Annotated in this window: 52 protein-coding genes, 2 pseudogenes and 1 riboswitch (1 of these 55 running past the window's edge); of the genes and pseudogenes, 33 read left to right on the plus strand and 21 right to left on the minus strand. The window is 61.3% G+C overall.

All coding sequences use genetic code 11. The features are described 5' to 3' along the window. Positions 1–342: pseudogene (locus AADX97_RS22855) on the plus strand (hypothetical protein); the annotation flags it as partial. Between the two features lie 144 nt (positions 343–486). Here the strand turns inward: AADX97_RS22855 and AADX97_RS22860 are convergent. The 4 genes and pseudogenes from AADX97_RS22860 to AADX97_RS22875 all read right to left on the minus strand — a co-directional run bounded on the left by AADX97_RS22860 (position 487) and on the right by AADX97_RS22875 (position 2628). Further along, complete coding sequence (locus AADX97_RS22860) at positions 487–738, minus strand: hypothetical protein (protein WP_374233060.1); 252 nt, start codon at positions 736–738, stop codon at positions 487–489. Positions 739–1142: 404 nt separating this feature from the next. Next, complete coding sequence (locus AADX97_RS22865; protein ID WP_374238675.1) at positions 1143–1319, minus strand: type II toxin-antitoxin system HicA family toxin; 177 nt, start codon at positions 1317–1319, stop codon at positions 1143–1145. A gap of 513 nt (positions 1320–1832) precedes the next feature. Continuing rightward, a pseudogene (locus AADX97_RS22870) lies at positions 1833–2159 on the minus strand (transposase); the annotation flags it as partial. Between the two features lie 121 nt (positions 2160–2280). Next, entirely contained in the window at positions 2281–2628 is a 348-nt protein-coding gene (locus tag AADX97_RS22875) for a type II toxin-antitoxin system PemK/MazF family toxin (RefSeq protein WP_374233058.1), read from the minus strand. Positions 2629–2996: 368 nt separating this feature from the next. Here AADX97_RS22875 and AADX97_RS22880 point away from each other — a divergent pair, with 368 nt between their 5' ends. The 11 genes from AADX97_RS22880 (at position 2997) to AADX97_RS22930 (ending at position 12457) form a co-directional block, all read left to right on the plus strand. Further along, on the plus strand, positions 2997–3056 hold the full coding sequence (locus AADX97_RS22880) for a prepilin-type N-terminal cleavage/methylation domain-containing protein (protein WP_374233064.1): 60 nt from the start codon (positions 2997–2999) through the stop codon (positions 3054–3056). 461 nt (positions 3057–3517) lie between these two features. Further along, positions 3518–3886 carry an antitoxin Xre/MbcA/ParS toxin-binding domain-containing protein gene (locus AADX97_RS22885; protein WP_093029436.1) on the plus strand — a complete coding sequence of 123 codons (369 nt, stop codon included), beginning with the start codon at positions 3518–3520 and terminating at the stop codon, positions 3884–3886. Then, positions 3883–4422: an RES family NAD+ phosphorylase gene (locus tag AADX97_RS22890; RefSeq protein WP_374233056.1), complete on the plus strand. Its 540-nt coding sequence runs from the start codon at positions 3883–3885 to the stop codon at positions 4420–4422. Before AADX97_RS22885 ends, AADX97_RS22890 begins: the two co-directional genes overlap by 4 nt. Before the next feature lie 674 nt (positions 4423–5096). After that, positions 5097–5345, plus strand: coding sequence for a type II toxin-antitoxin system VapB family antitoxin (locus AADX97_RS22895; RefSeq protein ID WP_093032672.1), 249 nt, complete (start codon positions 5097–5099; stop codon positions 5343–5345). After that, positions 5342–5761 carry a type II toxin-antitoxin system VapC family toxin gene (locus tag AADX97_RS22900; RefSeq protein WP_374233054.1) on the plus strand — a complete coding sequence of 140 codons (420 nt, stop codon included), beginning with the start codon at positions 5342–5344 and terminating at the stop codon, positions 5759–5761. Before AADX97_RS22895 ends, AADX97_RS22900 begins: the two co-directional genes overlap by 4 nt. A 327-nt stretch (positions 5762–6088) precedes the next feature. Continuing rightward, on the plus strand, positions 6089–6337 hold the full coding sequence (locus AADX97_RS22905) for a type II toxin-antitoxin system ParD family antitoxin (protein WP_374233052.1): 249 nt from the start codon (positions 6089–6091) through the stop codon (positions 6335–6337). Then, positions 6334–6633 (plus strand): type II toxin-antitoxin system RelE/ParE family toxin, encoded by a 300-nt coding sequence (locus tag AADX97_RS22910; protein ID WP_213458163.1) that lies wholly within the window; start codon positions 6334–6336, stop codon positions 6631–6633. Before AADX97_RS22905 ends, AADX97_RS22910 begins: the two co-directional genes overlap by 4 nt. Positions 6634–7519: 886 nt before the next feature. Beyond that, a complete protein-coding gene (gene dapF / locus AADX97_RS22915) occupies positions 7520–8443 on the plus strand; it encodes a diaminopimelate epimerase (RefSeq protein ID WP_374238677.1) in 924 nt (307 codons plus the stop codon). Positions 8444–8479: 36 nt separating this feature from the next. Further along, positions 8480–10114: a hypothetical protein gene (locus AADX97_RS22920; RefSeq protein ID WP_374233047.1), complete on the plus strand. Its 1635-nt coding sequence runs from the start codon at positions 8480–8482 to the stop codon at positions 10112–10114. A gap of 124 nt (positions 10115–10238) precedes the next feature. After that, entirely contained in the window at positions 10239–10775 is a 537-nt protein-coding gene (locus tag AADX97_RS22925; RefSeq protein WP_374233045.1) for a trans-aconitate 2-methyltransferase, read from the plus strand. After that, positions 10772–12457 carry an ABC transporter ATP-binding protein gene (locus AADX97_RS22930; protein ID WP_374233043.1) on the plus strand — a complete coding sequence of 562 codons (1686 nt, stop codon included), beginning with the start codon at positions 10772–10774 and terminating at the stop codon, positions 12455–12457. Before AADX97_RS22925 ends, AADX97_RS22930 begins: the two co-directional genes overlap by 4 nt. A 403-nt stretch (positions 12458–12860) precedes the next feature. Here the strand turns inward: AADX97_RS22930 and AADX97_RS22935 are convergent, their stop codons facing one another. The 7 genes from AADX97_RS22935 to AADX97_RS22965 form a co-directional block, all read right to left on the minus strand. Further along, on the minus strand, positions 12861–13487 hold the full coding sequence (locus AADX97_RS22935) for a group II intron maturase-specific domain-containing protein (RefSeq protein ID WP_374233040.1): 627 nt from the start codon (positions 13485–13487) through the stop codon (positions 12861–12863). Between the two features lie 189 nt (positions 13488–13676). Beyond that, positions 13677–14366: a transposase gene (locus tag AADX97_RS22940; RefSeq protein WP_374233039.1), complete on the minus strand. Its 690-nt coding sequence runs from the start codon at positions 14364–14366 to the stop codon at positions 13677–13679. Positions 14367–14592: 226 nt separating this feature from the next. Next, complete coding sequence (locus tag AADX97_RS22945; protein ID WP_374233037.1) at positions 14593–15378, minus strand: HNH endonuclease; 786 nt, start codon at positions 15376–15378, stop codon at positions 14593–14595. A gap of 923 nt (positions 15379–16301) precedes the next feature. Beyond that, a complete protein-coding gene (locus tag AADX97_RS22950; RefSeq protein WP_374233035.1) occupies positions 16302–16757 on the minus strand; it encodes a hypothetical protein in 456 nt (151 codons plus the stop codon). Between the two features lie 498 nt (positions 16758–17255). After that, a complete protein-coding gene (locus AADX97_RS22955; RefSeq protein ID WP_374233032.1) occupies positions 17256–17735 on the minus strand; it encodes a hypothetical protein in 480 nt (159 codons plus the stop codon). 145 nt (positions 17736–17880) lie between these two features. Beyond that, on the minus strand, positions 17881–18390 hold the full coding sequence (locus tag AADX97_RS22960) for a hypothetical protein (protein WP_374233030.1): 510 nt from the start codon (positions 18388–18390) through the stop codon (positions 17881–17883). A 346-nt stretch (positions 18391–18736) separates the two neighbouring features. After that, positions 18737–19585, minus strand: coding sequence for an NAD(+)--dinitrogen-reductase ADP-D-ribosyltransferase (locus AADX97_RS22965; protein ID WP_374233029.1), 849 nt, complete (start codon positions 19583–19585; stop codon positions 18737–18739). Between the two features lie 179 nt (positions 19586–19764). On the opposite strand from AADX97_RS22965, the gene nifH reads away from it, so the two are divergent. The 8 genes from nifH to AADX97_RS23005 all read left to right on the plus strand — a co-directional run bounded on the left by nifH (position 19765) and on the right by AADX97_RS23005 (position 27146). Continuing rightward, positions 19765–20649 carry a nitrogenase iron protein gene (gene nifH / locus AADX97_RS22970; protein WP_093187896.1) on the plus strand — a complete coding sequence of 295 codons (885 nt, stop codon included), beginning with the start codon at positions 19765–19767 and terminating at the stop codon, positions 20647–20649. Positions 20650–20959: 310 nt separating this feature from the next. Further along, positions 20960–22444, plus strand: a complete 1485-nt coding sequence (gene nifD / locus AADX97_RS22975; protein WP_374233026.1) for a nitrogenase molybdenum-iron protein alpha chain — start codon at positions 20960–20962, stop codon at positions 22442–22444. Between the two features lie 157 nt (positions 22445–22601). Continuing rightward, on the plus strand, positions 22602–24173 hold the full coding sequence (gene nifK, locus AADX97_RS22980; RefSeq protein WP_374233025.1) for a nitrogenase molybdenum-iron protein subunit beta: 1572 nt from the start codon (positions 22602–22604) through the stop codon (positions 24171–24173). Between the two features lie 346 nt (positions 24174–24519). Continuing rightward, positions 24520–24738 (plus strand): putative nitrogen fixation protein NifT, encoded by a 219-nt coding sequence (gene nifT / locus AADX97_RS22985; RefSeq protein ID WP_374233023.1) that lies wholly within the window; start codon positions 24520–24522, stop codon positions 24736–24738. A gap of 14 nt (positions 24739–24752) precedes the next feature. Next, complete coding sequence (locus tag AADX97_RS22990) at positions 24753–24953, plus strand: 4Fe-4S binding protein (RefSeq protein ID WP_374233021.1); 201 nt, start codon at positions 24753–24755, stop codon at positions 24951–24953. Between the two features lie 374 nt (positions 24954–25327). Next, positions 25328–26035, plus strand: a complete 708-nt coding sequence (locus AADX97_RS22995; RefSeq protein WP_374233019.1) for a dinitrogenase iron-molybdenum cofactor biosynthesis protein — start codon at positions 25328–25330, stop codon at positions 26033–26035. Then, positions 26032–26301 carry a DUF6129 family protein gene (locus AADX97_RS23000; RefSeq protein WP_374233017.1) on the plus strand — a complete coding sequence of 90 codons (270 nt, stop codon included), beginning with the start codon at positions 26032–26034 and terminating at the stop codon, positions 26299–26301. The genes AADX97_RS22995 and AADX97_RS23000 overlap by 4 nt, the downstream gene beginning before the upstream one ends. Positions 26302–26825: 524 nt before the next feature. Beyond that, on the plus strand, positions 26826–27146 hold the full coding sequence (locus tag AADX97_RS23005; protein ID WP_374233016.1) for a hypothetical protein: 321 nt from the start codon (positions 26826–26828) through the stop codon (positions 27144–27146). A 173-nt stretch (positions 27147–27319) separates the two neighbouring features. On the opposite strand, the gene AADX97_RS23010 is transcribed toward AADX97_RS23005, so the two are convergent. The 6 genes from AADX97_RS23010 to metK all read right to left on the minus strand — a co-directional run bounded on the left by AADX97_RS23010 (position 27320) and on the right by metK (position 36260). Continuing rightward, positions 27320–29518 carry a sodium-translocating pyrophosphatase gene (locus AADX97_RS23010; protein ID WP_374233014.1) on the minus strand — a complete coding sequence of 733 codons (2199 nt, stop codon included), beginning with the start codon at positions 29516–29518 and terminating at the stop codon, positions 27320–27322. Positions 29519–29616: 98 nt separating this feature from the next. Beyond that, positions 29617–30396: a hypothetical protein gene (locus AADX97_RS23015; RefSeq protein ID WP_374233012.1), complete on the minus strand. Its 780-nt coding sequence runs from the start codon at positions 30394–30396 to the stop codon at positions 29617–29619. Positions 30397–30719: 323 nt separating this feature from the next. Then, positions 30720–31136, minus strand: a complete 417-nt coding sequence (locus AADX97_RS23020) for a sulfur globule family protein (RefSeq protein ID WP_374233010.1) — start codon at positions 31134–31136, stop codon at positions 30720–30722. Between the two features lie 821 nt (positions 31137–31957). Further along, the gene (gene metF, locus AADX97_RS23025; RefSeq protein ID WP_374233008.1) at positions 31958–32821 is read right to left on the minus strand and encodes a methylenetetrahydrofolate reductase [NAD(P)H]; all 864 of its coding nucleotides are present in this window, start codon (positions 32819–32821) and stop codon (positions 31958–31960) included. Positions 32822–33335: 514 nt separating this feature from the next. Further along, complete coding sequence (gene ahcY, locus AADX97_RS23030; RefSeq protein WP_374233006.1) at positions 33336–34742, minus strand: adenosylhomocysteinase; 1407 nt, start codon at positions 34740–34742, stop codon at positions 33336–33338. A gap of 21 nt (positions 34743–34763) precedes the next feature. Next, positions 34764–34849, minus strand: a riboswitch (S-adenosyl-L-homocysteine riboswitch). Positions 34850–35069: 220 nt separating this feature from the next. Then, positions 35070–36260, minus strand: a complete 1191-nt coding sequence (gene metK / locus AADX97_RS23035) for a methionine adenosyltransferase (RefSeq protein ID WP_374233004.1) — start codon at positions 36258–36260, stop codon at positions 35070–35072. Positions 36261–36480: 220 nt separating this feature from the next. On the opposite strand from metK, the gene AADX97_RS23040 reads away from it, so the two are divergent. The 8 genes from AADX97_RS23040 (at position 36481) to AADX97_RS23075 (ending at position 46450) form a co-directional block, all read left to right on the plus strand. Further along, entirely contained in the window at positions 36481–37038 is a 558-nt protein-coding gene (locus tag AADX97_RS23040) for a thioredoxin family protein (RefSeq protein WP_374233001.1), read from the plus strand. A gap of 349 nt (positions 37039–37387) precedes the next feature. Then, a complete protein-coding gene (gene tkt, locus AADX97_RS23045; RefSeq protein ID WP_374233000.1) occupies positions 37388–39394 on the plus strand; it encodes a transketolase in 2007 nt (668 codons plus the stop codon). A 204-nt stretch (positions 39395–39598) separates the two neighbouring features. Beyond that, positions 39599–40600: a type I glyceraldehyde-3-phosphate dehydrogenase gene (gene gap / locus AADX97_RS23050; protein ID WP_374232999.1), complete on the plus strand. Its 1002-nt coding sequence runs from the start codon at positions 39599–39601 to the stop codon at positions 40598–40600. A 244-nt stretch (positions 40601–40844) separates the two neighbouring features. Then, positions 40845–42026, plus strand: a complete 1182-nt coding sequence (locus AADX97_RS23055) for a phosphoglycerate kinase (protein ID WP_374233063.1) — start codon at positions 40845–40847, stop codon at positions 42024–42026. Between the two features lie 95 nt (positions 42027–42121). Next, positions 42122–43564: a pyruvate kinase gene (pyk, locus tag AADX97_RS23060; RefSeq protein ID WP_374232997.1), complete on the plus strand. Its 1443-nt coding sequence runs from the start codon at positions 42122–42124 to the stop codon at positions 43562–43564. A gap of 64 nt (positions 43565–43628) precedes the next feature. Next, on the plus strand, positions 43629–44693 hold the full coding sequence (gene fba / locus AADX97_RS23065) for a class II fructose-bisphosphate aldolase (RefSeq protein WP_374232995.1): 1065 nt from the start codon (positions 43629–43631) through the stop codon (positions 44691–44693). 702 nt (positions 44694–45395) lie between these two features. Then, positions 45396–45791, plus strand: a complete 396-nt coding sequence (locus AADX97_RS23070) for a CPCC family cysteine-rich protein (RefSeq protein WP_374232993.1) — start codon at positions 45396–45398, stop codon at positions 45789–45791. Positions 45792–45844: 53 nt separating this feature from the next. Beyond that, positions 45845–46450, plus strand: coding sequence for an arylesterase (locus AADX97_RS23075; RefSeq protein ID WP_374232992.1), 606 nt, complete (start codon positions 45845–45847; stop codon positions 46448–46450). A gap of 29 nt (positions 46451–46479) precedes the next feature. Here AADX97_RS23075 and pdxH read toward each other — a convergent pair whose 3' ends face one another. After that, the gene (gene pdxH, locus AADX97_RS23080; RefSeq protein ID WP_374232990.1) at positions 46480–47118 is read right to left on the minus strand and encodes a pyridoxamine 5'-phosphate oxidase; all 639 of its coding nucleotides are present in this window, start codon (positions 47116–47118) and stop codon (positions 46480–46482) included. A gap of 200 nt (positions 47119–47318) precedes the next feature. On the opposite strand from pdxH, the gene aceA reads away from it, so the two are divergent. Next, the gene (aceA, locus tag AADX97_RS23085) at positions 47319–48623 is read left to right on the plus strand and encodes an isocitrate lyase (RefSeq protein WP_374232989.1); all 1305 of its coding nucleotides are present in this window, start codon (positions 47319–47321) and stop codon (positions 48621–48623) included. A 267-nt stretch (positions 48624–48890) separates the two neighbouring features. After that, positions 48891–52235, plus strand: coding sequence for an EAL domain-containing protein (locus AADX97_RS23090; RefSeq protein ID WP_374232987.1), 3345 nt, complete (start codon positions 48891–48893; stop codon positions 52233–52235). Positions 52236–52244: 9 nt separating this feature from the next. Here the strand turns inward: AADX97_RS23090 and AADX97_RS23095 are convergent, their stop codons facing one another. The 3 genes from AADX97_RS23095 to AADX97_RS23105 form a co-directional block, all read right to left on the minus strand. Next, positions 52245–53309 carry a DUF2333 family protein gene (locus AADX97_RS23095; protein ID WP_374232985.1) on the minus strand — a complete coding sequence of 355 codons (1065 nt, stop codon included), beginning with the start codon at positions 53307–53309 and terminating at the stop codon, positions 52245–52247. A gap of 235 nt (positions 53310–53544) precedes the next feature. After that, positions 53545–54381 carry an OmpA family protein gene (locus tag AADX97_RS23100; protein ID WP_374232983.1) on the minus strand — a complete coding sequence of 279 codons (837 nt, stop codon included), beginning with the start codon at positions 54379–54381 and terminating at the stop codon, positions 53545–53547. A 125-nt stretch (positions 54382–54506) separates the two neighbouring features. Further along, the gene (locus tag AADX97_RS23105) at positions 54507–55478 is read right to left on the minus strand and encodes an SLAC1 anion channel family protein (protein ID WP_374232981.1); all 972 of its coding nucleotides are present in this window, start codon (positions 55476–55478) and stop codon (positions 54507–54509) included. Between the two features lie 286 nt (positions 55479–55764). Between AADX97_RS23105 and AADX97_RS23110 the strand changes: the two genes are divergently transcribed. From AADX97_RS23110 to aceK, 3 genes are all read left to right on the plus strand, one after another. Further along, positions 55765–55956 carry a DUF6858 family protein gene (locus AADX97_RS23110; protein WP_374232979.1) on the plus strand — a complete coding sequence of 64 codons (192 nt, stop codon included), beginning with the start codon at positions 55765–55767 and terminating at the stop codon, positions 55954–55956. Between the two features lie 159 nt (positions 55957–56115). Beyond that, entirely contained in the window at positions 56116–56634 is a 519-nt protein-coding gene (gene rraA, locus AADX97_RS23115) for a ribonuclease E activity regulator RraA (protein WP_374232976.1), read from the plus strand. Between the two features lie 54 nt (positions 56635–56688). After that, positions 56689–57671 carry the 5' portion of a bifunctional isocitrate dehydrogenase kinase/phosphatase gene (aceK, locus tag AADX97_RS23120; RefSeq protein ID WP_374232974.1) on the plus strand. It continues 784 nt past the right edge of the window, so only the first 983 of its 1767 coding nucleotides appear in the window; it begins with the start codon at positions 56689–56691; the stop codon falls past the right edge of the window.

Genomic DNA, 57671 nt, shown 5'->3' on the forward strand with positions numbered 1-57671 from the left:
CCACCCCCGCCCCCCCAAGGAAGCGGCTCCTTCGCCATGCGCGGCGACTGCACGGGACGCCTGACAATCGACCCGACCTCCGGTTGGGACGGCGACCGCGTCCGACACATCGTCACCATCGACCCGCCGGCCAGCGAGCGCGTCGCTCGGGTGACCTCCACCAACCCCGGATGCCGCAACTGCGCCCTACGCAAGATCGGCCGTAACACCTGGCGCGGCGATCTCTTCTACGGTTGCCGTGGTCGCGGCATCGTCCAAGTGTCCTACGCCGCTTACGATTCGAGCGGCCGGATGATCTGCAGCGGAAACGGTAGCGACCTTTGTCTCGGGCGGCGACGCTAGATAACGTGTCATGAATAAGTTGAGCGCCGAGTCTAATATCGTTGTCGTTGTCGTTGTCGTTGTCGTTGTCGATTACGGTTACGACAACGACAACCGTGCCGTGGAAAAGGATTCCGAGCGACGAACCGCTCGGCAGGCGACCGCTCAATCCTTACGCAGCAGGCGCTTGGAGAGGATGTCCCACTTTTTGATGTTGAACTCGCCCTCGGTGAGCACGCCCTCGCGCTCGAGGGCCTTCAGTCCTCGCAAGAGCCGGATCGCGTCCTCGACTCGGCTCGACCAACCGGTAATCTGTTTCTTCTGAAGGACAAGCTCCTCCGGCGTCAGAACGCCCTCATGGTGCAGCGCGGCGAGCCTGGCGAACGCCGATGGGCTGGAACGCCGAAGGGCTGTCATGGACTGACCATGGTCCCGACAGGGCTTGTTCATAACTCCGCCAATTACGGGGGCCAATTACGGGGACAGCTTACCTAATTCCGTTCCACCAGTTCAAAGATGTCCTGGGCGTGAGACCTGTGGCAAGCCAATGGTCACAAGCGAAGCTTACTCGGCCAACCTTATTCATTAGGCGACGTTCTGCAACAGATTCGCGAAATCCTTTCCAGACGTCGCCCGAGGAAGCGGCTTATTATCGCACCTGTAGAGCTCAATCATTTCCTCTACAATTTGGCAAAGCTCCGCAAAGACAGCCTTCTCGTCGTCACCGTGGCAGCCCCCGAACATTAAGCCGGGGCAGCTTCCCACATAACAGCCATCTTCCTCGGACCATTCAACGATCTTTGCGTATCTGGCACTGTCCTTCATTTTTGTGATTCCTCGATCGCTTTCTGCACCGCCTTCACGATGTAGCGCTGGGCATCATCTCCGGGTTTTCCGGAAACCGTGACTGGCTTGCTGACTCGTGGGTGTACGTAGTTCCGGTGACTTCCATTTCCACCGCGGTCAACAAAGCCGGCTTGTTCCAGCATGGCCATCATTTCACGAATTTTTGGAGGCACCGAAGTTCACTTTGGTTATTCCTTGCCGACGTGTTCCGAGTTTCATGCAGCGCCGGTCAAGATTAGCCTAAGGATGCCTCAAGTCAACATTCCGCGTAATGGTCTCGATCAGAGGCTCGGATTCTGGTGACAGTTTACTCGATTCGGATTCTGCGACCTGCGCGATTAAGTAAACTGTCACCGGAATTCCCCTCGGAATTCCGTGATACAACCCGCCGGCGAGCTCGATTCGGAGTGGTCTAGCCATGGAGACAGCTTAGGTGATTTCCGCAAACTTCCATACCCGTAGGTTGTGCTGACGATAGGAAGCACAACTTGCGCCGACGGTTGGTTGTGCCTCGCGCGGCTCGGCACAACCTACGCCGTTGGTATGAGGGTTTCCGGTATTCGCCTTAGCCCAAGAATGCAGGATTACAAGACCTGACCCTAATGTCCTCTAATGTCCTTTCAGGATTACAAGACCTGACCCTAATGTCCTGACCCTAATGTCCTGCGCTCGACGAGAATGCCCTTGAAGCGGCCCTGAAACAGGTGTCCGACCAGGCCGTGACGGCGATTGACCCGTTGGGTGAAGACGCCGTTGAGCTGCCGCATCCCCTTCGACAGATTCCCCTCCGCGGTCTCCACCACGACATGATCGTGATTGGTCATCTGGCAGTAGGCATGACAGCGCCAATTGAAGCGTGCGCAGACCTCCGCGAACACCGCCAGCCAGGCCGCCCGGTCCGCATCGTCGCGGTAGATCGCCTCGCGGCGATCACCGCGCGAGGTGACGTGATACAACCCGCCGGCGAGCTCGATTCGGAGTGGTCTGGCCATGGAAACAGCTTAGCCCAGCGATGCTGGACAACAAGACCTGACCCTGGCGTTTGTGACCCTGGCGTTTGACCCTGGCATTCTGGAAAACAAGACCTGACCCCGGCGTTCCCGTTCGCGCGGCTCAGTCGAACAAAATTGCTTCGAGTCTGGCCTGAACTTCATCGAGGATGGACTGAGGGACTGTCTCTTTGAAGCGTGCCTGGCGGGTGCGCCAGTCGGGTGATTTGAGCTGATGACAATGGATAGCACCCTGGGTGTCGGTTCCGGCTCCGATGAGTGTGTCGACGGTTCCGTGGGTGCGTGCGGCGGCGGCGGTGCCTTGTGAGATTGGGCAGATCATGGCGAGTCCGTGCTGGTTGAAGAGCTTGCCGCTAACGACGAGGCCGAAGTGCGGGCCTTGCATTTCGCGGCCCGATGAGGGGTCGAAGTCCAGATGCACGATGTCGCCGCGATTGGGGTGATAGGCCATCAGTCGCGCTCCCGTCCGACCAAGGGCATGTCGTCCCAGCCTTCAACGCGCGGCAGTCCGTCGGGCATTTCGGCGAGCAGGTCAGCGAGAATGATGCTGCCGTTGGCACGGTGGTCAGGTGTGACAGGGGCGGGTTGTCACAGTCGGTAGGTGTGACAGCGGGCGGCGTGTCGCGGGCGGCAGGTCTGACAGGCCGGCTGGGGTGTTGGGGGTGAAGCTGGAATAGGCATTGCGATCGATGAGTTGAATCTGGCGGGCGACGTTGGTCCGGTCTTTGACGGAGAGCCGATAGAGCGGTTGACCAAGACCGCTCCCGTCTCCGGGAGACGACTCCCGATTCATTCATTCGACTGCAATGGAGAAGATCCATGAAAAAGCATCAACAGGGCTTTACCTTGATTGAACTCATAATCTCATGGTGGCGATAATTGGGATTTTGGCGGCGGTGGCGCTGCCGACCCGCCTGCTGGTGGCGGCGACGGCTTCCGGCGCCCGCCCCAAATCGTGGATTCGGCGCGTGGCTGATGCTCCTTATCGAATCAGGTGCCCCCACAGATCTCACGCAGCGATGCTCGAAAACAAGACCCGACCCTACAGCCCGACCCTACAGCCTTCGAAAACAAGACCTGACCCTACAGCCTTTTCTACGGCCTTCTGACCCTACGGCCTTCGCAGCCTTCGTACAGTCTTCGCGCGAGGTGACATGATAAATCCCGCCGGCGAGCTCGATTCGGAGTGGTCTAGCCATAGAAACAGCTTGGCCCAAAAATGCAGGATTACAAGACCTGACCCCGAGGCATGGCAAGGCCGCACTGGCCCAATTCTCTTGCTTCTCGGACAATCCGCCTCATAATCTAACCATTGGAAGGTTCTATAAATGAGGCGCTCCATGTCTGTTCCCGCCGAACTGCTCTCCGAGGTCATCACGGAGCAAGGGCTGATTGCGACGGATCGCCTGGCCGAAGTGCTGCATATCACCAAGACCGAGCTGGCCAAGGCGACCGGATTATCCCGTGACGCGGTATCCAAGCGTGATCGGCGCGAAGCACGTCAGACCCAGACGCGGTTGCGCGACACCGTGGAGATCATCAATCGAGTCACGAGCTGGACTGGCTCGCCCGGACGCGCGTTCGCCTGGTTTCGTTCTCAGCCGCTCCCGTCGTTCGGCGACAGAACCGCCGAGGATCTGGTCAAGGATGGCCGCGCACAGGCCGTCAAGGATTATCTGTCGCGAATCGCCGAAGGCGGCTACGCGTGACGGAGGCGCCGCCGACGAGTCCCTTCGTCGGTTTGGTCTATCGCGCCCACAATCCCCGCTGGGCCTTCGCGCCAACCTCCGGAGACGGAGCGGCACGCCATGGCGGTCGCTTCAACCCGCGAGGCACCACGGCTCTCTATACCTCGCTCGATCCCAAGACCGCGTGGATGGAGGGCCAGCAGGGACTGCCGTTCAAGGCGCAGCCGATGACTCTGGTCGGCTATCGCGTGCGTTGCGAGCGGATCATCGACCTCACCGCTCCGGCCGTACTCGCCGCCTGCGGAGTCGATGACGCGACGCTGGCCTGTGCTTGGGAGGATCTGGCCTCGCGTGGCCGAATGCCGCCGACCTGGTCACTCGCCGAAACATTGATCGCCGCCGGCTGCCATGGTGCCCTCGTACCCAGTTTCGCACCCGGCACGACGCAGGCTGAACGCAACCTTGTGCTCTGGCTTTCGTCCGACGCTCCGCCCTGCCAGGCACTGGTCATCGATGATTTCGGACGCTTGCCGAAGGATGATGCTTCCTGGGTCTGAATCCTCGAGACTTCATTTTGTCGGGAGACTTCATCCAACGCCCCATGACCGAAGCGCTTGAGCTCCGGTCGAGGCGGACGACACGCGATGGTTCCCGCAGTACGGCGCCCAGTGAAGGTTCATGACCTCCAAAATCAGGATGCCGACCAGTCCTTCGCTGCAAATCCGCGGACAGAACCTGCGTGCCACACGCTCGTCAAGACGTCTACAGCAATCGCCGATACTCGGCATAGTCATCGTCGCCAAAAAAGGTCTGTTGGCGTCGATTACCGCGCTGGGTCACATGATGCGGAAGCCCCAGGATCAAAGTCTCCCCGTCGGTCGGTCAAATCCCTCGCCACGGAAACACCACTTTGTGTTCTCGCCGAGCCAAAGCATCTCGTCTAGAGAAATAAATAAACTGTCCCCGAAACTCGCGAGCTCGATTCGGACTGGTCTAGCCATAGAGACAGCTTCGCCCGAGAATGCAGGATTACAAGACCTGACCCTACTGCTCTGTTGCAACGCGCGCACACCTCGATTCGGAGTGGTCCGGGCGTGGAAACAGCTCAGCCCAGTGATGCTCGAAAACAAGACCTGACCCCAACCTTCCCTTTGTTGCCATCTTGCCAGCAGGAAGGCTCGGCCCTAAGCTGGAGCCTTCCTCGGAACCTCAAGACGACAGGAGCCGATCGATGGCCGAACCGCAACTCTCCGTGCGCAGCGCCAAGGCACGAGAACTGGCCCATCGGCTGGCGCGCTACGAACGCCGCTCGGTGGCCGAAGTGGTCGAACGGGCGCTGGAGATGTACCAAGCACGGCAGCTCGGACACGAGCCTGCACGGGCCTTCTATGAGAGGCTGGCGCGGGATTGCGCGACCGATGTCGATCTCGAGGCGCTGATCCGCGAGGAACGCAAACCCCATACAGGCATCGACCTGTGATCTTCGCAGACACCAACGTGGTGTCGGAAACGCTGCGCAAGACGCCCGACAAACACGTCCTCGATTGGCTGATCCGCTTCGACGCCGAGATCGCCTTGCCCACCGTGACCATCGCGGAGATCGCGTTCGGCATCCACAAGATCCGTACGGACCAGCGTGCAGCGGGGCTGACCCGAGGGCTAGAGGACTGGCGTACCCGATTCGCCGACCGAATCTATCCGTTCACCGAAGCCGCCGCCCTCGCATATGGAACGATCATGGGCGAAGCGAGCAGGCGAGGCCGGCCTCTGAGCGTACCTGACGGCATGATCGCTGCCATCTCGATCGTCAACCGCAGCGCCCTGGCGACCCGGAACATCGCCGACTTCCGGGCGATCCCCGCGCTTGTACTCTTGAATCCATGGGATTTCCGCTGACCCGGACTGGAACAGCTCGTGCGTCGCCGTGAGGCGGATAGCCGGCCTCAGGGCTTCAGTACCAGCTGGTCGCACAGCAAACCTGGCCGAGCCTGCCAGTCCTCGATGTCGACCCTCCGACCCGGCGCCATGGCAGCGCGTAGCGTCCGAACGCTACTGCTGGACCGAACACCAAACTATTGCATTACAAGACCCTATCGCTCCGGCCTCCCCTCCCTTCGCGGCCCCTTCGCCCTTGCCCCAAACCTCTGAGGAAAGCGAGAACCTTCAGCTTAAAGGATTCCTGCTATATTCAAATTTGCTTTAAACGAATATTGGAGGTGTCTCATGGCGACAACATCCCTGAGCCTAGGGGAACACTGGGAAGTCTTCATCAAGAACGAGATCGCGACCGGTCGTTATGGCTCGGCAAGCGAGGTGGTACGCGATGCGCTGCGTCACATGGAGGAGCACAACACCAGATTGGCTGCGTTGCGTGAACATCTGGCCGAAGGCGAGGCGCAGGCACGTCGTGGCGAGTTCGTCGAGAATTACTCCCTTCAAGGTCTGTTGGCGGAAATGGATCGTGAGGGATGAGCGGCCGCTATCGGATTACCCCACGAGCTGCTGCAGACCTGCGCGCTATCGCCCGCTACACGGTCCAGACCTGGGGCAACAAGCAACGCGATATCTATCTTTCAGCCATCGATCGGCGGTTCTCCTGGCTTGCGGAGAATCCGAGTCTCGGGAAGCCTCGTCCGGAGGTCGGTCACGGATACTGCAGCTACCCGGAAGGCTCCCACGTCATTTTCTATCTCATGAGCGAGGATGGGATTGATATTATCGGCGTTCCACATCAGCGCATGGATGTCCTCAGCTACTTCACCGGTTAGCATCCCAGGGCGGCGGAACGTAGACAAAACCACAATAGCTTTCTCCGGCGGTTTTGAAAGCGTCGGTATCGCGAATGCTCACGGCATCTTCACGCTCGAACCTGAGCACGGAACGAGTCATGACCCCATTGGCTCCTCACAGCAGCCAAAAGATTGCATTACAAGACCTGACCCCGCGCCCCGCATGACCCCGCGCCCCGCATGAGGTATTGACGAAGCATCCCGCTCTCCCCCGAACTCGAGTCCTTGACCTGAATCTCGCGGGATACATCGTCTTGGGTGGCGCTAGTGCCATGATTTTTAGGCCATAGCCTGCCTCTCGGGGCTGTTTGTGGAGTTACTAACCTCGTTTAAATTCTCTGAGCAATTGGGAGTTGCTATCCGTCGGCGTCCTAGACGATACTTCACGCAGTCTGGTTGAGCGATCTGGTGGTCAGCAACAGGCTACTTTCGTTCGCCGTGTGCTCCGGCCGCAGCCGGGTAGATAATGAGATATTGATTCAGCTAATTGATTAATATGATAAAATCAAATTATTAATTTGCTATATTTACCATCATAGTTACCTAAACATTTAAACTGCAATTCCCGGCGAATTAGTCAGAAGCATCTGATTTAGAAAGAATCCCACTTTTAGGGCAACAAGATTCGCAGAATAGCAACTCATGTTTTCAGGAGGTTAGCGTTCGCCGGGAATCGCTGACATTTACCGCTGCGATACACCGCGGCCAATTAAAGATGGCGGTTTACCTGATCTCAATGGATGAAGCGAAAACCCGTTCTCGATGAGGCGCGGGATCATCGAAAAACGCCTATGGCGACTGCTATTGAATCCTGCATTTCGACCTTGGCCGGCTGTCGCGGAGCGTACAAGGGGTGGACGTAGTGGTGGCGGCTCAGCCTTTCTGGCGTCTGAGTGCTCATGGTAATGCGTTCGTCTGTATCGATGTTAGCCTCACCTCAAGCTCCGTCCCAAGCTTGCAAGCACTGCATGGAACGGTCGCTGGGCTGTGGGACTTCGCAGCTGCGGCGGCGCGGCTCGCGCGGCGTGTTTGCGATCCATGTCAGGGCTTTGGGGTCGATGGCCTGATATTAGCCCGACGGATGGCGCCTGCAGCGGGAGCTGATCTGGCCGTGCGGTTTCTGGAACCCGATGGGGGCGAGGCGACACTATGCGGAAATGGACTTGCTTGTTTGGCCCACTGGTTTCTAGAACGCTCATCCGTCGTTGGCGCGCGGGTACTCACCCACTGTGGACCGATGTTGGTCAAACGGGCGGGGCCGTCCTGCTATGCGGTGACGCTGCCAAGACCGCGCATTCGCGCTGACGGGCTTAGGCTCACACTCGGAGACATTGTTTACCCGGCGGCATTGGTGGAGGTCGGTGTTCCGCATCTTGTGGTCGCAGTGCGAAACCTGATGGGTGTCGATGTGGTGCATCTTGGGCGGGAGTTGCGCTGGCATGCCGCCTTTTGTGCGGAGCGGTTGAATGTCAACTTCGTTGAGGCCCGGGGGCCGGGAAGGCTCACGCAGCGCACCTTCGAAGCCGGTGTCGAGCGCGAGACCCTGGCTTGTGGCACGGGTGCTGCCGCCTCCTCCTGGGTCATGGCGCGGCAACTGGGCTGGGCGGCCCTTCCTGGCGGTGCGGACGCGCCGGTGCGGGTTGCTGTGGCGGGTGGTGGCGAGCTGCTGGTGGTCCCAATACGTGATCGTGGAGGCACGCTTGCGGGGGTGTGCTTGCTCAGCCAGGTGGCCTTGCTTGGGGCCGGAGTCGTCCCTTTAGGCTGGCTCGCCGATGCCTGGTCGGCCTGACGAGAATGCGTCGAGGATTTGCGAGAGTGCCCCGGTATGCTGCTGTCGATCGATCAGAACTCTAACAGTCTCTGGGACACGCTGCCGAAGCTACATGCATTGAGCTGGAATGGCTACAAGGTGCGACACGGTATTCAGGATACCGATTTGGCCTTCACCGCCTCAGGTGCGTCAGTTGGTGAGCCGCCGCGTTTAGTGGCGGAAAGCTGGCATCCGCACGGCGGTCAGGATTGGGGGGCGGCACTCTTCTATAGTGGCTTTCTCGGGCGTTCGGCGATTGATCCGGCGAGTTGGTCGCGGTATCTCGGCATGGGCCTCGGAGAGCTCGCGCGTTCTCTTGGTTGCGGACGAGAAGAACTCTACTGGAGTGTCAGTCCCGGTGAGACATGGATGCTGGTCGGCGCGAGCGATATCGGTGACGGGCTGCACCATCGCACGCTCGGGGATCTCCGCGCGAGCGAAGTCGCACCTCCGCTGCGCGCCTTGTTGCGCATTGCCGAGCAGGACTGCGTGCGCGCCTTTCCTTCGCCGGTTGCACGCCGCCGCGCTAGGCGTTGGTTTGCTGCCGAGCTGGAGCTCATCGAGCGGTTACAGAATGTGGTCGGACAGGGCTCGCTGGTCAGACTCTACCAGCATTGGCTGGCGCACCATCTGAACGGCGCGGTTTCGATAGGGCGCGCCTCAGCGCTGGTGCCGCTCGCTGAGCCGTCACAGACCGCTTTGCTCGAGTGCTTCGTGCGCGATTATGATCAAGCGGGCGCGCTGTATAACCAGGCGGTCGCGGAAACCGAAACTGGTCTGCATCCGCTGCGCCTGCGGCAGGGGGAATTGCCCTTTTTCGTCGGGCAGGTGGTGTGCGGGCGCGAGGTGCGCTCGGCAGTTTTTTTGCGTAATGGTCGACTGTGTTTCGCCGATCGGGAGCTGCCACTCGCCCGCAACGGACGGTTGCCTCTTGACGCGCTGAGCGCAGCGGAGGTGCGCTATCTGGCCGGAAAGGCCGCACTGTTCGCTCTTCAGGTACGGGTCGGAGCTACTGCCCACCCGCTCGCGCTCCCGCATCGGGGCTCGTCATATCTGCCGACGACCCATCGTTTGCATCAACTGCTGGCCAATAGCGGCTTGTGGCGGGATTTCTGTCAGCCGATTCTGCGGGTGCGCTTGCATTTTCTCTCTCATCTGAGCGGTTGCCGCACGCCGGTGCATTTGCCCGAGGCGCTCGCGACTGTCCTCGGTCGCGACTGGATGCCGGCTGGGGAACTCGCCGCCTGTGTGAAACCGATTGCGGAAGAGGCGCGTCAGCAGTTGCAAGCGATGACTGATCCGTCCGAACGCTCCGCTTGGCTGACGCGCAGCTTCTCGACCTTGACCGCCGAGATCGGGGCTATCGCGCGCCAGCGACGCGAAAGCGCTCGCGCTGGCGCGGCGGCGGCGGACCTGCGCGCGCTTTGGGAGCAGGAACGCGACCTAACCCGCCGGCGGCTGAGCGCTTGGCTGGAACGAGTCATGCTGCATCAACAACTGAGCAAGCTCGATGACTGGGACTCACGCGGTGCCTTGCTCCCTTGGGCGGTCGCGCTCGGCGGGAAGACTTTCTACTGGCGCATGATCCGCTCGGCGCGCATCCAGGTTGAACCCTCGCCGCTTGCCCCTGGCATGCCGTCCCGGCCCTGACTGACCCATGGGGCGCGTTGAATCCATCGCCCGACACTATTTGCCCCGTTTGCGCGGTTGCCGGGTACATCACGAGATTCTCGACTGGGCCAGTGCTGAGGGACAGCGCGCCCGGTTCAGGGTCTTGCTTGAGCGGCTGCCCCTCGCGGGCGCTTCTTTGCTAGATGTGGGCTGTGGTCTGGGCGACCTGTTAGGTTTTCTGCGCGAGCATCGGGTCAACCTGAGGTATTGCGGCGTCGACCTGCTGCCCGAAATGGTCGTCGAGGCACGGCGACTGTATCCAGGAAACAGGTTCATAACGCTCGATCTGTTCCGTGAAGCGTCCCCGCTGCCCGAGCGCTTCGAGCTGGTTTACTGTTCCGGCCTATTCAATCTCGCTCTTGGCAATAAGGATACGTTCCCGCAGCTTGCCTTGCCGAGACTGGCTGCCCATGCACGCGCCTTTCTGGTCGTCAATGCGCTGGATCGGCGCCGGGTGTCGGTACCGTATCCCTACCAAGCACATGATCCTGCCCACTGGCGCGCGCTGCTCGCGCCTTTGGGCCAGAGCTGCAGTATCGTGGACGACTATCTAGACGGGGATTTCACCTGCATCCTGAAACTGGGTCCTAAGCGTCGCTTACGGGGGTCGATGCCCGCCTCGGATGGGGCGTGCCTGTGAATCGCTCGGTCTCGATGATATCGCTGTATTCGCGGCTTTGGCGGTTGCTCGGACCCGGACTGCGGGGTCAGCACCGTGCGCTGCTTTACGCTTATCTGAGCGCATTGATTGGCCTTGTCGCTCTCCTAGTGGTGCCTTTCCTGATGACCTCAATGCTGAATGAGCGCTTGCAGGAGATGGCGCCAGCGGTGTTCTTTGTGAGGGTCGCCGCGATCCTGGCTGTGCTAGGTCTGGCCTTGCTGTGCGCCTTCGTCTCAGCTTACTGGGAGGCTTTTCTGGTCGAGGGAGCCTTCCTCGATCTACGTTCCCGGCTGGTCGCCGCGCTGCTCGAGCAACCCGTGTTCTGCAGCCGTCATCAAAGTGGCGATCTGATTACCCGGGTCTCCAATGACAGCGATCTTTTGTCCCGTATTGTGTTTGACCATGTCGTTCCTTCACCGCGCCACCTGACACTGATCCTCGCCACTCTCGCCTTGCTATTGTTGTGGAACTGGCAACTTGGGCTTTACACAACGCTGACTATGTCGGTGTCGGTGTATCTGGTCATGCGGATTCAGCGCCCGCTCGCGCGCGCCTCCGCCCGAGCCCGTCGCGCGCTTTCGCGTCAAAACGATTCTCTGCACGATCTGCTCGCGGGAGTCAAAGAGATCCATTTCTACCAGGCGCACCGTGCCGCTGCTCAACGCTTCGGCCGGAACGCCGCACTGTATACCCGGCAGAATCGACACGCGTTGGTTTTGGGTGAATGGTCATTCCACGCAATCGATTTCTTCACTCGGTTATTGTCGATCTTGCCTTACATCATCGGTGGCTATCTGATCTTGAGGGGAACTGCGCACCTCGCGATCGGCGATCTAGTCGCCTACAGCCTGTACCTGAGTGGGCTGACGATGATTATTGGTCTTCAACTGTTCGGTTGGACTAAACTGCTTCAGGCGGAGCCCATCATTGCGCGTCTGGAGGCACTGCTGTCTGTTTCGGCGATGCCTGCAGCAGATCTGGCGTCGGCCACCGACGATCATTTGCTAATTCCGGAGTCCATGCGCATTGAATTTCGGAATGTGACCTTTTCTTATCCGAACGCAAAAGGACCGGTACTGACCGATTTTAGCCTGGCGATTGAGCCCGGCGAACGTTTGGCGATTGTCGGGCCGAGCGGCTCAGGCAAGAGCACGCTGATCGATCTACTCGCGCGGCAGATTCGACCGCAAAGGGGTGAGATTCTGCTCGGCGGCCAGCCGATCGAGGGCTATCCACTGCCGGCTTACCTGGCCCATTTTGGCTATGTTCGTCAGCAGCCTTATGTGTTCCACGCTAGCGTTAAGGACAATATCGCGGTCGGCTGGCCCGGGGTGCCCGAGAGCATCATTATCGAAGCCGCGAAACGGGTTCATCTGCATCGAGACATCGAACAGTTGCCACGCGGCTACGACACCCAGATCGGTGGGAACCGCCATCCGCTTTCGGGCGGTCAGCGGCAGCGCATCGCGCTCGCGCGCCTGCTGATCCGGGATCCCTCGATCCTGCTGCTTGATGAGTTTACCTCTGCGCTGGATCGGGCTACTGAAGATGCTGTGTTGAACAATCTTTTTGAGATCTTCGCCAGCCAGAGCATAATTTGCGTGACACATTCGCCTCTGGTAGCGGCCCGGTTCGATCGGGTGCTGAGCCTGCGAAACTGATCCCAACCGGCGCCGCGGTGGAACTTGCATCGCGGATCGAGTCGGGCTGACGGGATTGCGCCCGCCAGCCACCGGGTCGCCGGAGGCGGTCACCCGCCTCCGGCTCCCATAGCCGGCAGGTAGAGTAGAGAGCAGGCGTCCCGCGACGGTAGGTTTGGCCTATCTGTTGCCGCCCCTTTCGTTTGGCGGTGCCTCACGAGCCGCACCATGGTCACGGTAGCCAGCCCTCCCTCATCAGTAGGGTCGAGAACTGGCGCGCCGACGTTAGGGTCCGGTGGATCCTCCAGCGCTTTCGCGCTGGCCCTCAGTCCGGCTCCCATGATCACGTTTCCAGCCCCCGCCACGTCAAACCCGGCGTGCCGTTTTCCGGCACCGGGCTTTCCTGCCGACTTCTCATCCAGGGTTATGAGACCGCTTGCACTGGGAGCGCTTTCGGCTTTCGCAGCCCGATTCGGTACCCGTCGTAGAGCCCGAGCACCTCGTATAGCCACGTCCTACTCCACCTCTTCCAGCCAAAGCCCTGACGCTGACGCGCGCGCATCAGATGGCGCCGAATCTTCTTCTCCACCCAATCTTGGACATACCCGAAACAGCGACTGGAGTGCCCCACCCGAAAGTAGCCTACCCACCCCCTGAGGATCGGATTGATCAAGGCGATCACCCGATCGATCGGCTGCGAGCGGTAGCGGCGGAACACGTCCTTGAGGCGTTGTAGGATCGCGGTACGCGCCTTCATCCGTGGCGTGTAACGTGCGCCCCAGACCCCGCGCCGAGTCTTGGCCCGGCGGAAGTCAAAGCCCAGGAAGCTGAATGCCCCTCCCTGGCTCAGGTCCAGTCGTCGTGTCTTGTCGTGATTGAGTTGCACATCAAGCTTGGCCAATTCCTCGACCAAGCGTCGCCAAGCCGCGTCCTTGAGCCAGTTCCACCGGCGATACCCATCGACCAAAATCACCAGGTCATCGGCGTAACGGGCATACTCGATATAGGTATAGCGTCCGTTGCGGGTGACCTCCTTGGCCCGCTCCAGCATCCGGTCGACCTCGTTGAGGTAGAGGTTACCCCCAGGTGTCAGGATAGATGTCGTCTCCCTTTGGGAGGATGTGTGGGAGGATGGGGCATCACCGACCCGGGGCTTTGCGCCCTTCGGGGTCAGCCGGGAAGGAGCCCGTAGGGCGACTGACGGCTGACCCCGAAGGTAATTACGGTGACACTGTACCATTTACACTAAGTTTAGTTGTTTTGGGTCATTCTTCTGCGAGGGCGGCCGGCCACGTTTGCCTGGACGTAGCGTGCGGCCAAGTCGCTTTTCGAGCTCGCCAAGCTCTTGGTCACCCATCAATGGTCGCCCTATCGTTTGACCCTTCGTGAGCGCGGCAACCTGTTCAGGATCCGCTGGTTCCTCCAAGAAGTCCGCGAAACGATCGACGCGATCCAGCAGGGGAGAAACAGTCACCAAGCCATCGTCCTGGCGCCGGAGATGTGCTGGCGTGCTGGACCAAGGCCAGTCGGCAGCCGTCGCAGCCAGCTTCGCCTTGACGGGATTCAAAGCCACGTAGCGGAACGCTGCCATCAAATGAGATTCATCCATTGCCACACAACCGAACCGCCCTTGAAACAAATGGCCAGTGACGCGCAATCGTGCGTTGATGTACCCGCTATATCGACGATGCGTTTCGCCCACGGCGCGGGACAGTCCGGTGTCGTCAGAAGGCGCGAGAATCAAGTGAACGTGGTTTGGCATCAGGCAATAGGACCAGACTTCCACGCCGTTTGATCGACACGCCTGGGCTAGCCAATCTCTGTAGAGTGCATAGTCGTCGTCTTCCATGAATATCTGCTGGCGCCTGTTCCCACGTTGCGTCACATGGTGGGGAATGCCGGGTACGATGATTCGTGGGAGCCGAGACATGCGCTAAGCATAAGCCGAGAGGGAAATGGTGTAAATAGTAAAGTGTCACCGTAATTCCCGACACGATATAGACGGGCCGCAATCGGCAACCTCGATTCGTCTTGTCTGGCTGTCGAGCCAGCTTAGAGCGGAAATGTTGGATTACAATCTCCCCCATAACTCTATCCTATGCCGGTCGGGGCCTGAGGACGATGGCAGGGATAACGAACAAGGCCCGCGGAGCTAGTTACTCAGACGAAGGACTCAGGGAAATAAAGATTGCCGGCTGGGACGTTTCCAAGCCAACATAGTTGAGGTGATCTGGGTTATAGAGAATTTCATTGATCAGGTCCGGCTGCACGCCGAGGTCCAGCAAGTAAGCCTCTCTGTCGTTCTCCCATCTCTCCCGATCAAACTGGAAGTCAAAAAGATGCCTTTCTTGGTCAAGAAGAGGCTTGAGCCGTTCCAACTCCTCCTGTGTATAGAAGTTCTCTGGGTCGAGGTCCAACTTGTTGTTGTTACATATGCGGCATAGGGCAACCAGGTTTCCTGGCACAAAATGTCCGCCTTTTATCATTGGGACGTGGTGATCTATGACTAGCGCATATCTCGACGCGCATTTAAAGCATTGTCCATCGAACAAAGCGAAGAATTTTTCCTTGTACGTTCTGGCAATCGTCGGATGCAGAAATCGCCTAAAGAGTTCGCGCTTCTCCTTGTTTCTCTGACTCTTGTAGGCTTGAGCGCTATGCCCCCGAATACGTCCTGTCGCGTCGGGCTCGGATATCAAACTCGTTTTCTTCTGCTCCGGCTCTGGCAAACCCCAGTGAGCATATAAATCAACTACTACTTCACCGGAATCCGCATACGCGGCTGTCAATATCCTGGGAACATAGAAGATTCTACGAGCATTGCGAAGATGGCAGAACGCTTCAACGGCGCGGGAATGCTCCGGCTGGATGTCCGATATCCGTCTCTCGGTAATGTTTCCTTCGCCGTCCTGGTACTGGATGATTAGGTCTTGGCTGGCCATAGCTTGTTCATATAAGTCTTTAAGAGCATGAATCCGATCGGGAAATTGCTCGTCCAGCGCAGTCGTGAGGTTTATGGTCCGATCGATTTAGGGTAACTCGGATCCGCGTTTCGGGGAAAGCACGCACCCACGCCCTACTGCTTCTCGACAAAGAAGGGATTCAACCCGCCAGCGAGCTCGATTCGGAGTGGTCTAGCCATAGAGACAGCTTCGCCCGAGAATGCAGGATTACAAGACCTGACCCTACTGCTCCCGATTCGGATTCTGCGACCTGCGCGATTAAGTAAACTGTCACCGGAATTCAACTGTGCAGCACTAGTGGTACTCGATGCGCGCTCTACTCGGATCGTTTGCCTGCGTACCATCTGAGTAATTCTGCGAGGGCGTCAAGATCGCTAACATAGAAAGAACTCTGATTTCCGTTCCGAAAAGGGTTGTCGTATCCTAAGCTTGTTTTTTGTTGATTGACCCGCGCGCTACGTGCTAGATCCGTGGAAAAGCGTGTGCCGGTGATAACGGGTGGAGATAGTATTTTTTCGGTGATTATTCTCGTTTGCTGTGCTCCTCCCCTAGATTCATTACCCATTATTAACAAGAACTGTCTTCCACTCTCTCCGCCAATAGCGAATGCTTGGCCTTTCGTGCGGGTAGCGGAGTCGAGAGGAACAAGGCCCAATTCGGGCATCAGTTTGCTCCTGATGAACTTCAACGACTCGTTCGCGGACAACTTCTCTCTCATAGATTCAAGCGCCTATGTTGCTTGTGCCTAACGCCATGCTCAGCCGAGCCGGTGGAACGAGATCGAAGCGAGCTTCGGCTGGGGCACATTGTTAGGCGATCGAATGTTCGATGGTATGCGCTAACTACGGCATGGATTACACCATGACCCGCATCATCGAACTATGGAAAACAGGTAACTCCAGCTATTCAATGCCTAGATATTCATCAATTTCCAAGCTCGATTTCTCGTCGGGGCGATATACAACGTGAAGCAGTTCACCGTGATTCCAATATTGGTAGTTTGTAGGCTTACATTGTGCGAAAATCTCCTTCATATGCCGCACATCGTAAGAAGATATAGCGAACTTACTTTCACCACCGGTCATTGTATACGGATCAAGAATCTTGCCGGCGACGTTCACGTCTAGGGCAGCAACAATATCGCAAATCATTGTATACCAGGAGTCCATGCACGAACCGGTTGGGCAATTGTCAGATTCCGCCATTGCGCTTCGGATTTCGTTCTTTGCGACCTCCACCGAGTTGATCGATGCTATAAGCTTATCACTGCTTTCAGCTCTGCTTTCCGCATATGAGTGCGGTGCTGCTATCTGTAACTGTACAAAGCAAATAAGCACAAAAACGCTACGGAATATCATAAGCCTCGCTCCAGGTGTTTGGTGTCAAAGTCTAAGAAGCCCCCGGTAACTCGCACTCAGCGAGCGGCGAAGATGTCTCGTAGGGTGGTAAAAATCGCAGTGTCCAGCCGGGGTTAAAGCGCATTCCGTATTTAGCCATTAGACCTACGTAAGCGATGCACATCTCACGCGCATCAGAAGGCGTCGTGTTCATCCTCAGATCGATAGATTGATTCAACACATAGATCTTGCACGGCTCGGTGAGTAACCCGGTGCCGTCTGCAATCCTACAGAATCTAACCCCGCCCTCAGCCGTTGTAGTATTGTTCGGTCCGTGGTCAACCGGGCTAGCGGAGAAAGCGAATCCCGTAAACGCCATAAACACCAACCCTAAACGCGCAAATACAGAATACATAATTTTTCCGAGGCGAAGTCGTGTGAAGAAGCGGGGTGAGTCATTGAAATCAATTTCCCGGTGGATTGACCGCGTTTCGGCCGAACTGGTGCCAGAGACGTCCTTTAAGCCATAGCTCGACTGAGCAACGGCTTCTCTGAACCCGGATATAACTGTCGGATACCGCGTAATGTTTGCCGTTCAAGCTCCCCATCGACTACCTTGGGCTTAACGCTACCAGCGCTAGTCCAGAACCTCAGTTCGTGAGCTATTGCTGCGGGTATCTTGTTGTCACATCTCATGATCATTTCTTTTCCTTTTTCCGCAACAATATAGTCTTCAGCGCGCCACAGATCCTGTTCGGGAAGATCGAGAAAATTTTTTGCTTCTGCGTGAGTCATCATTTTTGAGACGAGGATAGAACCACCCAAGTATAGCTCGCCCCCTAATACCGTCACAATAAATACGGTCGAACCGGGCTCAACACCTCTCTTCCTGAAATTTTCGCTCGCCGCATAGGAGAGCAAACGTGAGCGTTCATTAGAACTTTCGCACTTTTGCTTCCATCGCGCATTTGTCCAAAGATATGTGAAATAATTTTTCATAAGCCTCCTAATGATGTCACGAAGCATCTTGTGACTAACGGCGTAGCGAAGCGGCCAAGCGGTACTGATGTTGCAGAACGAGCGCCGCACTATCTGTCATTGTAACGCCAACCTGTTAACAGGTTGTTAGACGATTCTCGATGACTTAATTACAAGCTGAGTCCACTGTTTCCATGAGGAGAGGTAGGTGCCCCATATCCAAGCGTATCTCTACCGGAGTCTCATCCTTGCCAATGTAACTTAACTTTGCCCACTTAGCAGATTTTAGTGCTTTCCAAATGCCATAAGGTAAATCGAAAGCCTGAGAGCCTTGCCCCATACCCCCATAATCCAAATCATACTGACCAGACCCCATTAGGAGTCGAACCAGGATCTTGCCCGATTGTCGAGACTTATTGTCAAGTCCAGGTGGATTTTCTAACTGATCAAGAACAATTCGACGTCGGTCACACGCTGAATATATGTCAATCTCGTTTCTAAAACCAGGATCTTTGTTTTCCGAATTTAATTCACCCTGTATACTATGCTCAAGGTCAACGGATGAGCTTAGCTGTAGCTTCCAGTTTGCCACGTCATATGAATAGTAAAGCTCCTTTTCATTAGCGTATACGCTGAAGCTAACCACTAATAATATGAAAACTACAGTGTATTTCACGTTCAGCCTCCTTCTAACGCGTACGCGCTTAACATGCCCCAGAATCCATTTGCCATTTCGTTCACCTGGGCCACAGAAAGGGGACAAATTGATCCCTAGCCCACTAGGATATCCCAAGGCTCCATACTCAGATTGAGCCCACAAAAAAGCCGAACCCCAAAATTTCTCCAGGCAGTTCGGCTTGGTCTGTCGTCATGACTGTCGCTCTCCTCCGTGACGTGTGCAGAAAATATAGCACAGGATTCCGGGGTGGTCGTCACGTCAGGTCAACGCACAGTAGACCCTAGGTATCGGCCGGTGTCACCACCCACCACCTTCCCACCAAGCCCCCAGAGGACAGCGAGCCTCAAAGCGTACTAATCGAAACCTCATACACCCCCCCAATCACCACAAACTCATCCTCCCCCTTCAACATCCCCGGCAGCAACCGATTGAAGAAGAAGATCTTCGGCAGAGGCACCTCCGCGATCAGGATGTAGTCCCCGAACTCGTCGGCGCGCTCGCGGCTGCTGGTGAAGCTGTTGAGGTTGTTGAAGAGCACCCGGTAGCGTCCGCCGCCGAGGGTTTCGAGGATCTCGTGCTCGTCGATGCGGTTGATGCCGCGGTAGAGGCTGAGGTGGGTCTCCTCGGGGTGGGCCTGGAGCAGCTCGTACTGACAATAGGTATAGAGGAGGTCGAGCTGGGCCTCCAGGGCGTTGGTGGCGTAGAGCCCGCGGGTGCCCTCGGCGACGTAGTGCTGGTACGCCTCGCTGTTGCGCCCCTGGAGCGGGCCGGCGTGGTGTCGGGCGAGCAGGCCGAAGCGGCTCTCGACCCAGCGCTTGAGGATGGCGCCTTCGCGGCCGTCCGAGTCGAAGGACCAGCCGCGTGCCATGCGCAGATAGTTGGCGTTGACCCGCTTCTTCTTGGTCTTGCCCTTCGCGAGTCCGGCCTCGTCGAGGTGATCAAGAAGGAAGTGGGCGCTGACGTAGTCCTGAAAGGCTTGGGCGCGCGCCGGATGTTGCGGGATCGGCGCCAGGGTGCGGAAGAGGTCCGCGTGGAAGTGGCGGATACCGTCGAGCTCCAGCGGGACCGGGTGACGTTGGTAGGTCAGGCTGCCCAGGATCACGGCCGGCAGGTTGCAGTGATTGATGGGGAGACGGGCGTTGGCCGGGAGCGTGGCGGGTGGCGGTTGTTCGGTTTGTCGGTTGTTGTCCATACATGCCTTGCGGCTTTGTCGGGGATGCCACCAAACCGGCGACATCCGTGAGCGATACAAAACTCCATTGAAACCAGCATGATGGAGCGCATTGGCGTGGTTGGCATATGGTTTGCTGTAAGGCTCGTGAGGCAACTTTGTTCAACGCCCGCGAGAGCGGACCTACAGGAGACCACCCCATGGCTATGCGTCAATGTGCCATCTACGGCAAAGGCGGAATCGGCAAGTCCACCACCACTCAGAACCTCGTAGCCGGTCTCGCCGAGCTCGGCAAGAAGGTCATGATCGTCGGGTGTGACCCCAAGGCCGACTCCACCCGCCTGATCCTGCACGCCAAGGCACAGAATACCATCATGCAGATGGCCGCCGACGCCGGCTCGGTCGAAGACCTCGAGCTGGAAGACGTGCTCAAGGTCGGTTACGGCAACATCAAGTGCGTCGAGTCGGGTGGCCCGGAGCCGGGCGTGGGTTGCGCCGGTCGCGGTGTCATCACGGCCATCAACTTCCTCGAAGAGGAAGGCGCCTATGAGGACGACCTCGACTTCGTCTTCTACGACGTGCTCGGCGACGTGGTCTGCGGCGGGTTCGCCATGCCGATCCGCGAGAACAAGGCGCAAGAGATCTACATCGTCTGCTCCGGCGAGATGATGGCCATGTTCGCGGCCAACAACATCGCCAAGGGCATCGTGAAGTACGCGAGCTCCGGCTCGGTGCGTCTGGCCGGCCTCATCTGCAACAGCCGCAACACCGCCCGCGAAGACGAGCTGATCGAGGAGCTGGCCCGTCAGCTGGGCACTCAGATGATCCACTTCGTGCCGCGCGACAACGTCGTTCAGCGCGCCGAGATCCGCCGCATGACGGTCATCGAGTACGACCCCAAGGCCAAGCAGGCACAGGAGTACCGTGACCTGGCCAACAAGATCATCAACAACACCAAGTTCGTGATCCCCACGCCGATCACCATGGATGCGCTCGAGGATCTGCTGATGGACTTCGGCCTGATGGACGGCGAGGACGAGAGCATCGTCGGCAAGACCGCGGAAGAAGAGGCGGTCGCGGCCTGAACCGCGTCTTTCGGTGACATGTGATGTCTTCGTTTGGGGTTGGCCTTGGTGGTCCCTACTGCCGTCGGCTGGACGCGGTTCAGGATGATTGAAGACTTCGGGATGAGTGGGCGCGGGTTGGCGATGACGGGTGTGGGGAGCGAGGTCTCGCATGGATGAAGACAACACAAGTCATGGCGGAGCGGGTTTAGGACGGGGATTGTTGTTTTGAGTGGACGCGGCGGTTCGATGCCGCGGTCCTCTGTTCATTCATTTCTCAACGCGTGACCGTCGGCGGATTTGCCGCGGCGCCGAATCGAGGAAAGCCAGTATGTCAGCATTGACTCGCGAAGAGACCCAGGCCCTCATTCAAGAGGTGCTCGAGGTCTATCCTGAAAAGGCGAAGAAGGACCGTGCCAAGCATTTGGCGGTCAACGACCAGTCGGTCGAGCAGTCCAAGAAGTGCATCACCTCCAACCGCAAATCCCTGCCGGGTGTCATGACCGTGCGCGGCTGTGCCTACGCCGGCTCCAAGGGCGTGGTTTGGGGTCCGATCAAGGACATGATCCACATCTCGCACGGCCCGGTCGGCTGCGGGGCCTATTCGCGCGCCGGTCGTCGCAACTATTACGTCGGCCACACCGGCGTGAACACCTTCGGCACCATGAACTTCACCTCGGACTTCCAGGAGAAGGACATCGTCTTCGGCGGCGACAAGAAGCTCGACAAGCTGATCACCGAGATCGAGGGTCTGTTCCCGCTGAGCAAGGGCATCAGCGTCCAGTCCGAGTGTCCCATCGGCCTCATCGGCGACGACATCGAGGCCGTCGCCAAGAAGCAGAGCAAGGCGCTGAACAAGCCGGTCGTGCCGGTGCGCTGCGAAGGCTTTCGCGGCGTGTCCCAGTCCCTGGGGCATCACATCGCCAACGACGCGATCCGCGACTGGGTCATCGGCAACCGTGACGGCGACGAGTCCTTCCAGATCGGTCCTTACGACGTGGCCGTGATCGGCGACTACAACATCGGCGGCGATGCCTGGTCTTCGCGCATCCTGCTCGAAGAGATGGGTCTGCGCGTGGTCGCTCAGTGGTCCGGCGACGGCACCCTGTCGGAGATGGAGCTGACCCCCAAGGTCAAGCTGAACCTGATCCACTGCTACCGCTCCATGAACTACATCTCCCGTCACATGGAAGAGAAGTACGGGGTGCCGTGGATGGAGTACAACTTCTTCGGCCCGACCAAGATCGCCGAGTCCTTGCGCAAGATCGCCGGCTTCTTCGACGAGACCATTCAGGCCAATGCCGAGAAGGTCATCGCCAAGTACACGGCCGAGTACGAGGCGATTATCGCCAAGTATCGCCCGCGCCTGGAAGGCAAGAAGGTCATGCTCTATGTCGGCGGCCTGCGTCCGCGCCACGTCATCGGCGCCTACGAGGACCTCGGCATGGAAGTGGTCGGCACCGGGTACGAGTTCGCCCACAACGACGACTACGACCGCACCATCAAGGAGATGGGCAACGCGACCCTGCTCTACGACGACATCACGGGCTACGAGTTCGAAGAGTTCGTCAAGAAGGTCAAGCCCGACCTGATCGGCTCCGGCATCAAGGAGAAGTACATCTTCCAGAAGATGGGCATCCCCTTCCGCCAGATGCACTCCTGGGATTACTCGGGTCCGTACCACGGCTACGACGGCTTTGCCATCTTCGCCCGCGATATGGACATGACGATCAACAATCCCTGCTGGAAGCAGATGCAGGCACCTTGGCAGAAGTCCGCCGAGCAAGAGGCCGCGCCGCTGGCCGCCAGCGCCTGATCTCGAGCCTCCGGCCACCAGCCGCCAGCCACCCGCCCTTTGTCACCGGCAACCCGCTGGCGGCCGGGGGCTGGAGGCTGGCGGCTCGAAAAAGACACCGAACTCAGTCCCAAGCATGTCGTTGTCCGCGGATGAGCGGCGCGGCAGGAGCACACTCATGAGCCAAACCATCGACCAGATCAAGCCCAGCTATCCCTTGTTCAGGGATGCCGATTACGCCGAGAACCTTGCGAAGAAGCAGAACGGCGTCGAAGAACGTCACCCCATGGAGAAGATCGAAGAGGTCTTCCAGTGGACCACGACCAAGGAATACCAGGAGCTGAACTTCAAGCGTGAGGCCCTGACCGTCAACCCGGCCAAGGCCTGTCAGCCGCTCGGCGCCGTGCTGTGCGCGCTCGGGTTCGAGAAGACGCTCCCCTACGTACATGGCTCGCAGGGCTGTGTGGCCTATTTCCGCACCTACTTCAACCGTCACTTCAAGGAGCCGATTGCCTGCGTGTCCGACTCCATGACGGAAGACGCGGCGGTGTTCGGCGGCCAGAAGAACATGTTCGACGGCCTGGAGAACGCCCGTGCGCTCTACAAGCCCGAGATGATCGCGGTCTCCACCACCTGCATGGCCGAGGTCATCGGCGACGACCTCAACGCCTTCATCGGCAACGCCAAGAAGGAAGGCTACGTCCCGGCGGAATTCCCGACCCCGTTCGCGCACACCCCGAGCTTCGTCGGCAGCCACACGACCGGCTGGGACAACATGTTCGAAGGGATCATGCGCTACTTCACGATCAACGCCATGGAGGACAAGGTCGTCGGCTCCAACGGCAAGATCAACCTCGTCCCGGGCTTCGAGACCTATCTCGGCAACTACCGCGTCATGCACCGCATGATGAAGGAGATGGGCGTCGACTACAGCCTGCTGTGCGACCCGACCGAGGTGCTCGACACCCCGGCCGACGGCGAGTACCGCATGTACGACGGCGGCACCAGCATCCCCGAGGTGAAGGACGCACCGAACGCAATCGACACCCTGCTGCTGCAGCCCTGGCAGTTGCCGAAGACACGCAAGTTCGCCGAGATCACCTGGAAACAGCCGGTCAACCACATCAAGATCCCGATGGGATTGGAGTGGACCGATGACTTCCTGATGAAGGTCTCCGAGCTGACGGGCAAGGCGATCCCCGAGTCGCTGACCAAAGAGCGCGGTCGTCTGGTCGACATGATGACGGATAGCCACACCTGGCTGCACGGCAAGAAGTTTGCGCTCTACGGCGATGCCGACTTCGTGCTCGGAATGACCAAGTTCTTGCTTGAGCTTGGCGCCGAGCCGACGCATGTCCTCTGCAACCACGCCAACAAGCGTTGGAAGAAAGAGGTGGAAGGCGTCCTGGCTTCGTCGCCCTACGGCAAGGAAGGCAAGGTCTACATCAGCTCCGATCTCTGGCACTTCCGCTCGCTGTGCTTCACCGACAAGCCGGACTTCATGATCGGCAACAGCTACGGCAAGTTCATCCAGCGCGACACCCTTCACAAGGGCAAGGAGCATGAGGTCCCTCTGATCCGGATCGGCTTCCCGATCTTCGATCGGCACCATCTACATCGCATGACCACCATGGGTTACGAGGGTGCCATGTACATCCTCACCACCCTGGTCAACGCGGTACTCGAGCGTCTGGACGACGAGACACGCGAGATGGGCGTGACCGACTACAACTACGACCTGGTGCGATAGCCTGCTCGGGCGGCGCGCTGCGCCGCCCGAGGATACCTGGGAAAGCGATCAGCCGTCAGCCGTCAGCCGTCAGCCGTCAGCCGTCAGCCTTGGATTCAAGTGCTATCACCGAACCAGGCGGTTTACCCGTTGGGCTCGGCGCTGGGTTCCACGGCTACGGCAGCAATCCCCAGCCACTCGATGCTGATTACCGATGGCTGGTGGCTGATAGCTGAGAGCTGATAGCTGAGAGCTGATAGCTGAGAGCTGATAGCTGATAGCTGATAGCTGATAGCTGATAGCTCACCAACCGTTCCCGGCCGACCGCTCGGCAGACCCACTCAAGACGACAAGAGGCAACCCACTGATGCCCAACGTGATGATTCGTAAAAACGACGCGGGAGACCTGCTCTTCTACGTCGCGAAGAAGGACATGGAGGAGACGATTGCCTCCGTTGAGCTGGATGACGCCGAACATTGGGGCGGCGAGGTGGAGCTGACGGACGGGTCGCGCTGGTACATCGAACCCATCAGCCCGCCCCCCGCATTTCCGACCACGCTGCGCTTCAAGCGCGGCGACGATTAATCAGGAGAACCGACATGGCGCTAAAGATTGTCCGTGAACTCTGCACGGCTTGCGGAGACTGCGAGCCATTATGCCCGACCCAGTCCATTTCGGCGTGGAAAGGCGTCTTCCGTATCGATGCCGGCACCTGTAGCGAGTGCGAGGGCGACGGCGAGCCTGGCGTACCGCAGTGTCTCGATGCCTGCATGGAAGAGGACTGCATCGTCCCGGCTTGAACCGCGTTTGGCGTGACAGGAACGTAGGATGGGTAGAGCGCAGCGAAACCCATCCTCCAGACTCCTGTGTCGGCAGATCCGAACCTGATCGGTTCGGTGCTGCAGATGATCTGCGAGTTTGGGTGGCGAGCGGATGGGTTTCGCTGTGCTCTACCCATCCTGCGGTTAGGCGATTTCCGCAAAACTCCATACCGTAGGTTGTGCTGACGATAGGAGGCACAACTTGCGCCGACGGTTGGTTGTGCCTCGCACGGCTCGGCACAACCTACGCCAATGGTATAAGGGTTCCCGGAATTCGCCTTAAGCTTTGGCGCGGTCGTGTTGTGCTCATCGCTCGCGGCCGGCTTCATTACGAATAGGTTGAGTCCACTCCGATGTCAAACGACACGCTTACCGACGATATCGCCCTGCGCATCGGCCTGGCCGCCCGCACCCTGCCCGATCCGGATCCGGCGCGCTTGATTCGCGTCCTCGCCGACGCCGTAGGCCTGCCCCCGACGGCAACCACGTTGGACGCCTTGCGGGTGAAGGATCTCAAGCAGGCCGCCGACGGCGAGCTGGCCGATCTCGATGCGGATCTGCTCAAGTCCATGCTGGCCATCCTCAAGGGCGAGACCGGTGAAGCGGCCGCCCCGGCTCCGCCGATCGAGCCCTATGCCGAGGGCGACATGCCGGGCTCGGTTCGGGTCGCCTGTGCATCGAACGGCGGAGATGAGCTCGACGGGCACTTCGGGGCTGCACGGCATTTCCTGGTCTACCAGGTGTCGGCGGACGAGGTCCGTCTGATCGATGTGCGCGAGGTCGACGAGTCCGGCACGGCCGAGGACAAGAATGGCCAACGCGCCGCACTGATCGCCGATTGTCAGGTGCTCTACGTAGCCTCAATCGGCGGACCGGCGGCGGCCAAGGTCGTAAAGGCCGATATCCACCCCATCAAGGACGCGGCCGGCGGGAGCGCGCGTGAGCGCATGATCGCCCTGCAGCGTATTCTCGGCGAGAAGGCACCGCCTTGGCTGGCCAAGGCAATGGGACAGGCGCCCGAGGAGCGCGTCCGGTTCATCCGATCGGAGGATGCGGCATGATCGCTGAGGATCGTCTCGACCAGATCACGGAGGTGGTGCGCCGCGCAGGTCTCAATGCGGAGACCATCGGCGCCTTGCGCGAGGCGTTCGCGGATGTCCACTTCACCCAGTGCAGCGATGACGACATCGGGGGCGGGAAGCCGGTGCGTAGCGCCGACGGCTTCAACCTCTACCTGGTGGATGGACGAGAACACTGTCTCGTCTTGACCGACGACCCGGCGAACGCGACCGGCGTCGTCCTTGCCCAGATCGAGGAGGAGGATTGACCGGCGCGATACCGGGCCGCATCCTCCTCGCATCATGTTGATCAGACTCGGGTTGGCAGGCAATGGGCAAGCGATCGGGCAAGTGCTGCAAGCGATACAAGACGGCCAAAGCCTGTAAGAAGTGTCCGCGCAAAGGGTCGAGATCCTAGCCGAAAGACACCCCGCAGCCCGGCCTCTCTCCATGCACGATGCCGAACGCACTCGTGCCGCGCCTACCCTGTCTCCTTCGGTGGTAAAATCCGCCCGCTCCGGGGCCGGACATCATCCTTGCCGGTAGTGATGCCGTCCAAACCGGAATCGATCCTCGCGACACGCGATACCGAGCGCAAGTGGGTTTTTCGGCCAGCAGGATGCGTCCCGCGCTCGTCGGGACAAGGCGCGCCGACGAGGCGTAGCGGTCACTCCAGCGAGGTGGCGCAACGCCCGCCCGGCGTGCGCGCGACCTGTAATGCGGCGAAAAACCCACGTGCGCTCGGTCTATTCATTTCGCCCGGCTTGGGCGATCAATCTGGCGGAGAAGCCCCATGAAATGCGCAATGTTGGTGACCGGCAACGGTCCGATCGTGATCGTCACCTCGTACGACTCACTCGAGAATCCCGACCTGCTCGATCGTCTGAAGGACAAAGGCATCCCGAAATTCCTGGCTTACGAGATACCGATGGAGCTGGCCCAAGAGCGTTACAAAGGTCATTTCGAGAAGGTCATGAACGGATTTACCGAGTCGGACAGCCTCCGGGTGCTCGACCACAACGGACATCGCGCCTTCAATCTCTTCACCTGGGCGGAGCTCGGCACACCCCTCGCCCATGAGAGCCCGCTCGACGACCTTTATCACCAGCACTGAGGCGATTTCCGGGACATCCGTATCCCGACTGCACATCCCCGCAAGACCGAAGGGGCGACTGTAGGGGCGGCTGTAGGGGCGGCTGTAGGGGCGGCTGTAGGGGCGACTTAAGTCGCCCCTACAGCCTGGTCGTTCCCTTCCGAAATCACCTGGTCAGCTCTCCCGCATCGGGCTCAGAGCAAGCTGTAGGTCACGGTCACCCCGGCCATGACGATAGCCATGATGCTCATCAGCTTGACCAGGATGTTCAGGCTCGGTCCGGAGGTATCCTTGAAGGGATCGCCGACGGTATCGCCAATCACGGATGCCCGGTGTGCGCGCGAGTTCTTGCCGCCGTGATAGCCGGACTCGATGTACTTCTTGGCGTTATCCCAAGCGCCGCCCGCATTGGAAAGAAAGACCGCAAGCACGAAGCCGCTCGCAAGCCCCCCCATCAGCAGCCCGATGACGCCCGCGACACCCAGCACCAGGCCCACCACGACGGGCGCGATGACCGCCAACAGGGCCGGCAGCACCATCTCGCGTTGCGCACCGACGGTGGAGATGGCGACACAGCGCTCGTAGTCCGGCTGCGACGTCCCCTGGAGGATGCCCGGATCTTCGCGAAACTGCCGGCGCACCTCTTCGACCATCATGATGGCCGCGCGCCCGACCGCCTGCACCGTCAAGCCACTGAAGACAAAGGCGACCATCGAGCCAATCAGCAGGCCCACGAGGACTGTCGGGTTGAGCAGGGTCACGTTGAAGAAGGTCATGAAATCGGTCAGGGTCGCCTGCGCCGTCGCGACGGTCGCGCCGTTGCCGAGCGTCAAGACCGTCTGCCCGACATTCACCAGCTCGATGCGGATCACCTCGATATAGGAGGCGATGAGTGCGAGTGCGGTCAGGGCGGCGGAGCCGATCGCGAACCCCTTGCCGGTCGCCGCCGTCGTGTTGCCGAGCGAATCCAGCGCATCGGTACGCGCCCGCACCTCGGCGCCCAGCCCGCTCATCTCGGCGTTGCCTCCGGCATTATCGGCGATCGGCCCATAGGCATCGCTGGCGAGCGTGATACCTAGCGTGGAGAGCATCCCGACCGCCGCGATGGCCACGCCGTAGAGGCCGAGGTTCATCTGGGTAAGATCGAACCCGGACGCGAAGAGGAAGGCCAACATGGTCCCCGTGCCGACCGCCAAGACCGGGATGGCGGTCGAAAGCATACCGACGCCAACACCCGCAATGATGAGGGTCGCCGGTCCGCCTTCGGCCTGGGCCGCGATCAGCCGGGTCGGCCCGTAGCTCGGCGAGGTGGAATACTCGGTCGAGCGGCCGACGATGATGCCCGTGACCAAGCCGGCCACCACCGCACCCCAGATCCCCCAGACGTTCGGGATGCCGAGCAGCAGCAGCAACCCTGCGGAGGCCACGACGATCATGAGCGCACTGGCGTTGATGCCACGCGAGAGCGATGCGAGCAGATCCTTTTGGGTCGCACCCTCCTTGGTCTTGACCAGATAAACCCCGACGATCGACAGCAGGATGCCGATGCCGGCAATGGCGATGGGGGCAACCACGGCCTTCATCTGAAGCGATGGGTCCAGGACATAGGCGGCTGCGCCCAATGCGGAGGCCGCGAGGATGGCACCGCAGTAGGACTCGAACAGATCCGCACCCATACCGGCGACGTCGCCCACGTTGTCCCCGACGTTATCCGCGATCACGGCCGGATTGCGTGGATCGTCCTCCGGGATGCCGGACTCGACCTTACCGACCAGGTCGGCACCTACATCCGCCGCCTTGGTGAAGATACCGCCGCCGACACGCGCGAACATGGCCTGCATCGAAGCACCCACGCCGAAGGTCAGGATGGTGGTGGTCACCAGCACCATGCGGACCCCTTCACCCGCCGCGCTGCCGGGAATCAGCAGGTCGGCCAGGATGAACCAGACAACGATGTTGCCGAGCCCGAGCCCGACCACAACGAGCCCCATGACGGCACCGCTTCGGAAGGCGATCTTCAGCGCATCCGGGAGCGAGGTGCGGGCGGCCGCGGCCGTACGCGTGGAGGCACGGGTCGCGGTCTGCATACCAAAATAGCCGGCGAGCGCCGAGAAAAAGCCTCCGAAGACGAAGGTGAAGGGCAGCCAGGGGTTCTGAACCTGGTAGTAGTAAGCGAGGACGCCGAAGACGATGGTCAGGACCGCAAACACCAAGAACATGATCTTGTACTGCTGGCGCAGATACGCCATGGCGCCATGGCGCACATGGTCGCCGATCTCCTGCATCAACGCGGTTCCCTGGTCCTGCCGGAGCATCTCCTTGAAAAACTTCCGGGCATAGATCATCGCCAACAGCGCGGCGATCGGTGCGATCCAAAAGACAGGCTCGTTCATGGGTATTCCAATGGACGTGGGAGGCCAAAAGGACCCGCCGCCGGAGATGCGTCGGGCAGAACCTGAGCTCAGGACTCAGGAGGACCGAGGACCGCGGATCACTCAAGCCCGGTTACCTGGGCCGAGCGCCACCAGCCCCGATGAAGATTCTCGAGCTCCTCGAGATCCGGGAAGCGGTAGAAGGCAAAGTCGGTCTGATCGCCGACGTAGAAGCCGCCTTGGACCATGCGGTAGAGCACGCCTTCCTTGACCTGCTTCAACACCAGCTTGCTCGGTTTGGTGTCGTTGTGTTTCAGCTCGTAGAGCACGTCGCGCAGATGGGCGAGGTTCGGATACGGAAGATCGTCGGCCGCACCATTCTCGGGATCGGTCGCGAGCGCGCCGAGGCGAAGCTCGGAGAACACGAGACGAGGCACATGGACCGTGTGCGACGGATCCGTGATGGCGTCGCAGAACTCGTGCGGCTCCGAGCGACTGGCGACCATCGGGGTGATGGGACAGAACTCTTGATAGAGATGCAGTCGACCGGCGGGCTCGGGGAGATAGACCGAGCGCGGCAGCTCAAGCGTTTTGCCGTCGTTCGTCACCAGATAGAGGCTACCGAGCGCGGAGACGGGGATACGCGACAAAACGCGATAGATCGAGAGATAGACCGAGCGTTTCGGGGCGCCGTCCGGCTGCGTAATGCAGCGCTCGTCCATCAGATGAAACGGAAAATCCTCGGAGCGAAACGCCGGGTCGACCTCGAAGAAGATCGCCTCGCCTTTGACATGAGCCTTGGAGCCGACCGCGTAGTAGCTGCCGAATGCCTCCGGCTCAAGCATCGACGCGATCAGTGCCTGCGGGATCAGTGAGAGATACAGATGCTTTTCAGCCATGCCGAGCCTCGCCTTGATGTGCCCGGATGTCCGACCGGACCCGGTGTTCCTCAATTATCACCATAAACGCAGGTAATGTGGAGCGCAGATCGGAGGCAGAGGTCGAGCGGACGGGCTAAGCGCACGGAGATGGATCGAAACCGCCGACAATGACATTCGGGAGAGCGAGGGATGTTCGAAGCGAGAATCGGGCGGGAATGCCGAGACGACTCGGGGACGGGTCGTCGGAGACAGGTCATGTAAGCTGGGGGTTGGATACATCCCTGTATCCAAGTCGACTCGAAGCTCGGCTTGGACGAGCCCCTTAGACGACTACATCATCCTCATTGCGCGGGAGCAGCCTGAGGCGCCATCGGGGCAGGCATTGCGCCGCCGTAAGGTGCGCCGTAACCGGGCGCGCCATAAGGGGCGCCGTAGCCAGGCGCGCCGTAGGGGGCACCGTAGCCGTAAGGCGCACCGTAGCCATAACCGTCGCCGTAGCCATAACCGCGACCATAGCCACGGCCCTGACCACGCCCGTAGGAACGGCCGCTCCCACTCATGTTCATGTTGAAGTCGCCGGTGCCGTCACCGAACATGTCGCCGAAGTTGTCCATCATACCGCTGCCGTAGCCGGGGCCGCCGCCATAGCCGCCGGGACCGCCGTAGCCCGGGCCACCCCACCAAGCGCTGGCCGAGAAGGAAGCACCGGCCAAAGCGACAACGGCTGCGAGCCCTGCAAACTTGATCGTTTTATTCATGTTCGTCCAACCTCTAATCAGGAAACGTTGAGCGCGGGCGTGCCCGCAATGGGGTCTCCGAAGCCGGGGATGCTGTTGTCTCCGGCTGCGGGCTTGATGTGGAGCCGGCGACCGAACCCTGTCGGGGTCGGACTGGGCTCCGAAATGAACCGTGTCTAGGCGCAAACAGCCGACCGGCGCGATTTGCCGTGTTGCACAAATCCGAGCAGAAAGGGAGGTTGCGGGCTTGACGGCCCATCGGAGTAACGGCTGACCCTGCGAAGAAGCCGGGCCGCTCATTACCGGTAGAAGCGGATCGAGTATAGGGGTCGATGGCGTGCGGACGCAACGTATTAAACGGCACCGAGCAGGTCGACCGTGCCTTGATCCAAGTCCGCCGGACGATACCGGCGAGCCCTTTCTTGAACGAACGCAAGACGCTACCGCGGACGCCTTCGAGCTGAAACAGGAGCTTCCATCACGAAGAGGACTCATCTCACAACCGGCAACCCGACATGATTCCGAGCGACAAACCTTATTTATTACGTTGGTTAGAGTGGCGTCCGTCCGGAAGGATGGCCGCGTTCGTAGTGCGGCCATAGCCGCACTTGGCGCAGAGCGCCGCGGGGCTTGCGTGACACCGCGGAGTGATGTCACGAGTCCTTGAAAGATCGGGTGGTCGACCTCGCTGACGGGGCCGGAAGAAGCATGATCGATGCGCTGCGGATTCGCCCGAATCCATTGCTCGGGAGTCCTGCTTCGGCCCACGGATGCGGACGTCCGCGCACCGTCGTCGCCTCGCATCCGGAGAGTCCTCGGCGCCGCCCCGGTCGCGGGCAAGCTCAGACGGGGACCGGAAGTGCGAGCTCCTTCCACAGCCGCAGCGTCGGACCCGATTGGTTCATCGTATAGAAGTGCAGACCCGGCGCACCACCGTCGATCAGGCGGCGACAGAGGTTGAGGATGACCTCGTGCCCGAACGCACGCAGACTTCCCACGTCGTCGCCGTAGGCTTCGAGTCGGCGCCGGACCCAACGTGGGATCTCGGCGCCGCAGGCGTCGGAGAAGCGCGCGAGCTGCGTGAAGTTGGTGATGGGCATGATGCCGGGGATGACCGGCAGGGTGACGCCGACCCGACTGCAACTTTCGACGAAGGCAAAGTAGGCATCCGGGTTGTAGAAATACTGGGTGATGGCGGCATCCGCGCCGGCCTCGACCTTGCGCTTGAAGTTGGCGAGATCGCGCTCGGGGCTGCCGGATTGCGGGTGATACTCGGGATAGGCCGCGACCTCGATCTTGAAGGTATCTCCGAATTCGTCGCGGATAAAGGTGACGAGCTCGTTGGCATAACGGAAATCACCACCGGTGCCTCCGCCCATGCCGGACGGAAGATCCCCTCGCAAGGCCACCAGACGTCGGATCCCCTGCTCGCGGTAACGACCAACGATCTCGCGGATCTCGGCCCGTGCCGAGCCTACACAGGCAATGTGCGGGGCGGTCTCGATGTCGTGCCCACGCAGCCAGTCGACGGTCTCGAATGTGCGGTCGCGCGTCGACCCTCCGGCGCCGTAGGTTACCGAGAAGTAGCCCGGCGAGACGCTGTTGAGCTGCGCGATCTCGAGCTTGAGCTTCTCCATCCCCTCCGGGGTCTTGGGCGGGAAAAGCTCGACGCTGTAGGTCGGGGTTTGGTGTGATTGGAGCGGCATGGCTTTAGAGCCTCCAGCCTCCGGCCTCCAGCCTCCAGCGCGGCGCTCGACACGCGATCAGTGGCTTCGATCCGGCGGCGAATGGGTTGAGATGGGCGGCGGCGCGGCAGGCATCGAACGCCAACCGGCCGATCCGCGCAGAGGGAGCGGAACGCCCGATACAGGCGTGCCCACGGCGAGCGGTGTCACGAGCAGATCCAGGCATCGCCGACAGGCACCATTGCCGTCTTCGATCCACCGGGCATGAACCCTAGGCGGCTGAAGCCGACGCGATCCAAGCCCCTTCTTCAGAGACTTAGGCGAATTCCGGAAACCTTCACGCCAAGGGCGTAGGTTGTGCCGAGCCGTGCGAGGCACAACCAACCGTAGGCGCAAGTTGTGCCTCCTATCGTCAGCACAACCTACGGGTATGGAAGTTTGCAGAAATCGCTTTAAACCGCGCCAGTTCCAACGCCCAGAAGTGCCAGCGAGATCGCGAAACCCGCAAACCTCGCAGGATCGCGACGGGCGCGGTTCAATACCTGTAGTTCTCGGCCTTGTAGGGCCCCTCGACCGCCACGCCGATATAGTCGGCCTGCGCCTTCGACAGGGTCGTCAGCTTCGCGCCGATCTTACCCAGATGCAGACGTGCGACGTCCTCGTCGAGATGCTTGGGCAGCACATAGACGCCGACCGGATACTCCTCGGGCTTGGTGAAGATCTCGATCTGAGCCAGCACCTGATTAGTGAAGCTCGCGGACATCACGAAGCTCGGATGCCCGGTCGCACAACCCAGGTTGACCAGCCGTCCTTCGGCCAGCAGGGTGATGCGATGCCCGTCCGGGAAGATGATCTGATCGACCTGCGGCTTGATGTTGACCCACTCATATTGCTTGAGCGCGTAGACCTGGATCTCGTTGTCGAAGTGACCGATGTTGCAGACGATCGCCTGGTCCTTCATGGCGGCCATGTGATCGTGGGTGATGATGTCGGTATTGCCGGTGGCGCTGACGAAGATGTCGACCATCCCGGCCACGTCCTCGATCGTGACGACGCGATACCCCTCCATCGCCGCCTGAAGTGCACAGATGGGATCGACCTCGGTGATCCAGACCGTCGCACCCAGCCCGCGCAGCGATGCCGCGGAGCCCTTGCCGACGTCGCCGAAACCGCAAACCAAAGCGATCTTGCCGGCGATCATGACATCGGTCGCGCGCTTGATGGCGTCGACCAGCGACTCACGACAGCCATAAAGATTGTCGAACTTCGACTTGGTGACCGAGTCGTTGACGTTCATCGCCGGGAACAGCAGCTGCCCGTCACGATGCATTTGATACAGACGCTTAACACCGGTGGTCGTTTCCTCGGTCACGCCGCGGATACCCTCGGCAATACCGTGCCAATGCTTGGGGTTGCGCGCAAAGGTGCGCGCGAGCAGACCCAGGATGGACTGCCACTCCTCGTTGTCGTCGGCCTTGGGTGCAGGGATGGCCCCGGCCTTCTCGTACTCCACACCCTTGTGCACGATCAGTGTGGCATCGCCGCCGTCGTCCAAGATCATGTTCGGGCCGCCGCCGTCGGGCCAGTTCAGGACCTGCTCGGTGCACCACCAATACTCATCCAGCGTCTCACCCTTCCAGGCAAAGACCGGGATCCCGGCCGCGGCGATCGCGGCGGCCGCGTGATCCTGTGTCGAGAAGATGTTGCAGGAGCACCAGCGGATCTCGGCACCGAGCGCGACCAGCGTCTCGATCAGCACGGCGGTCTGGATGGTCATGTGCAGACTGCCGGTGATGCGCGCTCCGGCAAGGGGCTTGCTCGTGCCAAACTGCTCGCGCAGGGCCATCAGGCCCGGCATCTCGGTCTCGGCGATATCCATCTCTTTGCGACCGAAATCGGCCAGGGAGATGTCGGCAACTTTGTAGTCGGTAAACTCACTCATGGTTATCAGTTCCTGATCAAACGTGAGTGAGCGCCGTTGTCGTGTCGACCCCGCCACCGAGCCTGGCCAGGGCTCCGAAGGCCCGGGTCGCAACGCTCCTCGGCAGCGAGGTGTTTTGTTAAGGGTTCGGGGTTCGGGGTTCGGCATTGAGGTTACTTGACCCTGCTCCCTAAACGCTAATCCCTGCACCCCTAACCCTGCACCCCGAACCCTAATCCCTGCACCCTGCACCCTGCACCCTGCACCCTGCACCCTGCACCCTGCACCCCGAACCCTAATCCCTGCACCCTGCACCCCGAACCCTGCACCCCGAACCCTGAACCCTCTTTAAATCCCCGCCGCCTCCCGCAGCATCTCGGCCTTGTCCGTTCGCTCCCAGGTAAAGCCCGGCTCCGAACGCCCGAAGTGTCCGTAGGCCGCCGTGTCGCGGTACTTGATCAGGTCGCGGTTGGTAAGGTCCAACATCCGGGTAATGCCGTAGGGGCGCAGATCGAAGTGCGCGCGGATCAACTCGATGATGCGATGCTCGCTGATGCTTGCAGTGCCGAAGGTATCGATCGACAGAGACGTCGGCTCGGCGACGCCGATCGCATAGGACACCTGAACCTCGCACTTCTCGGCAAGACCCGCAGCGACGATGTTCTTGGCGACGTAACGACCGGCGTACGCGGCAGAGCGGTCGACCTTCGAGGGATCCTTGCCGGAGAAGGCGCCTCCGCCGTGGCGAGCCATGCCGCCGTAGGTGTCGACAATGATTTTGCGTCCGGTCAGGCCGCAGTCACCGACCGGGCCGCCGATGATGAACTGGCCGGTCGGGTTGATGTGGTATTTGGTGGCGCCGGTCATCCAACCGGTGCCACCGAGCACGGGCTTGATGATCTCCTCCATCACCGCCTCGTGCAGCACGCCTTGGGTAACCTCCGGGCTGTGCTGGGTCGAGAGCACCACGGCCTCCACGGCAGCCGGCTTCCCGTCGAGATAACGGAAGGTGACCTGCGATTTTGCGTCCGGACGCAGCCAGGGCAAGGTACCGTTCTTGCGGACCTCGGCCTGACGCTTGACCAGGCGGTGCGCATAGTCGATCGCCGCCGGCATGAGCTGGTCGGTCTCGTTCGTGGCGTAGCCGAACATCATGCCTTGGTCGCCCGCGCCCTGGGACTCCTCGCTCTCGCGGTCGACGCCTTGATTGATATCCTTGGATTGCTCGCCGAGCGCAACCAGCACACCGCAGGTTTGCCCGTCGAAACCGACCTCGGAGCCGTTGTAGCCAATGTCGGTGACGACCTTGCGCACGACGCTCTCGTAGTCGATCTTGAGGTTATCGTCCGTGAGCGTGATCTCGCCGGCCAGCACCACGAACCCGGTCTTGACCAGCGTCTCGCAAGCGACGCGCGCCTTGGCGTGATTCGGATCGCGACGGAAGATCTCGTCGAGCACGGCGTCGGAGATCTGGTCCGCCATCTTGTCCGGGTGGCCCTCGGAGACGGATTCGGAGGTGAAGATATAGTCCTTACTCATAGGTCGATGGCCTGCCTTTTGCCCCAAGAGGTGCGTGTCTGGATCCGATATGATAGCGATTCGACGCGAAACCGCAAAATCGACCCGCGGGTTGAAGGCGGGTTGCGCGTCCGCGCGCTGCTCGGGCGGCGCATCGCAGCAAAGGATTTTGAAACCGGCCACCTTCCGGTAACATGCGGGCACTTCCGAACCGACCTAAGCGTTTACTCGGAGATCTCTGATGGCATCGGTTGAAACCCCCGTTTGCGACTTCGGGCGCGCCGCCCCGGATTTCGCCCTCCCCGGCACCGACGGCAAGATCTGGACGCGCGACGCTTGCGCAGGCGAGCGCGGCTTGCTCGTCATGTTCATCTGCAACCACTGCCCTTACGTGAAGGCGGTGCGCGAGCGCATCGTTCGGGATGCAGGCGACCTGATGGCCATCGGCATCGGCTGCGTCGCCGTCATGTCCAACGACACCCGTGATTATCCGGAAGACTCCTTCGAGAACATGCAACGGATCGCCGAGGCGCTGAGCTTCCCCTTCCCCTATCTGCTCGACGACGCCCAAGCGGCCGCCAAGGCGTACGGCGCGGTCTGCACGCCCGACTTTTTCGGCTACAACACGGCGCTTGCGCTCCAGTACCGCGGACGCCTCGATGCCAGCCGCAAGGAGACGGCCCCGGAAGGCACTGCACGCGACCTCTACACGGCGATGTCGCAGGTCGCACGCACCGGCGAGGGTCCGGCGGAACAGATCCCGAGCGTCGGTTGCTCCATCAAGTGGAAGACGGCGTGATCGCTGACCGAGCGTCGCGTCGAGAAAATACCATCGAAAATCCTGGTCATTTCCTCGCGCAATTCTTAATATTAGGAACTGATAACTTCCTTTTTGACGGTATAAGTTTGTTTTGATTTGCCGTTCGACGCTCTTCGTCCACAATGACCGACCTTCGCAGGGGTTTCGATCCGGCCAACGCGTTGGCACACGCGAGGCGTCGCCGTGATCGCTTCGGCCGCTATCCTTGCACACTGCATTCCGACGCCGTGCCATCTTCCGTCATGCGCTCGACGCCGATCGAATCGGCGTTTGCGATACGCGGCACGCTCGACCGATTGACCATTGCTTCAGAACTTAGGAGGGACTGATGTCCTCACGTAAAGATCTTGCCAATGCCGTACGAGCGCTCGCGATGGATGCGGTCCAAAAAGCCAATTCGGGTCACCCGGGCGCGCCGATGGGCATGGCCGATATCGCCGAGGTGCTCTGGAACGACTTCATGACGCACAATCCGTCGAACCCGAGCTGGCCCGACCGGGACCGCTTCGTGTTGTCGAACGGGCACGGCTCGATGCTGATCTACGCCCTACTTCACCTCACGGGGTATGAGCTCGGCATCGAGGATATCAAGCAGTTCCGTCAACTTCACTCCCGGACCCCCGGACATCCCGAATACGGCTATGCCCCAGGCGTGGAAACCACCACTGGCCCGCTCGGTCAGGGCATCACCAATGCCGTCGGCATGGCCCTGGCGGAGAAGGCGCTGGCCGCGCAGTTCAACAAGCCCGGCCACGACATCGTCGACCATTTCACCTATGTCTTCCTCGGCGACGGCTGCCTGATGGAAGGCATCTCGCACGAGGCATGCTCCCTGGCCGGCGCCCTGGGCCTGGGCAAGCTGATCGCGGTCTACGACGACAACAACATCTCGATCGACGGCGAGGTCCGCGGTCACGGCGACACCCCGGCCTGGTTCCTCGACAACACGCCTAAGCGCTTCGAAGCCTATGGCTGGCATGTCATCCCCAAGGTCGACGGGCATGACCCGGAGGCCGTGAAGGCCGCCATCGAGGCCGCCCGCGAGATCACCGACCGCCCGAGCCTGATCTGCTGCCAGACCATCATCGGTTACGGCTCTCCGAATAAGCAGGGCAAGGAAGAATGCCACGGCGCGGCGCTCGGCGAGGATGAGATTGCCTTGACCCGCGAGGCGCTGGGCTGGAACCATCCGCCCTTCGTGATCCCGGACGCCGTCTATCAGGGCTGGGACGCCAAGGAGCGCGGCGCCGCGGCCGAGTCTGCGTGGAACGACCGTTTTGCTGCTTACGCCGCGAAATTCCCGACCGAGGCCGCCGAGCTCAAGCGCCGCATGGCCGGTGATCTGCCGAGCGACTGGGCCGCACAGTCGGATGCCTTCATCGCCGCCGTCGTGGAGAAGGGCGAGACGATCGCCTCGCGCAAGGCCTCGCAGAACGCCCTGAACGGCTTCGGCCCGCTGCTGCCGGAGCTGCTCGGCGGCTCGGCGGACCTCGCCGGCTCCAATCTGACCCTGTGGAAGGGCTGCAAGGGCATCGGCAAGGGCGACGCGCCAGGCAACTATGTCTACTACGGCGTGCGCGAATTCGGCATGTCGGCCATCATGAACGGCATCGCACTGCACGGCGGATTCGTGCCCTACGGCGCCACCTTCCTGATGTTCTCCGAGTACGCCCGCAATGCGTTGCGCATGGCGGCGCTGATGAAGATCCAGTCGATCTTCGTCTACACCCACGACTCCATCGGCCTTGGCGAGGACGGCCCGACCCACCAGCCGGTCGAGCAGATCCCGACGCTGCGCATGATCCCGAACATGAGCGTCTGGCGCCCCTGCGACGCGGTCGAATCCGCCGTGTCCTGGAAGCTGGCGATCGAGCGGCGGACCGGCCCGAGCTGCCTGATCTTCTCGCGGCAAAACCTCGCGCACATGAGCCGCACGCCAGAGCAGATCGCCGCCATTGCGCGCGGCGCCTATGTCCTGCGCGACTGTGACGGCACCCCGGATGCGATCATCATCGCCACGGGCTCCGAGGTCGAGCTGGCCATGAAGGCCGCCGAGGCGATGTCGGACAAAGCGGTCCGCGTGGTGTCGATGCCGTCGACCGACGCCTTCGACGCGCAGGATGCCGCCTATCGAGAGTCTGTTTTGCCCAAGGCTGTCACCGCGCGGGTCGCGGTCGAGGCAGCGGTCACGGACGGCTGGTGGAAGTATGTCGGTCACCAAGGCGCAATCCTCGGTGTCGACCGGTTCGGTGAATCGGCGCCTGCCGGCCCGCTCTTCAAGGAGTTCGGGTTCACGGTCGAGAATCTGGTCGCCAAGGTCCGGGGCGTGCTCTGATTTGACCGGCTGTCTCGCGCATGGGCCGCCTGACGATCACTCGTCCGGCGGCCAGCGCTGCGCCATCTCAGCCGGTCGGCGCAGCAGTCCGCACGCCGATCACGCGTTTGTTTTGGGCTCGCGCCTTGGGTCTCCCGACCATCCGGCGTCGGGAAACCGAGGATCGAGCACCGAAGGTTTTTTCGTTAAGAGGAGTTTCTATCAATGACACTTAAAGTCGGCATCAATGGTTTCGGTCGTATCGGTCGTATGGCGTTTCGCGCAATCGCGAAGGATTTCCCCGGAATCGAGGTCGTCGCCATCAACGACCTGCTCGACCCCGAGTATCTGGCCTACATGCTGAAATACGACTCCGTCCATGGCAATTTCAAAGGCGACATTGCCGTCGACGGCAACACCATGATCGTCAATGGCAAGAGCATCCGTCTGACCGCCGAGCGCGATCCGGCCAACCTGAAGTGGGGCGAGGTCGGCGCCGAGCTGGTGATCGAATGCACCGGCTTCTTCCTCGACGACGCCTCCTGCCGCAAGCACATCGAGGCAGGCGCCAAGAAGGTCGTGCAAAGCGCGCCCTCCAAGGACGCGACCCCGATGTTCGTCTACGGCGTCAACCACAAGACCTACGCCGGTCAGGAGATCATCTCCGCCGCGTCCTGCACCACCAACTGTTTGGCGCCGGTCGCCAAGGTGCTGCACGACAACTGGGGCATCAAGCGCGGTCTGATGACCACGGTGCACGCCGCCACCGCGACCCAGAAGACGGTCGACGGCCCCTCCATGAAGGACTGGCGCGGCGGTCGCGGCATCCTGGAGAACATCATCCCGTCATCCACCGGCGCCGCCAAAGCGGCCGGCAAGGTGCTGCCCGAGCTCAACGGCAAGCTGACCGGCATGGCCTTCCGCGTGCCGACCTCCGACGTCTCCGTGGTCGACCTGACCGTCGAGCTGACCAAAGAGGCCACGTATGCGGACATCTGCGCGGCCATGAAGAAGGCGTCCGAGTCCGGCGATCTGGCCGGCGTGCTGGGCTACACCGATGAGAAGGTGGTCTCCACCGATTTCCGCGGCTGCCCCACGCCCTCGGTCTTCGACTCCGAAGCCGGTATCGCGCTGGACCCGACCTTCGTGAAGGTCGTCGCCTGGTACGACAACGAGTACGGCTACACCTGCAACATGTTGCGCATGGTGGAGCACGTTTCGAAGTAGTCCGAGGACGCGCTCGCGAGGCGTGATGATGTCGGGAGCGCGGGCGTTTCGCCCGCGCGACCCTGCTCAATGATCGGTGATTGACCCAAGCGAGCCGAGGAGGCACGACCCAAAGGAGCTCAAGCGTCGATACGTGATTGACGACGAGAATCGCAAGGTGGCCGTACAGATCGACGAGAGTTTTCAGGCAAGGCACACCTTGGTCCTGAACGCTTTCCATCTCATTCAATACAGAGGCTTCACCATGTCTTTCATCAAGCTCACCGATCTTGATCTCGCCGGGAAGCGGGTGCTGATCCGCTCCGACCTCAATGTCCCGGTCAAGGGCGGCAAGGTCACCTCCGATGCGCGCATCACCGCCTCCATGCCGACCTTCGAGCATTGTATGAAGGCCGGTGCCAAAGTGATGGTGATGTCGCACCTGGGTCGCCCCGAGGAAGGCGTCTTCTCCGAAGCCGACTCGCTCAAGCCCGTCGCGGATGCCATGAGTGCGAAGCTCGGCCGCGAGGTGCGGGTGGTGCGTGATTATCTCGACCAGACCCCCGAGGTCGCCGACGGCGAGCTGGTGCTGCTGGAGAACGTCCGCTTCAACAAGGGTGAAGGCAAGGACAACGCAGACTTGGCCAAGCAGTACGCCGCGCTCTGCGACGTCTTCGTCATGGACGCCTTCGGCACCGCCCATCGCGCCCAGGCCTCCACGCACGGTGTCGGCCAACAGGCGCCGGTCGCCTGCGCGGGACTGCTGCTCGCCGAGGAGCTCGACGCGCTCCAGAAGGCACTCGCCGCACCGGCGCGCCCGATGGTCGCCATCGTCGGCGGCTCCAAGGTCTCGACCAAGCTGACCGTTCTGGAGGCCCTGTCTGAAAAGGTCGATCAGCTCGTGGTCGGCGGCGGCATCGCCAACACCTTCCTCGCGGCAGCCGGGTATCCGGTCGGCAAATCGCTGTGCGAGCATGACCTGATCCCCACCGCCAAGGCACTGATGGAGAAGATGACGGCGCGCGGCGCGAGCATTCCGATCGCGGTCGACGTGGTCTGCGGCAAGAAGTTCGACGAGAACGAGCCGGCGGTCACCAAGGACGTCGCGGATGTCACCGAAGAAGACATGATCTTCGATATCGGCCCGAAATCGGCGCAGGAGCTTGCTGATGTCATCGCCAAGGCCGGAACCATTGTCTGGAACGGCCCGGTCGGCGTGTTCGAGTTCGATCAGTTCGGGAGCGGCACCAAGACGGTCTCCATGGCCATCGCGGAGGCGCCGGGCTTCAGCCTGGCCGGCGGCGGCGACACCATTGCGGCCATCCAAAAGTACGACATCTACGACAAGGTCTCCTATATCTCAACCGCCGGAGGCGCCTTCCTGGAGTACCTGGAAGGCAAGACGCTTCCTGCGGTAGCCATGCTCGAGGCCCGGGCGAAGGACTGATCAGCGCAACCCGCCACCGGCCCCGGCGCCCAGCCTCCGGCGATTCGCTCGGCGGCCTGGGCTGAAGGCCGGAGGCGGGAGGCCAGAGGCAACACATGCCAAGACGCACGAAGATCGTCGCCACACTCGGCCCCGCAACCGACCCGGTCTCGGTGATGGACGAGATCATCGCGGCCGGGGTGGATGTCGTTCGCCTCAACCTGTCCCATGATACCCACGACCGACATCGCGAGCGTGCAGCCCGGATCCGAGAGCGCGCCGCCGCCGCCGGACGCGAGATCGCGCTTCTCATGGATCTGCAGGGACCCAAGATCCGCATCGGCAAGTTCGCCGACGGCCCGATTCTGCTGGTGCGGGGCGATGCCTTCGCCATCGACGCCGACTGCCCTCTGGATGCCGGTGACCGCAATCGGGTCGGGACCACCTACCCCGAGCTGGTCGAGGATGTCCGTCACGGCGACACGCTCCTGCTCGATGACGGCGCGATCGAGCTGTGGGTGGAAGCGGTCGACGGCGGGCGAATCAACTGTAAGGTGGTCGTCGGCGGCGCGCTATCCAACAACAAGGGCATCAACAAGAAAGGCGGCGGCCTGTCGGCCCCGGCGCTCACCGAGAAGGACCAGGACGACATCCGTTTCGCGGCCGAGATCGATGCCGACTATCTGGCGGTATCTTTCGTGCGCAACGGCGATGATGTCCGGCTGGCCCGAGAGCTCTTCTACGAGGCCGGCGGTCACGGCGGCATCGTCGCCAAGATCGAGCGCGCCGAGTCACTCCGTGCGATCGACGACATCATCAACGCGGCAGACGTCATCATGGTCGCGCGTGGAGACCTGGGTGTGGAGATCGGCGACGCGGAGCTGCCGGCTGCTCAGAAGAATCTGATCAACCGCGCTCGCGAGCTGAACAGCGTGGTCATCACCGCGACCCAGATGATGCAGTCCATGATCGAAAACCCCATCCCGACGCGGGCCGAGGTCTTCGATGTCGCCAATGCCGTCCTCGACGGCACGGATGCGGTCATGCTCTCGGCCGAGAGCTCGATCGGGAAAAACCCGGCCAAGGTGGTCGAGGCGTTGGACCGCATCTGTCTCGAGGCGGAAAAGCATGTTACGCGCTCGGGTCACCGCATCGATTCGGTCTTCGGCCGAGTCGACGAGGCCATCGCCATGGCCGCCATGTACACGGCCAATCACCTGGGCGTGAAGGCGATCGCCGCCTTGACCGAGACCGGCTCTACGGTGAAATGGATGTCGCGCATCCGCTCCGGGATCCCGATCTACGCCATCACCCGATCTGCTCCAACCCGGCGAAAAGTCCGGGTTCTCCGCGGTGTCTATCCGGTAAGCTTCGATGTGGCCAGCACGGACATCCACGAGGTGAATCGCGAGGTGATCGAGGAGCTGATGCGCCGCGGGACGGTCCGCGACGGTGACCTGGTGATCATCACCAAGGGCGATCGCTCGGGAGTCGAAGGCCAAACGAATATCTTGAAAATCATGCGGGTCGGCGAGCACAAGCTCCTGACGAAAGACTGAGCCAGCGATCCTTGCTGCTTGCCTGCCCGTTTTTAGCTGTCAGTCCGATACGAGGAGAACCCACATGGCCCTGATTTCGCTGCGTCAATTGCTCGACCATGCCGCCGAGCACCAGTACGGCGTCCCCGCCTACAACGTCAACAATCTGGAGCAGATGCGCGCCATCATGGAGGCCGCCGACGAGACGGATTCCCCCGTGATCGTGCAGGCGTCCGCCGGTGCGCGCAAATATGCCGGCGCACCCTTCCTGCGCCACCTGATCCTAGCCGCCATCGAAGAATGGCCGCACATCCCGGTGTGCATGCATCAGGACCACGGCACCTCGGCGGCCGTCTGTCAGCGCTCCATCCAGCTCGGCTTCTCGTCCGTGATGATGGACGGCTCCCTCGGCGAAGACGGCAAGACCCCGACCTCCTATGAGTACAACGTTGACGTGACCCGTCGCGTCGTCGAGATGGCCCATGCCTGCGGCGTCTCGGTCGAAGGCGAGCTGGGTTGCTTGGGCTCGCTCGAGACCGGACAAGCCGGCGAGGAAGACGGCATCGGCGCCGAGGGCACGCTTGATCACAGCCAGCTCCTGACCGATCCGGAAGAGGCCGCCGACTTCGTCAAGAAGACCGGTGTGGACGCGCTCGCCATCGCCATCGGTACCTCGCACGGCGCCTACAAGTTCACCCGTCCGCCCACCGGCGACATCCTGGCCATCGAGCGCGTGCGCGAGATCCACAAGCGGATCCCCAACACCCATCTGGTGATGCACGGCTCCTCCTCCGTCCCGCAGGACTGGTTGGCTATCATCAACCAGTACGGCGGCGACATGGGCGAGACCTACGGCGTGCCGGTCGAGGAGATCGTCGAGGGCATCAAGAACGGCGTGCGTAAGGTCAACATCGACACCGACCTGCGCATGTCCTCCACCGGCGCCATCCGCAAGTTCCTGGCCGAAAACCCGAAGGAATTCGATCCGCGCAAGTACTTCATCGCCGCCACCAAGGCCATGAAGGGTATCTGCAAAGCCCGCTACGAGTCTTTCGGCACCGCCGGCAATGCCAGCAAGATCACGCCGATGTCCCTTGAGGCCATGACCGACCTCTATGCCAAGGGCGCGCTCGAGCCTAAGGTCAACTAAACCGCGTTTTCGTGTGACGTCTGCTGTTGTCGCTTGAGGCTTGATCTCGGGGCATCCATGAATGTCCAAGCTGACGCGGTTTAGGATGACAAACGCAACGGCTGATTGAAAATAGCGTTTGTCACTTCGGACAGGGCTTAGGTAGGCGCCAATCCGGGGGTATGGAAGAGCACAAGGGGCGCCTTCGGCGCCCCTTTTTTATTGTGCGCCGCGCAGTCGCGAGGCCAGCATTTAGTGGCTAGTGCAGCACGGCAGATGTGTCGACACCGTTCGTTGTCGTTGTCGTTGTCGTTGTCGTTGTCGTTGTCTTCATCGACCATCGATACGATTACGACAACGAGGCATTGATCATCGTTTCGGCCACATCGGCCCTAACTAGGTCGCCGACCGCGACCGCCCGGGTACGCCGGATTCATCCGGCACCCGGGGACGGGCGACTTCAGTCGCCCGAGCGCGCCAGCGCGGCGGACTGAAGTCCGCCTCCCCGGGAGCCGACTGAAGTCGGCGTACCCGGGGGTGCGGCCGAAATCTTGCGTCCGGTCGTGGAACCCAAGAGGCCTGGACGAAAGGATGACCAAGGCCGACAACGAACATCATCTTGGACGGTCTCGGAATCTCTGCACCGCTCCACTAGTAGCTGATAGCTGATAGCTGACGGCTGACGAGCAATCGCCCGGCCCCTCCACCCACACGGAGACCGCATTGACCACCAACACCAAATTCCCCTGCCCCTGCTGCGGCTACCGTGTCCATGATCGCGAACCCGGCTTTCATGAGGTGTGCCCGATCTGCGGCTGGGAGGACGATCTAACCCAATTGCGCTTCGCCCGGATGCCGGGCAGCAGCAACACTGTGAGCCTAGAAGAGGCTCAACAGAATTTCCGCGATTACGGCGCATCCGAGCGCCGCAGCATCGGCAACACGCGCACTCCGGTCGATGGCGAGACACTCGACGAGGGCTGGCGACCCATTGATCCGTCACGCGACAACATCGAGCAACCCATGAGGGGAACCTCATACGCCGACTCCTATCCCTGGCCGGACACCACGGTGCTCTATTACTGGCGCATGAGCTATTGGCGTCGGGTGGTGGGGTGATGAAGCGGCTACGGATCCCCTGCACTTACCCTAAAGCGGGACGCGTGACTGAGATGACCCATCGCGTCCTGATCCTGTTTTTGACGACTCTCCTGCTCGTCAGCTGCGGCCGTACGCCCGAGCTCCCACGGTTACCGAGCGACGCGGTCATCCTGGCCTTCGGCGACAGCCTCACGCGCGGTACCGGGGCCGGCAACGGCGAAGGTTTCGCGGAGGTCCTAGCGGTGCTGAGCGGCCGTGAGGTCGTGAATGCCGGCGTGCCGGGGGAGGAAAGCGACGCCGGTCTCGCTCGACTTCCGGAGGTGCTTGACGCCGTACAACCGGACCTGGTCATCCTCGGTCACGGGGGCAACGACATGCTGCGCCGACGCGACCTGGAGCAGACCAAGGCCAATGTTAGGCAGATGGTCATGCTTGCGCGTGGTCATGGTGCATCGGTCGTGTTGCTCGGCATTCCGAAGCCGGGGTTGTTTCTCGGTACCCATCCGCTCTATCGGGAGCTGGCGGACGAGATCGAGGTCCCGCTCGAGGAGAAGGTGCTGGCAGATGTCCTCGCCGACCGTGACTTGAAGGCCGATCAAATCCATCCGAACGCGGCCGGTTATCGGCAAGTCGCCGAGGCGGTTCACCTGCTCTTGATGGACGCCGGAGCGCTTTGAGTCTAGGCCGCTCGGCCCGCCGCCTCCGGCTAAGGCGCGAGTCTCTCGATCCCCCAGGATCCCTCGCCTTCGCGGGTGTAGAGGAAACGGTCGTGCAACCGACTCTCGCGCCCCTGCCAGAATTCGATCCGGCTCGGAACGATGCGATAGCCACCCCAGAAATCCGGCAACGGGATCTCGCCGTGCGCGAACCGCTGCTTCATCTCCGCGACCTTGGCCTCGAGCAGCGACCGCGAGGTGATCACCTGACTCTGCGGTGACGACCAGGCGCCGATCTGGCTGCCACGCGGCCGGGTGGCGAAGTAACGCAGCGATTCCGCGGTCGGGATGCGTTCGGCGCGTCCCGTGATCTGGACCTGCCGCGCCAGCGCAACCCAGGGAAAGAGTGCGGCGACATGCGGGTTGCGGTCGATTTGCCGGGCCTTGCGGCTTTCGAAGTTGGTGAAAAAAACGAACCCCTCGCGGTCGAAGAGCTTGAGCAACACGGTGCGGACGTAGGGCTGACCGCCCTCGTCCACCGTGCACAGGCTCATGGCGTTGGGCTCAGGCAGCGCCGTCTCGATCGCGGCGGTGTACCACTGCTCGAACAAGCGGATCGGATCCGGATCGAGACTGCCCCGCGAGAGGCCCTGCTCCATCGCGTCTATCCTGAAGGCGTCAGCGTTCATTGAAAATCATCAAAAACAATAAATAAAATTAGGATAATTGCCTCGCCAAATGGTCGAAGCCCCGGTAGTTTCCCGTTTCAAGACCGAGTAGGACGGTCAAACATCTGCGATCCTGAAGGGCCCACCACTGAAACCCGACAGGACGACCCTGTAAGGCAAGGTCGAGCAGATCGGTTTAAAGACTCAATGGGAGCACCACCATGACCCGCCAAGAACAGATCCAAGCCCTGAAGAAAGACTGGGCCGAAAACCCCCGTTGGACCGACGTGACCCGCGGCTACTCCGCCGAAGATGTGGTGCGTCTGCGCGGCTCGGTTCAGCCCGAGCAGACCTATGCCAAGCGCGGTGCCGAGAAGCTGTGGAAGCTGGTTCACGGTGAGGCGAAGAAGGGCTATGTCAACTGCATGGGCGCCCTCACGGGCGGTCAGGCGATGCAGCAGGCCAAGGCCGGGATCGAGGCGATCTATCTCTCCGGCTGGCAGGTCGCCGCGGACGGCAACACCTCCGAGACCATGTATCCGGATCAGTCACTCTACGCCTACGACTCTGTACCCACCATGGTGCGGCGCATCAACAACGCCTTCAAGCGCGCCGACGAGATCCAATGGTCCAAGGGAATCGAGTCGGGTGACGCGGGCTCTATCGACTACTTCCTGCCGATCGTGGCGGATGCCGAGGCCGGCTTCGGCGGCGTGCTCAACGCCTTCGAGCTGATGAAGAACATGATCGCCGCGGGCGCCTCCGGCGTACATTTCGAGGACCAGCTCGCCGCGGTCAAGAAGTGCGGTCACATGGGCGGGAAGGTCCTGGTGCCAACCCGCGAGGCGGTTCAGAAGCTGGTCGCCGCGCGGCTCGCCGCCGACGTCATGGGTGTTCCGACACTGCTCTTGGCCCGCACCGACGCCGAAGCGGCAAATCTGTTGACATCCGATGTCGACGACAACGACAGGCCGTTCGTCACCGGCGCACGCACCGACGACGGCTTTTATAGGGTCCGCAATGGTCTGGAGCAGGCGATCAGCCGCGGTCTGGCCTATGCACCTTACGCCGATCTGGTCTGGTGCGAGACCGGGACGCCGGATCTCGGCTTCGCTCGCGAATTCGCTCAAGCCGTTCTTTCGCAGAACCCCAACAAGCTGCTGGCCTACAACTGCTCGCCGTCCTTCAACTGGAAGAAGAACCTCGACGACGTCACCATCGCCAAGTTCCAGGACGAGCTCGCGGATATGGGCTACAAGTACCAGTTCATCACGCTGGCCGGCATCCATAGCATGTGGTTCAACATGTACGACCTCGCTTACGATTATGCCCGCGGGGAAGGCATGCGCCACTATGTTGAAAAGGTGCAGGCGCCCGAGTTCGCGGCACGCGAGAAGGGTTATACCTTCGTGTCGCATCAGCAGGAGGTCGGCGCCGGCTACTTCGACGACGTCACCACCACCATCCAAGGCGGTGCATCCTCGGTGACGGCCTTGTCGGGCTCGACCGAAGAGGCCCAGTTCTGAAAAACCTCTGAACGCGCTTCGCGCCGACGCGAAGCGCGGCCTTCCATCGGCCGGATCTCCGGCCGGCCGCGTCCGAGGAACCGGCGGTGCGTCAGCACTGCCGGTTTTTTATTGTGCCGGCGAACGCGCGGTCTCGGATGACTGTCGCCCTGCATAGCCCCGTGATAGAGTGAGCAGCAGAAACTATGACACTTTTCGTGTGCTCGCCTGCGAAGCTAGGGTCCATACTTCAACCTCTGCCGAATGATTCGCACAAAGGCGCAAAGATTGCCGATCGGACTGGTCGCGCTCGTTCCGGCACTTGCGCTGGTTCTGTACCTCGCCTATCAGCTTTCAATCGGGATCCCCGCACGCGCCAAAATCGAGCAGGAAGCGGTCGCGGAGCGGCTGCTGCAGCATGTCGCCTCCGCCATCCTGCAGGACCAATCGCGCAGCAATGCCTCGACCACGGCGCACCTTCTCGCCGCCTCGGGCGCACATCCGCACATCCTCGCCTTCGGCCGACTCGACGACGATCGCCCTGTTCCGGGCGCCGGCGCGGATCGCCCCGCAGATTCTTCCACGCCGCTTGCGATCGACGAGATACCCGCCGACATGACACATGCCGCCGCGGCGTCTCCCATGCAGTCGCGTTTCGCCGTTCAGCCCGAATCGGATCGTCTCATCGGTGTCATGAGCGTCGGCAGGGCGAGTGTCGACGGCGCGTCGCACGTCGATCCTGCCGCACTCGGGCAAGACCCCCTACTCTATCTGGTGATGGATCTGGCCGCGGCAGAGGATGCCGAGCGCCGCCGACTGCAGTCGTGGGCAGGCATTCTGCCTTGGGCCCTATCGGCCGTGCTCGCCCTCCTTGTGGTCCTGTCGGCGATCCGTTACGCAGGCATGAGGGCAGGGTCTCTGTCCGGCTCAGGGATGCTTGCGAGCGGAGCAAAACCCGAAGCGGGCGAAGAGGCGCATGCCGAGTCCCTGGGAACGCGCCTCGCCGATGTCGACCACATCCTCGACATCGCTGCCGTGGTCTTGGTCGGATTGGATCTCGAGGGTCGCGTCCGTCTCATCAACCGTAAAGGCTGCGAGGTCCTGGGACTCGACCGAGACCAGATCATCGGGCGTGATTGGGCGGCATCCTTCGTACCCGAGCGCGAGCGCGAGCAGGCCCGCCGGATTCTTGCGCGTGTGACCTTGGATGAGGACGAGCCCTTGATCGCGGTCGAGGGTACGGTCCTCTGCGCGGATGGCTCGGAGCGCCTGATCGAATGGAACAACAGCCGGATCCGCGACGGCGAAGGGCAGCTGATCGGCGGACTCGGCTCGGGCACCGACATCACCGAGCGCAAACAGGCGGAGCGAGCCCTCTCGTATCTGGTCACCCTCGAGACCGTCCTGGTCGAGACCTCGCGATCCTTGGTGGCGGCCCCTGCCGACGCCGTCGGCCCCTTGGTGGAGAACGCCCTGGGGACCGTTGCGCGGCGCATGGGCGCAGAACGGGCCTATGTCTTCGTGCTGAGCCGTGACGGCTCGAGCATGCGCAACACCCAGGAGTGGAGCGCGAGCGGTCTAGGGCTCGCCGGCGAGGGCGCGCCGCCGGTACCCACATCGCTGATCCCACGCTGGATGGAGACCTTGCAGCACGGCGACGATATCCGTATCGACGACGTCTCCAAGCTCCCCGTGACCTGGCGCGTCGACCGTGAGCAGCTCGAGCAGCTCGAGGTGCGATCGGTGGCCGCTGTCGCGATTCGGGTGGCCGGTCGCATGGGCGGATTCGTCGCCATGGAGATGTTGAGCGACACGCGCAGCTGGCGCGACTCGGAGATGCGTGCACTGGGGTTTCTCGGCGATCTGATCGGCGGTGCCTTCGAGCGGCGGCGCAACGAGCAGAAGCTGCTCGACAGCCGACGGCGGCTCGAGGAGATCGCCCTCTACGACCCTTTGACACGCCTGCCGAACCGGCGGCTCTTGGCCGAACGCATGGACGAGGCGGTTGTGCGGACCCGCGAGCAAGGTCTCTTGCTCGGGGTCTGCTATTTGGACCTCGACGGGTTCAAACCCATCAACGACACCCACGGGCACAAGATGGGCGACCGCGTGCTGGTCACGGTCGCCAGCCGATTGCGTGGCTGCGTGCGCGAGGACGACACCGTGGCCCGACTCGGCGGGGACGAGTTCGTTCTACTGATGAACCACATGGAGTCGCTGTCGGACTGCGCCGCGCTTCTGGAACGCGTGCTCGCGTCGCTCGCCCAACCCATCCTGATCGACGGTCACTCGCTCGCCGTGACCGGCAGCGCCGGTGTCACCCTCTTCCCGCAGGACGCAGGCGATGCGGATACCCTCCTGCGCCATGCCGATCACGCCATGTACCAGGCCAAGCAGCAGGGCCGCAATCGCTATCAGTTCTTCAAGGCGGTCAAGGATCAGCCCGATCAGGCACACAAGCTTGAGCTGGTACGCATCCGGGAGGCCATCGAAGGCGACGAGCTGAGGCTGCATGTCCAGCCGAGGGTCGATATGGGCTCGGGCCGGGTCGTGGGTGTCGAGGCACTCGTGCGTTGGGAGCATCCCGAGCGCGGACTCTTGCCTCCAGGCGAGTTCCTGCCCTTGATGGAGGGCGACGAGCTGCTCCACGACCTGGACTGGTGGGTGATGGATCGGGCGCTGCGATTACTGGAAGACTGGCAGAACGCCGGGCTGGATCTGACGATGAGCCTCAATCTCTCGGCCTGCTCGCTGCAGGACACCGGCTTCGTCGCCGCCTTGCAGGAGATGCTCTCGCAGCACCCGGGCGTCGACCCCATGCGCCTGTTGTTCGAGATCATCGAGTCCGAGGCCCTGCGCGACATCGAGACCATCGCCTCGGTCATCCGCGCATGCGCCGTCCTCGGCGTCCAGTTTGCGTTGGACGGGTTCGGCAACGGCTATTCATCCCTCACCGATTTTCGCTGTCTTCCGGCCCAAGTCGTCAAGATCGATCAGACCGTGGTCCGCGACATCCTGCGCTCGCGCGACGGCCGTAATCTGGTGAAGGGTGTCATCGGGATCGCCAACGCCTTCCAGCGCGAGGTAATTGCCGAGGGCGTCGAATCCGCTGCGCACGGACTGCTGTTGATGGATCTGGGCTGCACCCTAGCGCAGGGCTACGGTATCGCCGACCCGATGCCCCCGGAGCAGCTCGTGTCCTGGATCAAGGGCTTCCGCCCGCCGCAACTCTGGACCGATCGCCCCGACGTGGATTGGGCCACCGAGGATCTCTCGCTCTTGAGCCTGGAGGCGGTCCATCGCGACTGGGTCAATCGTCTCGTGCGCCACGTCTCGACGGCTACAGCAGCAAGACGACCCGAGATTCAACCCGAGCTGTGCGACTTCGGGCGTTGGTACCTGGGGTCCGGCCGAGCGCAATACGGCGGGATGCCGAGCTTCCGCTCGCTCGACGCCCTGCACCGCCAGGTTCACCGGCACGCCGGGCAGCTGCTTGAGCTCGATCGCCTCGATCGCGAGGGCATGAGCGATCCGATCGCGAGACTGCTGGAGGGGCGCGACGCGCTGATCACCGGCATCCGATCGCTCCAGGCCGAGGTCCTCGAGCACGTGCAGCAGGACGCGATCGTCTGAGCCGACGCACTAGCCTTGCTGCATGAGCATACGCAGATCCATGAGTGCGGCGTTCGCCTTCGCAATGTAGGAGGCCAACACCAGCGAGTGATTGGCCAAGATGCCGTAGCCATCGCCGTTCAACACAATCGGGCTGCCCATGGGCTTGGTCGCACCCTTGAGGTCCCGAATAATCTGCTGCAGCGAGACCTCCGCGCGTTTTGCCGCCAAGACACCCTCGAAGTCGCTCGCGATCGCCTGCATCAGATGAAAGAGCGCCCAACTGTATCCGCGAGCGCAGTAATAGACGTTGTCGACCTGATGCCACGGGGTCTGAATCGGGACCGGCTCCTCGTCCGGGAGCGCAACGTCGCCGCTGGCCCTTGGAATGCCGATAGTGGCCGCCAAGTCACTGTCCGGAACACTGGAGCTCAAACGCACGCCGAAATGACCTAGGCGTTTCTCGACCACCGCAAGATAGGCCGCCAGATTGTCGGCCCGGGCGAAGAACTGCGCGCTTGGTTGATCGGCCCCGCGCAGATCCGACAAGTACCGCTCGAGCGCCTCGATCCCAAGTCCATATTCATTCTCGGCCGAGGGCAGCACCCAGGATTTCGGGTCGATCGCGAAACGCAATTCGGCTTCCTTGACATCGGCATTTTCGACCGATTGACTCTGGGATCGGCTGAAATCATTCCGCAGCGCGCGCACGAAGTCACGCAGCGCCATCAGGTTTCCGCATTCCCAACTTTGGGTGTTGTCGAGAAAGACGCCGGGCGGCAAACGATCGTTGTAGAGAAACCCGCCGGGCTTCGTCAGGAGCGCATCGCCGATCCCGATCGCCATCGCAACCGTACGGATGCCCGGGATCACATCCCCGGCCGCCTCTCCGGGCTCGATCTCGACAGACGCTGCGCCATCCAAGGGTGCTGGATGGATCGACCAGTAGACACTCAGGGACACCATGACGAGGCCGACAAGACCAAGCAATCCTAAGGTCTTACGCCAAGGGATCCGGCTCGGCACAGGCCGGGGGTCGGTACTCGGCAAAAGCGTGCCGGACTGATGGACCAGGGTCGATCGTGGGTGTTTCATCTGCGTTCCCCAAGTAGATACGATATGTCATAACATTATCGAATTCTAATACTGATAACATTGAGGAATCGCAGGTACCCGCGGACAGCGTTGCGCTTCTCGGCGTCAACCCGGATCGGACAGCCGCCCCCTTCGTGCTGCATGCGAGGGCTTGATCCACCTTGACGATCGAGTCCAACCGAAGGCTCACCCGCCGAGTAATGCACACGACTGCCCTTCTCTTCCGGATCTTGATTCAACGCTCGATCAGATAAACCTCGACACGACGATTGCGCTGCCGCGCCTCGGCGGTCCGGCCCTCATCGATGGGGAGGGTCTCCCCCATCCCGACGATCTCGATACGTTCGGCGTCGACGCCCGCCGCAGCCAAGACATCCTTGACCGACCGGGCGCGTTCCTGCGAAAGCGCAAGGTTCTTGGTTACGCTGCCGGAGCGATCCGTATGACCCTCGACGCGCGCCATCAGACGGTCATGTCGCACGAGGACCTCGGCGATGGCTTCGAGCCCTTCGGAACGCTCCGACGCAAGCTCACTCCCGCCGACCGGGAAACGCAGCTCCGATTCGGTCAGTGTCACCAAATGGCCACGTTCGGTCGAACGCGCGCCGAGACGCGCAAGGTCATCCTTCAACCGGTTCGCGAAGGATGCAGCATCCACGGCAGCCGAGGCGCTTTCGGCCGCGGCCGTTGCACTGGTCTCGGCGAGTATCTCGGCCAGATGGTCCTTTTGCTCCGAAACGACGAGCGCGAAAGCCGCTTGCTGCTCCGCCATCGCGACCAGCTCCTGTTCAAGCCGCTGGATCTTGGCTTCGGCATCGGTCAGACGCCCATCCAGAGCACCCGGCTCGACTTCGGCATCCGGCCCGACGGACCTCGAGACAGGCGCGTCGGACCCCGCGAGCTCCAGCGTCGCACGGATCTCACTCGCGGGCGTTTCGCTCGCCGGCGGCTCGGGCGGCGGTGTCTGGGGCCCGCGCCAATAGGCCAACAGAAGCCCTGTCGCAAACGAGAGAACCAGAAAAACAAAGGCATAGGTCGGATTCGATTTCACCGCGGGGGCGACGTCGGACATGGTGGTTCCTTGAGTACGCAATCGGTTCGGAGGCTCGGCGACCGAGAAGGATCGGTCGACTCGGGGGGCATCGGGACATCGAGACGACGGATACGCAAAACCGTCGCCGCGCGCCCGCCCCGGCATCAATGACCGGGAACGCAGATCCCGTTGCGCCGTACCGCAATGGCGGTGCGCGCCAACAACAAGGCGACGATGCCGGTCAAGAGGGTTAGGAGACCGAGCCCGAGATAGCGATAGATATCCTGCCCGGTGCGCTCGAACATCAGGAGACTCGCGATGCCGATCGCCGCGAGCGGGAAGGAGTAGGCCCACCAGGAGAGGAAGAACCCGAGCTTCAGGAATCGGCTTGCCTGCGTGAACAGCAGCAAGGTCAGAAAGAGACCGATGAAATAGAGCACCCGCGCAAAGGCATCGAGCTCCCCGACAAGCCGTGAATAGGCAATAAACCCGACGGCGGGCGGCGCGATCAGGATGAAAAGCGTCGGCATCAAGCGCTCTTCGATCGGATGATGAAACAGCACCCGGTAAAAGATGATCGTCATCAGGATCAGCCAGAACAGCATTCCGGTACTGAAAAAGAACCAGGAAATATCCTGATACCCCAGGGGAACTCCGGCCACCGGAACCAAGACGTTCCCGACCGCCGGGATGAACCAGGCCGGATTCATATGATGTACCTGAAAGTGCTCATGATGGATCCAGACGCTCACGACATAGAGCGTAAAGACCAAATGAAGCGCCGCACCCGTCATCCAGAGCGCCCGACTCACGTCATCCATGACCGGCAGAAAGGCGATGGAGAGCAGGAGCAGGCTGATCGAGATGGTCGGAAAAAAATTGAGCTTCACGGGATGGCGAAGCTCTTGGATTACGGCCTGCCGGTAAATGGCCAGCTTGGCCGTATACAGCAGCATCAAGACAACGAAAAGCGTGCTCGTCACGCCGATAAGCCAAGGGGTGATGCCCAAATCGAGGGCGAGGACCGTCTGAGCCTTCTCCCAGCCGATAGTGAGGCCCGACAGGCCCATCACCATCGCAAAGAAAGAGATCGGGAAGTGTTCGAGCCGACCTGGCGACTGGATAGGAGTCTCCATGATGCTAAAGGCACTCTCGCTCAAAGAACCGACGGCATGGGTACGAACAGCAGAACAGCGAGCATCGTCGTGGTCGCGAGTACCGGCGCCCACAACCAATAAGGCGTCACCCCTGTTGCGGTGGCTGTCGAGCGCGTAACGATCCGAGACTGCTGGGTCATGGTCTAACTCCGATAGTGCGTCGAACAGTGTTTCCGAGCGCTTCTGTCTTCGCGACCCGAGCGCCCGAGGTCTGCTCGGGGAATGAGGTTGATCCGCAGTCTAGGCATCGCCCCGGTGCGACGCATTGATAAATCTCAGACCGGGCAGCTCGGGTTTATTCGGTATCGCGCTTTCATGCTGCCGCTCGATCGGTGTGGTCGAGAAGGCCGATCGGTTCGTCATCACCCTCCTTGAGTCCCCGATGCCGTTGGCAAACGCGGCGATGGAAGGCTGGGTCAAGGCGCTCGCGCAATCCCCCGAGAGCATCCCCGCTTAGAAAGACGGTCTCGAGTTCAACACCCGGCTTCGAGATCTGCCTGTGCCGGGGCGCGGCGCAACGCCGGCCCGGCATGTGGGGGCGTGCAATGCGGCGGAAAACCCACGTGCGCTCGGTATATACTCGGCGCTCCGCCGGCAGACCCGCCCACAACCGCCGATGCCCACCGAAATCCCGTCCGCGCCGCACACCTTCGACTTCAAAACGACCGACATCTCCGATCGATACGACGAGTATGTTCGCATCTGCGATCCGATCTTTCGGGATTTCGGCGGGCGGGGCCGCTTCTGCGGACCGGTCTCGACGGTCAAGTGCTTCGAAGACAACTCCCCGGTGAAATCGACCCTGGCCGAACCCGGCCAAGGTCGCGTCCTCGTGGTCGATGCCGGCGGCTCCATGCGCTGCGCGATGCTCGGAGACCTGATCGCGGCCGGCGCGGTGGAGCAAGGCTGGGCCGGGGTCATCCTCTACGGCTGCATCCGCGACAGTCGCGACATCGCAGCTATGCCGCTGGGGGTCAAGGCATTGGGGACTCATCCACGCAAGAGCCATCGGCGCGGCGAAGGCCAACGGGACATACCGGTCACCATCGCCGGCGTGCGCTTCGCCCCAGGTGATCAGGTCTACTGCGACGAAGACGGCATCCTGGTAGCCGACGGGCCGCTGGATCTCGGTTAGTCGGGTCAAAGCACAGCGGCGATCGATCCGGATAGGTACTTAGCGAGGAAAAACATGGCCTGGACCGAGGCAAAACAGATTGCCGAGGCAATCCTCGACGGATTCGGGCGTCACTACCGGCTGTTCCGCGAGATCACCGGCAAGGCGCGGGAACGCTTCGAGGCGGCGGATTGGCCTGGCGTACAAGCCGCCGCGCGCGCGCGGATCAGCTACTACGACGAGAGGGTCGGCGAGACGGTCGCCCTGCTGCGCCGCGAGTTTCATCTGCGCGACCCGACCGACATCCTGTGGCGCCGCGTCAAGATCGAGTACATGCGCCTGCTGCCGCTGCACCACCAGCCGGAGCTTGCCGAGACCTATTACAACTCAGTGTTCTGCAGGTTGTTCGATCGGCGCTACTACAACAACAGCTACATCTTCGTCTGGCCGATGATCTCGACCGAGCACCTCGAGGCCGAGATCCCGATCTTTCGACCCTACTACCCGGCACGCGACGGCTTCGCGCGGGTGATCGCCCGCATCCTCGGCGACATGGGTTTTCAGCGCCCCTTTCGAAATCGCCGGCACGACATCCGCTGTCTGATGCGCGCCGTGCGGGACCGCTTCCCGCGCCGTCGCGCACTGCATCAGAACTTCCAGCTCGCCGTCCTCTCCGAGCCCTTCTACCGCAACAAGGCCGCCTACATCATCGGCAAGGCCATCAACGGGGCGGACCAGATCCCGTTCGCAATCCCGATCCTCAACGACGAGGGACACGATGGCGCGCCCGGCGGGCTTTATGTCGACACCCTGCTCTCGGGGGAGGACGAGATCTCGGATGTCTTCAGCTTCTCGCGCGCCTACTTCATGGTCGACACCGAGGTCCCGGCCGCCGTCGTCGATTTCCTCCGCCCTCTGATGCCGCGCAAGGGCAAGGCCGAGCTCTACACCTCCATCGGTCTGCAGAAGTTCGGCAAGGCGGAATTCTATCGCGACTTCCTCAAGCACCTGAGGTATTCGGCCGACGATTTCGTCATCGCCCCGGGCATCCGCGGGAT

Source organism: Thiocapsa sp. C2-2m (assembly GCF_041903745.1).
GTDB classification, from domain to species: domain Bacteria; phylum Pseudomonadota; class Gammaproteobacteria; order Chromatiales; family Chromatiaceae; genus Thiocapsa; species Thiocapsa roseilacustris.

What these genes read in the sequence shown, in the direction of transcription:
- AADX97_RS22860 (WP_374233060.1), bottom strand. Translation starts at nt 738, where the DNA reads ATGACAGCCCTTCGGCGTTCCAGCCCATCGGCGTTCGCCAGGCTCGCC.
- AADX97_RS22865 (WP_374238675.1), bottom strand. Translation starts at nt 1,319, where the DNA reads ATGATGGCCATGCTGGAACAAGCCGGCTTTGTTGACCGCGGTGGAAAT.
- AADX97_RS22875 (WP_374233058.1), bottom strand. Translation starts at nt 2,628, where the DNA reads ATGGCCTATCACCCCAATCGCGGCGACATCGTGCATCTGGACTTCGAC.
- AADX97_RS22885 (WP_093029436.1), top strand. Translation starts at nt 3,518, where the DNA reads ATGTCTGTTCCCGCCGAACTGCTCTCCGAGGTCATCACGGAGCAAGGG.
- AADX97_RS22895 (WP_093032672.1), top strand. Translation starts at nt 5,097, where the DNA reads ATGGCCGAACCGCAACTCTCCGTGCGCAGCGCCAAGGCACGAGAACTG.
- AADX97_RS22905 (WP_374233052.1), top strand. Translation starts at nt 6,089, where the DNA reads ATGGCGACAACATCCCTGAGCCTAGGGGAACACTGGGAAGTCTTCATC.
- AADX97_RS22910 (WP_213458163.1), top strand. Translation starts at nt 6,334, where the DNA reads ATGAGCGGCCGCTATCGGATTACCCCACGAGCTGCTGCAGACCTGCGC.
- AADX97_RS22920 (WP_374233047.1), top strand. Translation starts at nt 8,480, where the DNA reads ATGCTGCTGTCGATCGATCAGAACTCTAACAGTCTCTGGGACACGCTG.
- AADX97_RS22935 (WP_374233040.1), bottom strand. Translation starts at nt 13,487, where the DNA reads ATGCTGGAGCGGGCCAAGGAGGTCACCCGCAACGGACGCTATACCTAT.
- AADX97_RS22940 (WP_374233039.1), bottom strand. Translation starts at nt 14,366, where the DNA reads ATGTCTCGGCTCCCACGAATCATCGTACCCGGCATTCCCCACCATGTG.
- AADX97_RS22945 (WP_374233037.1), bottom strand. Translation starts at nt 15,378, where the DNA reads ATGGCCAGCCAAGACCTAATCATCCAGTACCAGGACGGCGAAGGAAAC.
- AADX97_RS22950 (WP_374233035.1), bottom strand. Translation starts at nt 16,757, where the DNA reads ATGATATTCCGTAGCGTTTTTGTGCTTATTTGCTTTGTACAGTTACAG.
- AADX97_RS22955 (WP_374233032.1), bottom strand. Translation starts at nt 17,735, where the DNA reads ATGAAAAATTATTTCACATATCTTTGGACAAATGCGCGATGGAAGCAA.
- AADX97_RS22965 (WP_374233029.1), bottom strand. Translation starts at nt 19,585, where the DNA reads ATGGACAACAACCGACAAACCGAACAACCGCCACCCGCCACGCTCCCG.
- nifH (WP_093187896.1), top strand. Translation starts at nt 19,765, where the DNA reads ATGGCTATGCGTCAATGTGCCATCTACGGCAAAGGCGGAATCGGCAAG.
- nifD (WP_374233026.1), top strand. Translation starts at nt 20,960, where the DNA reads ATGTCAGCATTGACTCGCGAAGAGACCCAGGCCCTCATTCAAGAGGTG.
- nifK (WP_374233025.1), top strand. Translation starts at nt 22,602, where the DNA reads ATGAGCCAAACCATCGACCAGATCAAGCCCAGCTATCCCTTGTTCAGG.
- nifT (WP_374233023.1), top strand. Translation starts at nt 24,520, where the DNA reads ATGCCCAACGTGATGATTCGTAAAAACGACGCGGGAGACCTGCTCTTC.
- AADX97_RS22990 (WP_374233021.1), top strand. Translation starts at nt 24,753, where the DNA reads ATGGCGCTAAAGATTGTCCGTGAACTCTGCACGGCTTGCGGAGACTGC.
- AADX97_RS22995 (WP_374233019.1), top strand. Translation starts at nt 25,328, where the DNA reads ATGTCAAACGACACGCTTACCGACGATATCGCCCTGCGCATCGGCCTG.
- AADX97_RS23000 (WP_374233017.1), top strand. Translation starts at nt 26,032, where the DNA reads ATGATCGCTGAGGATCGTCTCGACCAGATCACGGAGGTGGTGCGCCGC.
- AADX97_RS23005 (WP_374233016.1), top strand. Translation starts at nt 26,826, where the DNA reads ATGAAATGCGCAATGTTGGTGACCGGCAACGGTCCGATCGTGATCGTC.
- AADX97_RS23010 (WP_374233014.1), bottom strand. Translation starts at nt 29,518, where the DNA reads ATGAACGAGCCTGTCTTTTGGATCGCACCGATCGCCGCGCTGTTGGCG.
- AADX97_RS23015 (WP_374233012.1), bottom strand. Translation starts at nt 30,396, where the DNA reads ATGGCTGAAAAGCATCTGTATCTCTCACTGATCCCGCAGGCACTGATC.
- AADX97_RS23020 (WP_374233010.1), bottom strand. Translation starts at nt 31,136, where the DNA reads ATGAATAAAACGATCAAGTTTGCAGGGCTCGCAGCCGTTGTCGCTTTG.
- metF (WP_374233008.1), bottom strand. Translation starts at nt 32,821, where the DNA reads ATGCCGCTCCAATCACACCAAACCCCGACCTACAGCGTCGAGCTTTTC.
- ahcY (WP_374233006.1), bottom strand. Translation starts at nt 34,742, where the DNA reads ATGAGTGAGTTTACCGACTACAAAGTTGCCGACATCTCCCTGGCCGAT.
- metK (WP_374233004.1), bottom strand. Translation starts at nt 36,260, where the DNA reads ATGAGTAAGGACTATATCTTCACCTCCGAATCCGTCTCCGAGGGCCAC.
- AADX97_RS23040 (WP_374233001.1), top strand. Translation starts at nt 36,481, where the DNA reads ATGGCATCGGTTGAAACCCCCGTTTGCGACTTCGGGCGCGCCGCCCCG.
- tkt (WP_374233000.1), top strand. Translation starts at nt 37,388, where the DNA reads ATGTCCTCACGTAAAGATCTTGCCAATGCCGTACGAGCGCTCGCGATG.
- gap (WP_374232999.1), top strand. Translation starts at nt 39,599, where the DNA reads ATGACACTTAAAGTCGGCATCAATGGTTTCGGTCGTATCGGTCGTATG.
- AADX97_RS23055 (WP_374233063.1), top strand. Translation starts at nt 40,845, where the DNA reads ATGTCTTTCATCAAGCTCACCGATCTTGATCTCGCCGGGAAGCGGGTG.
- pyk (WP_374232997.1), top strand. Translation starts at nt 42,122, where the DNA reads ATGCCAAGACGCACGAAGATCGTCGCCACACTCGGCCCCGCAACCGAC.
- fba (WP_374232995.1), top strand. Translation starts at nt 43,629, where the DNA reads ATGGCCCTGATTTCGCTGCGTCAATTGCTCGACCATGCCGCCGAGCAC.
- AADX97_RS23075 (WP_374232992.1), top strand. Translation starts at nt 45,845, where the DNA reads ATGACCCATCGCGTCCTGATCCTGTTTTTGACGACTCTCCTGCTCGTC.
- pdxH (WP_374232990.1), bottom strand. Translation starts at nt 47,118, where the DNA reads ATGAACGCTGACGCCTTCAGGATAGACGCGATGGAGCAGGGCCTCTCG.
- aceA (WP_374232989.1), top strand. Translation starts at nt 47,319, where the DNA reads ATGACCCGCCAAGAACAGATCCAAGCCCTGAAGAAAGACTGGGCCGAA.
- AADX97_RS23095 (WP_374232985.1), bottom strand. Translation starts at nt 53,309, where the DNA reads ATGAAACACCCACGATCGACCCTGGTCCATCAGTCCGGCACGCTTTTG.
- AADX97_RS23100 (WP_374232983.1), bottom strand. Translation starts at nt 54,381, where the DNA reads ATGTCCGACGTCGCCCCCGCGGTGAAATCGAATCCGACCTATGCCTTT.
- AADX97_RS23105 (WP_374232981.1), bottom strand. Translation starts at nt 55,478, where the DNA reads ATGGAGACTCCTATCCAGTCGCCAGGTCGGCTCGAACACTTCCCGATC.
- rraA (WP_374232976.1), top strand. Translation starts at nt 56,116, where the DNA reads ATGCCCACCGAAATCCCGTCCGCGCCGCACACCTTCGACTTCAAAACG.